The organism is Candidatus Eisenbacteria bacterium (assembly GCA_005893275.1).
Taxonomy (GTDB): domain Bacteria; phylum Eisenbacteria; class RBG-16-71-46; order SZUA-252; family SZUA-252; genus WS-7.
Window position 1 is genome coordinate 1 of sequence record VBOW01000068.1, and the last position, 56,866, is coordinate 56,866.

The window sequence follows — 56,866 nt, forward strand, 5'->3', positions numbered from 1 at the left end:
CCGCGTCCTTTTCTTTCGGGACGCCCGCCTGGAGCATCTCTCGGCGGATAACCTGTGGCGTATTTTCACCGAGCCCTTCTACGCCAGCTTTCACCCACTCACGACCCTGACCATGGCGTTCGACCGCTTGGTTTGGGGAACGTGGGTACCCGGCTTCCACGTGACGCAGCTCGCCTTTTACGCCGGGGGAATTCTGGGCCTCTACTTCCTCTTCCTCCGAGTTCTCGGGCGCCGAGCGGAGGCCTTTGTTGCGGCGGCGATCTACGCGACGCATACGATCCATGTGGAGTCTGTCGCCTGGCTGGCCTCGCGCAAGGATGTGGTCTGCCTCTTCTTCTATGCTTTCGCACTGCTCGCTTACGGCCAATACGCCGGTTCCACCAACGGCCGGTGGCGCCCGTACGCCCTCTGCCTGCTCCTCACGGTCGCCGCTCTGCTGTCGAAGGGCTACGCCTTGATCCTGCCCGTTGTGTTCTTCGCCTATGACCTCTGCTTCTCGCCGCGGATCACGCTCCGGCACATCCTCGATAAGGCGCCCTTCGTCGCTCTGGCGGCGGTGGCGACCTTCCTAACGATTCAAGCCCAGGAAAGCAGCAGCGCATTGGTCCAAGCCTCGCTCACGGTGGGAGAGCGCGTGATGCGGTTGGCGGAGGTCTTGGCTCGCTACGGCGCCCACACGCTTTTCCCCATTCGGCTCTCGGCATTCTATCCGACAGGTCTCGAACCGGCGGTCGTTCCGATCGCGTTGCTCGGAGCCCTCCTCGCGCTTGTTCTCGCCGCCGCCTTCGTCGTGTTGCGCCGCAGGGTCCCCGTCGCAGCGTTCGGGATTGCCCTTTTCGTGCTACCCCTGGCGACGGTCTTGAATGGGGTTTTCACCTTGAGCGCCTGGATGGCGGACCGGTGGCTCTTCTTCCCGACCATTGGATCTTCCCTCACGATCGTCGCGCTCGCGGCGTCGCTCTACCGGAAACGAGAGAGGGTCAAGGGAGTTATCGCCTCGCGAGCCACCGGCAGAAGACTTGCGGTCATGGGAGCTTTGCTCATCGCACTCTATTCCACCTTGACCATCGCGCGCATCGGCGTGTGGACGAGCGGTATCAAACTGTGGAGTGACACGGTGCGCAAGCAGCTCCATCTCGGGGGGTCGGGGCCTCTTACGGCGAGCGAGCTCAGCCGCGCGAGGACCCGGCGATTGGTCGATCGTGGCCCGGTCGTCAGCCTCTCGCGAGCCTATGAAGCCGAGGGCAATACTGTGGAGGCGGGCCGGATTAGCAGCTTGCTGAGCCGCAAGGAAGAAGCCGGCGAGGAGCACGGCGAGATGAGGCTCGCGCGGGAAGATTTCGCCGCGCGGCGGTACGACGAGGTGCTGCGCCGTCTCAAGCCCGTTGCGGAGGGCAGGTCATGGCTTGCGCCTCTGGCGATGTTTCGAATAGGCGTGGCGGAGGAATGGATGGGAAACGCGGAAGCCTCACGCAAGACCTATCAGCGGGCGATCGAGATGTACCGCGATCGCAGCCAGCCTGCCACCGACGCTTTTCTGGAGGTTGGCACCGAGGAGTTCGTCAGGCGCAACTTCCCCAAGGCGGCCGAGTGGTTCCGCCTCGCCTATCGGGAGTCACCGCATGAGGCGACCGCCCCGTTTTTTCTAGGATTATGCATGGAGGAGATGGGAAATCCCTCGGAGGCGTTGCCCCTGTATCAGAAGATCGCCGCGGGGGACATGGTCATTGCGCCCGACAGCCAGTTCACGATCCTCGACGTGTATCTACAGATGGGTCTCGTCGCGCAGAAACTCGGTCGTCTGAAGGAAGCGATTGATTATTTCCAGGAGGTTCTCCGGCGCGCGCCGAACCACCCGCAACGGCAGGGCATCTTGGCCCAGATCGCTGCCCTCCGCGCGGCCTCCGCCCGGTAACTCGTGCTCACCGGGGGAGCACACTCGGCATCACCCACCCAACTCCCGTAAATACGCGGCCTCCACCTTCGCCCCCAGCCGCGCGGCCTCCCGGGCATCGCTCAGGGCCCTGGCTGAATCGTGCAGGGCCCACCACGCCTGGCTCCGGCGGAGGTAATAGTTCCCGACCCGCTGCGCGTCGCCGGCAGGCGCGAGACGAATCGCCTCGTCGTAGGCGGCGATCGCCTCTCGCGGGCGATTCAGCTGCTGCAGGGCTAAACCGATCGAGCCGTGGTGCAGGTAGTTGCCCGGGTGTTTCGGGTCCAGCTCGATGGCGCGGCGGCGGTCGGCGATCGACTTCTCGTACTCCTTCATCTTGAAGTAAACGAAGGCACGATTGCCGTACGCGTCGCGGAAGGTCGGGTTCAGCGCGATCGCGCGTGAGAAGTCCTCGACCGCCCCGGCGAGATCGCCCCGCCGCGTCTTGATGCCGCCCCGGTTGCTCAAGGCCTCAGGGTAATTCGGCTTGAGCTCGATCGCGCGCTCGAAACAGACGTACGCGGAATCGTTGCGATTCAGCTCCGCCAGCACGTCTCCTTTGTTGACCCACACGCGCGCGACCTTGGAGTTGAGCGCCAGCGCCTGATCGAAATCCGCGAGCGCCTCCTCGGGCCGATGGATCGCGAGGTAATAGTACCCGCGGTTGTTGTACGCATCGACGATCCGGCCCGGGTAGTTCCGGATCGTGTCGTTCCAGAGCGTCCCTGCGTTCTGCCACACGTCGCATCGGCGCCAGGTCTGGACCAGCGATACCGGGACCAGGAGAAGCATCACCCCGGCCACGAGAGGCTTCACGGGCACACCGGCCGGGCTGGGCCCGGGCTTCTCGTCCAGCCACCACGCCAAGCCGAAGAAGAGCCCGATGTAGGGCAGGTAGGTGTAGCGGTCGGCCATGACCGCTTGTCCTACGCTGAAGAATTGGAGCACGAGGGCGATGTTGAGGAAGAAAAACGCGAGACCGAACAGGACGACTCGGTTTCGGCGGCATAGGTACACGACGGCCGGGAGGAGACTCGCAAGCCCAACGAACGCGACGTAGAACTCCCGGCCGATCGGCGCCCCCTCAACCGTGGGATAGGGGTAAATCGCGGAAAGCCCCAGCGGCGCGAAGAGCTTCACGACATACATCACGGTGCCGTAGGAGGCAAACAGGACCTTCTGAAAGACGGTCCACTGGTGGGGCGCTGCGACAGCCCCGGCCGATTGCTGCGCGGTCACCGTGAGGACACCGGCGGCGACCGAGACGACAAGAAAGGGGATCTTCTCCAGCATGACCCGCGGCTTCCACGGCCGGCGGCGAAAGAAATCGATGGCCAGGAGGGTCAGCGGAAACACGACCGCCGCGGGCTTGGAAGCCACCGACAAGACGAAGGCGAGCCACGTCGCGATGAGCCACGCGCCCCGCCGCGCTTCAAGATACCTCAGATACGCGATGAGCCCGAGCAGGTAGAACAAGGCGTAGAGGACGTCCTTGCGCTCCGCGATCCAGGCCACCGACTCCACGTGCATGGGATGGATACCGAAGAAAAGCGCGGCTGCGATGGTCGTCCAGAGTCTCCCGCCGGATAGCCTTCGGATGAAGAAAAACACCAAGGCGGTGTTCGCCACATGAAGCAGCAGATTGAGCCAGTGATACGGAGCCGGGCGCGGCCCGGACCAATGGTAGTTCAGCGCGAGCGACGCCATGGTCAGCGGATGGTAGTTGCCCCCAAAGGGGGCGGTCAGCAGCGCCTTGAAATCAGGATGGGTCACGAGGGGATTCTCGGTGACGTAGTAGTTGTCGTCCCAGTTGGTGAAGTCGTTATCGAGGCTTGGCAGGTAGACCACGAACGTGAGGACGAGAATGGCGCCCAGCCAAAGCAGCCACCTCCCGAGGCCGGACGATCGCTTGTGCTTCTCCTGTTTCTGCGGGGACTTGGCCCGATTTTTCGCCATGCGTACCTGGACGTCGTGTTAGGAGGTAGAAGACCGCCAGTCTAGTCCAAGATAGCCGCTGGCGGATAGGGAGGTGATGCACTAGATTACTGGACAACCCCTATCGGAGGCCCGATGTCCGCAACCCCCCGGCGACGATGGTCTTTCTTCCTCATCTCCGCACTGGGTCTTCTCGTCGGCCTGTGGGGCATGAAGGGGCTCTCGCAACTTTCCACCCTTCCCCTCGGTTTCGCCCCGGAAGGGGTCCGGTATCCGGCGCGGGTCGGTCGCGCGGTCGTCGCTTCGCCGGCCGAGCTTCGCTTCATTGCCGAATCGCGACCCATCGGATCGATCATCGAAATCATCTCGGACGCGGGCGTCGCCAGGGTTCGCCTCGAGCCCAAGCTCACGAAGCTCCATTACGGCATCGTTTTCTTCGAAGGGCTCCTATTCTTGGCCGTCAACTTCCTTGTCTTCTGTCCCCGCGTCGATCGCGGACCCGTGCGCGACCTCTACTGGTGCACGCTCCTCTACGGCATCGCGATCATGGTCGGGGGTCTCTATTTTCCGCGAACGTTGGCGTGGACCGAATCGATTCTGCCTCTCGTCTGGATCGCGTGTCTCACGCTGTTGCCCGCCTTTTTCTTTCGCATGGCGCTGACCTTCCCGAGGCGGCGAAAAGTTCTCGACCGGCACCCTGGGGTGATGCGCGGCCTCTGGGTCACCGCCGCGATCCTCTTTGCGTGGCAGGCGGTCGCATTGCTCTGGTACTTCGCGGACCCGAGGCCGGCGCTGTGGCAGGGGGCCGCGCTTCCACGTTTCTGGGCCCAAGTGTTCCTCGTCTCGATCGTGGGTCTCGGTTGTCTGGCCCTGTACCGCGCCGGCCGGAAGCTCGAGCTTTCCAGGGAGCGGGAGCAAACCAAGTGGCTGCTGTGGGGATTTGCGATCGGCGTCGCTCCCTACGTTTTCCTCCGAACCCTTCCAAGGCTGGCCGGGTTCGAGTCCTCCCTGCCTCCCGAGCTGGACCGTCTCTTCGGGCTGGCGATCCCCATCGCGCTCACCTTCGCCGTCGTGCGCTACCGGTTTCTCGACATCGACATCATCATCCGCCGAAGCCTGATCTATGGGACCTTGGCCGCGGTTCTGGCCGGCGCCTACCTCCTCGTCGGCGTGCTTGCCGGCCAGAGCCTCATGGTCCACTTTCCACGCTACGCCGCGCTCATCCAGATCCTCTCCGTCGCGATCCCGGTCATCCTCTACACGCCGGCCCGACGTTGGATCAGCACGTGGGTCGACCGCATCTTCTTCAAGATCCAATACAACTATTCCGAGGCGCTCGTGGCGTTTCAGCAGCTCGTGCGCAGCGCCTCCAGCCAGGAGGAGATCGCCGACCTGACGCAACGCTTCGTCACGGATGAGCTCCGGCTTCAAAGGGCGGTCGTCCTCGCGCGAAAGGGAGCGGCGCTTCAGGTCGCGGGGGAGCTCGACGAATCCGCCGAGGAGGTGCTCGCGACCGAGGAGACTCTCGCGGCGGAGCCATCCGCGAATTCCCGGCGCATGCTCGCGTCTCCGAACAGCACGAGCCGCCCGGATCTCGAGGATCTGGACTTTCCCAAGCCTCTGGCGCGCGAGGGCCTCCGGCTCGCCTTGCCCCTTTCCCAGAATGGGAAGCGTCTCGGGATGATCCTGGTGGGGGAGAAGGAGTCGGAGCGGCGATTCATCGAGGAAGATCTGAAGCTCCTTCACGCCGTCCGCGCCGAGACCGCCGCCGCCCTGGAGCGGGTGGCGCTCGTTCAGGTCGCCGCCGAAGAGGCTCTCCAGCGCGAGAGGGTCCAGGAGCTGGAACGGCTGAAGGGCGATTTCTTCTCGCGCGTGGCGCACGATCTCCGCACCCCGCTCACATCGATCCGTTGGACGGTGCAGAACCTGCTCGAAGGAGTCCGCGGGACTCCGGGTTCGGATCCGCTGCCGCAGCTGCAGGCGGTGGACGCCGCGGCCAATCAGCTCGGCAGGCTCGTGAACAACCTCCTCGACTTGAGCCGGCTGGAGCATCCGGGCACGCGCACGGAGCTCGGGCCGGTGGATCTCCTCCCTCTGGTCGAGGAAGCGATCGGCGCCATCCGGCCGATCGCCAAGGCGCGAAACGTCCGCTTCGAGCTGGGCATCGACCCGAAGCTCAAGCCGGTATGCGGCGATCGGGGCAAGCTTGTCGAAATCGTGGCCAACCTTCTCGAGAACGCGACGCGATACTCACCGGATGGCCAGCCGGTCGAGATCGCGCTGGACTGCGGCGCCGAGGGACAGATCCTGACCGTGCGCGACCACGGTCCGGGGATCTCGCCGCAGGAATCGGAGCGGATCTTTGAACGCTTCGAGCAGGGCCGGCCGAGCCCGTATTCCCGGGACCGGGGCTTCGGTCTCGGCCTCTACGTCGCGAAGTCCTATCTGGAATTGATGCACGGGACCATACGGGCGGGAAACCATCCCGGCGGGGGAGCGAGGTTCGTCTGCGTGCTGGCGGAATGGAAGGGGCCGTGAGCGACGGGTGATGAAGGCCAAGGTCCTGGTCAAGCCGTTGACCCCGCGACGCTGGGACGACCTCAAGCGGCTATTCCAAGCGAACAGCGTTTGCCGTGGCTGCTGGTGCATGTACTGGCGGCGGCGGGGGCGTGGCTCACCGTGAAGCTCCTCCGCGCGGCGTCGGCCTACGCCCGCACGCGGGGCGCCAGGATCCTCGAGGGCTATCCGAGCGACACGCGCGGAAAACGGACCGCCGATCCGTGGGTGTACACGGGTCTTCTTCCGGCGTTCGAGAAGGCGGGATTTCGGGAGGTCGCTCGACGCTCGAAGAGCCGGCCCATCGTGCGCCGGCGGCTCTCCCGGCGTTCACCGGGGCGAATGGAGTAGGCGATGCCGAGAAGAAAAGACAGATCCGGCCAGCACAGCGCGAATCCCCATGCTCCGATCGACCGCGAGAGGACCGCGCCCCTGCGGCCTCCGCGGGCGCCCATCGGGCTGCCCCTCCTTCCGAGCGGGCGGATCGCGTTGCCGGAGGGGAACCCCTGCGAGGGCTGCGACCATTGCTGCCGCTACGTGTCGCTTCAGATCGACCGGCCCCGAAGCCGACGCGATTTCGAAAACATCCGGTGGTATCTGCTCCACAAGAACGTTTCCGTGATGATCGACTGGGAGGGGGACTGGCTGATCCAGTTCGACACTCCGTGCGAGTGGCTCGTGGAGGGAAGATGCACGCACTACGAGCTGCGGCCGGAGATCTGCCGCGACTACGATCCCGCCGAATGCGAGCGTTACGCCGGACCCGGCGAGAAGGTCCTCCTGCGCACGCCGGACGACCTCGAGCGTTACCTGAACGGCCGGCGGAGGAAGAGCAAGTCGGGATGATGCGGTTCACCGCCGCCATCCTCGTTGCGCTCCTTCTGGGCGCCGCCCCTGCGTCGGCGCAGGCGCCCGGGGACCGCGAGGGGCTCCGGAGCGGCCCGCGCGTGAAGCGCGACCACGAGATTCGTTGGCGGGAATGGGGCCCCGCCGCCTTCCAGGAGGCCAGGCGGGAGAAGCGCCTCGTGCTCCTCGACCTCACGGCGGTCTGGTGCCATTGGTGCCACGTGATGGACGAAACCTCCTACTCCGACCCCGAAGTGATCCAGACCCTGAACGCCGAGTTCATCCCGATCCGGGTCGACGCCGACCGGCGTCCCGACGTGAGAGATCGCTACATCGCGGGGGGCTGGCCCACGACCTCGATTCTGAGCCCCGAGGGCCACGTCCTGGTCGCGCGAACCTACGTTCCCCCCGGCCAGCTCAAGCAAATGCTCGGCGAGATCCGCGATCTCTACCGCAAGAACAAGACCGATCTGGATCGGAAGATCGCCGAGATGGAGAAGAGCGTTCGGGCCACTTGGCGGAGCGAGCCGATCGATTCGGCGTCCCTCGTCCGGGCGGAGGATCTGGTCGACCGGACGATCGACGCGCTCAAGGATTCGGAGGACAAAGAGCACGGCGGGTTCGGCGGGGAGCCGCGTTTCCACAACCCCGACGCCGTCTCGCTTCTTCTGCGTGTGTCCGCGGCCCGCAAGGACTCGGTGCTCCGTGCGATGGCCGTGCACGCCGTCGACGGGCTTCTCCTGCTTCAGGACTCCGTCTGGGGCGGCTTCTACCGCTACGCGACCAAGTCGGACTGGTCCCATCCCCACTTCGAGAAGATGCTCGACGGCAACGCGCGGGCGATCGAATCGTGTCTCGAGATCCATCGCGCGACCGGGGACAGGAAATACCTCGACGCGGCTCGCAAGGCCGTGCGCTATGTGGACCGCTGGCTCTGGGATGAGCGCGGCGGTGGTTACTGGGGGAGCCAGGACGCGGACGTCGGGAGCCGCGAGCCCTCGAAGGCGTTCACGGCGGGCGAGGACTATTACAACCTGGGCGAAGCCTATCGCCGGAAGCTCGGGGCGCCCGCCGTGGATTCGACCTACTACACCGATGCCAACGCGCGGATGGCCTCGGCGATGCTCCAGGGTGTGCTCTCGGGGTCATGGGACGAAGCCATGGCGGTGCGGTCGCTCCGGGCGCTCGATCGGCTATGGGCCGAGCAGCGCGCGTCGGACGGGTCGCTCTACCACGCGATGGCGGGGGGGCGGGGAATCGCGCCGGGGCTCGCGGAGGATCAAGTGCTCGCGGCTCTGGCGTTCCTCGATGCGTACGAGGTGACGGGGGCGCCGCGCTATCTCGCCCGGGCGCGCACCCTCGCCGAGTGGACCGCCGCCCATCTGGAAGATCGCGTCGGGGGCGGGTTCCGCTACGCTTCGCTGGACACATCGGCCGTGGGGCGACTGCTCGCGGGCGACAAGGCGGGGGACGCGACCGTGGAAGCCGCCACGCTTTTCTTGCGGTTCTACTGGCTCGAGGAACGGGCGGAGGATCTCGCGACGGCCGAGCGTGCGTTCGCCTACCTGCGATCGGGCGGAGCGGTGGTCATCGATCCTGCCCGCGCCCGGCTCGCTCTGCGCATGACGGCGACCCCGGTCCGGATCGCGGTCGTGGGCGGCTCGAGCGCCGCCGCGGCGCTCCGGCGAGCCAGCTTTCGTGTCGTGGCCCCCGACCGGGTGCTGAGGTTCTATCCAAGGGGAGGCCGCGCGGCGCGCTGGGGGGACATTCAATTTCCGGCGAGTCCTGCCACCGCTCTCTACGTGTGCGGCGATCACGCGTGCGCGCCGCCGATCACCGAACCGGGCCGCGTCGTGTCTCAGGTCAGCGCGTTTCTCAGGGCCGGGGCTGAATCTCGCGCACCAGGTCCATCGGATCCTTGATCCGAAGCGGAGAGGTTGCCAGGAACGACTGGGCGTGGCGCACGCCGATCGGCCAGCCGTGGGTCTGGGACAGGGTTCCAATATATTCGGAAACCTCGGGGACGGCCGTGGTCGGCTTGGGCTTGTCGGGATTGTGGAACTGCGTCTTGTGGCACGCGAGCGCCGCCATCCACGTATCGAAATATCGGCTCACATCGACCGTGAACGTCGGGCGCATGCCCGGCGGGATGAAGTAATAGTAGACCGCCTTGGCCTGATGCGGATCCCCCTCCACCGGCGCCTTCGCAAGATGCGCGAGGTTGAACGCCTGCGCGACGAGAATCCCCGTCTTGAAATGGTCATTGTGTCCGAGGCCGCGCCCGATCGGCAGATCGTAGTAGGGAGCGAAGAGGATCTCGGGTCGGTATTTCCGTATCGTGGCGGCCACCTTGCAGCGATTCTCGAACGTGTCCTCGATCCGGTTGTCGCCCAGGTCCAGATTGGCCCGCACGTCGAGCTGGAGGATTTTCGCGGCCTCCGCGCACTCCCGATCCCGCTCTTCCGGAGTGCCCCATCCCATGTCTCCGCGGGTCATGTCCACGATTCCGGTCTTGTGGCCCAAATCCTTCATCTTGAGCAGGAGGCCCCCGGCGCCGATTTCGGCGTCGTCGGGATGGGGCCCGAAGACGAGCACGTTGAGCTTCATTCGCGGTCAGGCTCCTTGGTTTTGAAAAGCTGATCCAGCTTCGAGCGCGCCGTCGACGCGCGGTCCTTTCCGGCGCCCCCTTTGCCCGCTGGATTGAGGGAAAAATATTCGCAAAAGTTCCGCCGCTCACGGTCCGTGACCCATTCCGCCTGGGGCTCGCGGCACATGTTGTGCGCGTTCCGGTCGAAGTGCCGGCATTGCACGCAGGCGTGCAGGTCCCGTCGGCACGAAGGGCACTCCGTGTCCCGGACGATCCGCAGCTTGGGATCGAGCGATGTCCCGCAGAAAAAGCAGGCGCTCATCGGATCACCTCCATAGGTAGCTCTCCTCGCCATGATAGGGAGCCCCGGCGCCGCGCGGCCAGCGCTTTCTAATCCCTCCCTTGACTCGACCCTGGGGGCTGGTGGATCATCGGAGCGACTTGGTTCTCCCGTCCAATCGGAGGCTTTCGCGACCGATGAATACACGCGCTGGGGGTTGGGTCGCCGGAACGCTTGCCGTGTCCTTGTTCGCCGTGGGCTGCATGCAGGCGAAGAAGCCGGTGCCCGCGGGGATCGAATGGAACAAGGCTTTCGACGCGGCGCTGAGCGACGCGCAAGCCCATCACCGGCCGATCCTCCTCGACTTCTACACAGACTGGTGAATGTGGTGTAAGGCTCTGGAAGAGTCTACCTACGTCGACCCGACATTCATCCAGTTCTCCAAGCGGTTCACCTGCGCCAAGCTGAACGCCGAAGTCGATACCACGACGGCCGCGCGGTATCGCGTGCTGAGCTATCCCACCATCATGGTGCTCAACGAGAAGGGGGAGGAGCTGGACCGCGTCGTCGGCTACTACCGTGCGCCGCAGTTCGTGTCCCAGGTCGAAGACTATCTCGCCGGCCGGAATACGCTCGGCTCGATGATCGCGGAAGAGCCCGCCAAGCGGGACAGCGCGGAATTCGTCTACCGGCTGGCGGATCGATTCGCGGACCACGGCCTGTTCGACGAGTCGCGGAAACGGTTCCTCCGGTTCGTGACGCTCGACCCGAAAAACGTGTCGGGCCGCGTGGACGACGCGCTCTACCGGCTCGCCCGCATGGCGCGGAAGGAGCACGACTACGCCTCGGACCGGAAATACGCGCAGATGATCCTCGATCGTTACCCCGGCAGCGACATGATGAGGCCCGCCTTTCTGGAGTTGGGCCAGGGGTACCGGAAAGACGGTCACCTCACGAAAGCGCGCACGATCTTCCTGGACTACGCGAAGCGCTTCCCGGATGACGAGGACGCTCCGTGGGCCCGGGAGCAGGCGGACAGCCTCGCCCTGCAGATCGCCAACCGCCCCGGCGCCTGACGGCGCCCCCCGCGCCCTGGCCGCATGAAGATCGGGATCCTGGGGCTTCCCCAGGCCGGCAAGACCACCCTGTTCCAGGCGCTCACCCGCGGCCAGGCGCAAGCCTCCTCATCGCGGGGCGAAAAGGTTCACCTGGGCTCGGTGGCCGTCCCCGACCGCCGGCTCGACCATTTGGGCGAGATGTACAAGCCGAAGAAGTTCACCCCCGCCAAGGTCGATTACGTGGACGCTCCCGCGCTCGAGACGAGCGGCCGGGAGCGCGGGGCGCTTGCCGCGCTCGCACCGCTTCGGGACGTGGACGCCTACGCGCTCGTTGTGCGCGCGTTCGCGGATCCTACCGTGGCTCACGTGATGGAGACCGTGGATCCGGCGCGCGACGCCGCATGGCTCCTGGGGGAGCTTCTGCTCGAGGACCTGGCCGTCGTGGAGCGGCGGCTCGACCGGATCGACAAGGCGCTCAAGGTCGGCAAGAAGCCCGAGGATGCAAACGAGTACGAGGCGCTGAAGCTCGCGCGCGCGGCGCTCGAATCGGAGCGGCCCGTGGGCGCCGCCGGGCTGAGCGCGGCCCAGGAGCGAAGCATCCGCGGATTCCAGCTTTTCTCGATGAGACCCTGGATCTTCGTGGTGAATGCGGACGACGAGCAGATGAGAACGGGGGAAGCCTCGCTGGTCGAACCGCTCGCTAGCCGTTTTCCCGCGATCCGCGCGATCGCCCTCTCGGCCAAGACCGAGTCCGAGCTGGCCCTGCTCCCCGAGGAGGAAGCCGGGGAGTTCATGGGGGTTCTTGGAATCCATGAGCCCGGTCTCACGCGGATGATCCGGATCTGCTTCGACGCGCTCGGGCTCCTGTCCTTCTTCACGGTCGGACCCGACGAGGTCCGGGCGTGGACGATCCGAAACGGGTCCACGGCACCCCAGGCGGCGGGCGTGATCCACAGCGACCTCGAGCGCGGCTTCATCCGCGCCGAGGTGATCGCCTACGACGATCTCGCGAAGTCCCAAACCATGGCGAGAGCGCGGGAGCAGGGTCTCTTGCGCACCGAGGGGCGAGACTATAGAGTCCACGACGGCGACATCCTGAATATCCGCTTCAGCGTGTGAGAAGGAAACTCGGCCCTCCCGGCGAGCGTAGTGGGGTGAAGCCTCTGCCCATACGTTTCGCGAGGAGGGGAGCCATGAGCGTTTCCATGAGAATAGCCACGGGTCTGGGACTCGGTTTTCTCGTCGTCGCCGCAGGCGGCGGGGTTCAAGGCCGGGCGCAGGCGGCTGAAGTCCGCAGCGTCTCCGAGCGCCTCATTCCGTTCGAGGCGGGGGGATCGATCCGTATCCAGGACAAGAACGGCCGCCTCACCGTGGAGGGGTGGCCGCGCAACGAGGTCCGGATTGAGATCACGCGCAACGTCAGGGCGGAGGACAAGGCCAAGGCCGAGCGCCTCATGAAGGAGCTCAGGGCGGACGTGGAGGTCCGCAATGGGCGCATCGATATCGTGAGCCACTTCCCCAAGCGCCGTGAGACGATCGGAATCTGGGACATCCTGGGGCGCAAGGTCGCGTCTCTCCAGATCAGCTATTACGTCCAGGTGCCGGCCGAGACCGATCTGATGCTCGGGACCACCAACGGCGAGGTCCGGGTCCACGGGGTGAAGGGCCGCGTGGAAGCCACGACGACGAACGGCGACATCCGGGTCGGGGACGTCCGGGGCGGGGTCACGCTCGCGACCACGAACGGAGAGATCGAGCTCACGGGCATGACCGGAGAGGCCGCGGCGCGCACCACCAACGGCAGCGTCGTCGCAGAAGTTCGCGGCGTGTCCCCGACCGGCGGAATCGACCTCATGACCACCAACGGAAACGTCGAGGCGTATTTCCCGAACGATCTCAAGGCGGCGGTGGAGGCGGTGACCACGAACGGGCGCGTGGCGATCACGTTTCCGATCACGAGCCGCGGGGTGATGACTTCCAAATCGATTCGAGGCACCATTAACGGAGGGGGCGCTACCATCTCGCTCGCCACCACCAACGGGAACGTCGAAGTACGCCGGCTGGGGGAGCGCCGGCCCTAACGAATCCATGGGAGGAACGGAGTGAGCACCGAGGTTCCGCAATCGACCATCCGGATCTCCGGCCCCATGACGCGGGGCGATTTGCTCCTGCTCCTGTGCTGGTTCGCGGATACCAACTCGGTCCCGGAAGTCCGCGGCATCAAGGGCCTCTCGCGGCTGACACGCCTCTCGCTGATCCTGGGAGATGAGCTGGGCCTCCGGCGAACGATCCAGCCTTTCTTCGAATACCATCGTACCCCCTCGGGCGGGATCGCGAGCCCCGAGGTATGGGGCGAGCTTCTCGCGCTCCGCGCGTACCAGGTGCTACAGCCCCTCCCCGCGGACGAGCCGACGCCCCCGGAGGAGATCGAGGAGCGCCGCTACTTGCTCGAGCACCACATTCCGGCTCATGAGCGCTCGCGGTATCCGATGCCCGCCTATTTCGAACGGGACGTGCTGACGAACAAGGGAACCTTTTTCGCGGCGAAGCGCGAGGACCAGACGATCCAGCGCTGGATCAAAGTCTTCAAGACGACGGCCGAGCTCAATCAACTCCCCCTTTCGGATCTGACCGCCCGCGCGCTCCCGCTCCTGGGAGCCCATGTGGCCCGTTAGGCCCGGCGGTCGTCACTTCCGGCGCGCGGCAGGTTCATGTTCCGGTTCTTGATCCGCCTCCTTCTCGCAATCTTCACTTTTCGCGTTCTGATCGGTCTCGTGCGGTTCGCGGCGAGGATCGCGTCGCGGGACCCCGCCGCCCGTGTCGGCTCGCGGCGGGGGGATGGACCGGGAGAACCGCGCGAGCGCGCGCCGCGGCCCCTCGTCGACCGCGCTTCGGCGATCGACGTTCCATTCACCGAAGAGAGCAGGGAGTCCTGACATGGCCGTCGTCCGCTATCTGGTCGATGATGTCGATCGCGCCGTGGAGTTCTATACGAAGAAGCTCGGCTTCAGCCTGGTCGAGCGGCGGGGGAAGCCGTTCGCGATGGTCGGTTTCGGCGACACCACGCTCTGGCTGAGCGGACCGGAGAGCTCCGCCGCGCGGCCGATGCCGGATGGAAGGAAGCCCGTCCCCGGGGGATGGAATCGCCTCGTGGTGGAGGTCTCGGACCTCGAGTCTCGGGTCGGGGTCATGAAGCGGGACGGCGTTACGTTTCGAAACGAGATCGTCTCGGGCCCGGGCGGGAAACAGATCCTGATCGAGGACGGGTGCGGGAACGTCGTGGAGCTTTTCCAGCCTGCGTGACCGTCCGGAGCCGGAGCGGGAGAGCCGAGTGGGCAAGAGCAGCCACATCCTGGAAGTTCACACCCGCGCGCGCACAGAGTTCGTTCCGCTGAGCGATCGCATCAGGGATGAGGCGTCCGATCTTCTCACAGGCTCGGGTGTCCTCCATCTCTACGTACCTCATACGACCGCCGGCATTTGCGTGAATGAAGGGGCGGACCCGGACGTCGTGGCCGACCTGGGGCGCGTCCTCGAACGGCTCGTCCCGTGGACCGACGGCTACCGCCACGCCGAGGGGAACGCCGCGGCCCACCTGAAGGCGGCCTTCGTCGGAACATCGGCCCTGGTGCCGGTTCGAAATTCGAAGCTAACGCTGGGGCGCTGGCAGGAAATTTTCTTCTGCGAATTCGACGGACCGCGGCACCGCACCGTCGAGCTCCAATTCCTCTCGGCATGAGAACGCCGGCTCCGCGGACACCGATCTCATGACAGAGCCCCTGGACCTCTTTCCGGAAGAGTCGCGGCGCCGCGCCAAGCGTCCCCCTCTCGCCGAGCGGATGCGTCCTCGGAGCTTCGAGGAATTCCTCGGTCAGGAGGAGCTCTTGAGGCCCGGAAGCCTTCTCAAGAGCGCGGTCGAGCGAGGAGAGCTTCCGTCGGTGATTTTCTGGGGTCCGCCGGGCTCGGGCAAGACCACGCTCGCGCGCCTCATCGCGCGGGCGAGCGGGAGCCATTTCGTCGCGTTCAGCGCGGTCACCTCGGGCGTCAAGGAAGTCCGCGAGGTGATCGAGCGCGCCCGCCTGGAGAAGAAGGCCCGCGGCGTGGCCACGCTTCTTTTTGTCGACGAGATCCACCGCTTCAATAAGGCACAGCAGGACGCGTTCTTGCCGCACGTCGAGGACGGCACGATCGTGCTCATGGGAGCCACGACGGAGAATCCTTCCTTCGAGGTCATCAATGCCCTCCTCTCGCGGATGCAGGTCATCGTGCTGCCCGCGCTCTCGGAGGGGGCGATCGTGGAGATCCTGAAGCGCGCCGCCGCCGACCCGGAACGGGGCCTGGGGGCGCATCCGCCCGAGGTCGCGGAGGAGACGCTGAAGCTGATCGCGCGGCTCTCCGGCGGCGATGCCCGGATCGCGCTCAACATACTCGAGGGCGCCGCGATGATCGCGGCGGGCGCCGGCGCGCGCGCCCTTACGGAGATGGAAGTGCGCGAGGCGGCCCAGCGGAAGATGCTCCCGTACGACCGCGCGGGGGAGGAGCATTTCAACATCATCTCGGCGCTCCACAAGAGTCTCCGCGGAAGCGATCCCGACGCCGGGCTCTACTGGCTCGCGCGGATGCTCGAGGCGGGGGAAGATCCGCTCTACGTGGCGCGAAGGCTCATGCGATTCGCCTCCGAAGACGTGGGTCTCGCCGATCCCGAGGCGCTTCGGCTCGCGGTCGCGGTCAAAGATGCCGTGCACTTTCTCGGGATGCCGGAGGGCAACACCGCCCTCGCCGAGCTTACGGTCTATCTCGCGCTCGCGCCCAAGAGCAACTCGGTCTACCTTGCCTACGAGCGTGCCTCGCGTGACGCGCTGGAGAAGCCGCCGTACCCGGTGCCGCTCTCCATCCGAAACGCCCCCACGCCGCTCATGAAAGGCCTCGGATACGGCAAGGGCTACGAGTACGCCCACGACTACGAGGACGCGATCGTCGGCCAGCGCTACCTTCCCGAAGAGCTTCAAGACGTCCGCTACTGGGAAGGCGTTCCGCGCGGCCAGGAGGCCGAGCTCGTGGAGAGGCTCAAGCGCCTGAATGCGGAGAAAGCGAGACGCCGCGGCGGGGCCGGACCCGAGGGACCGCCTCGAGGCCCCAGGCGCGGGAAGCCGTCCGGATGATCCTGGTCCGCCTCGACCGGGTCACCCACGGATTCGGCGCCCGCACCCTGTTCGAGGATCTCTCGTTCCGCGCCGGCGACGAGGCGCGCATCGGTTTGGTCGGTCGAAACGGCACCGGCAAGACGACCCTGCTCCGCATTCTGGCCGGCACGGTCCAACCGGAGCGAGGAACCCGGTCGGTCTCACCCCACGTCCGCGTCGCGATGCTCGACCAGCAGGTAGCGCCCGACGGCGAGGAAACCGCGTTCGGGTACGCGCGCGGGGCCTTCCGGGAGCTGCTCCTCCTGATGGAGCGCGAGGAGGCGGTCCGGGCGGAGCTTCTGGGGCGCGGGGACGCGCCTCCGGAAGAGCTGACGGCCCTCGCCCACGAGCTGGGACACCTCCACGATCACTTCGCGAGGATGGGCGGCCACTCGATCGAGAGCCGCGTGGAGGAGATCCTCGAGGGCCTGGGTGTCGGACGACCCCTGTGGGCGCAGCCGCTCCGGACCCTGAGCGGCGGCGAGAAGGGGCGGGTCGCGATCGCCCGGCTCATCCTCTCGGCGCCCGATCTCCTTCTCCTGGACGAGCCCACGAACCACCTCGACATGGCGGCCACCGAATGGCTCGAGAACTTCCTCGCCCGCTCGAGCGATCCCTTCGTGCTCGTCTCGCACGACCGGACCCTCCTCGATCGCGTCTGCACGTCGGTTGCCGAGATCGAGCACGGCGGGCTCGAGCAGCACGCCGGGAACTACTCCCAGTTTGCCCGCAAGAAACGTGCGCGGATGGAGCAGGAGGCCAAGCGCTACGCCCTGGACGTGAAGGAGCGCGAGCGGCAGGAAGAATTCATCCGGAGAAACATCGCGGGGCAGAAAACCAAGCAGGCGCAAAGCCGGCGGAAGCGCCTCGAGCGTGAGGGTCCTCTCGAGCGGCCGAGGGGGGAGACGGACGAGGTCGCGACGTTCGACCGGTTACGCGCCTCGCGTTCCGGCTCCCACGTCATCGCGGCCCGCGACGTCACGATGGGCTATGGATCGCGCGCGCTGTTCCGCGGTCTTTCGCTCGACCTGATGCGTGGAGACAGGCTCGGCATCGTCGGCGGAAACGGGGCGGGGAAGACGACGCTCTTGCGGGTATTGAACGGCGAGCTCGCGCCGCTCGAGGGAACGATCGAGTGGGGAGCCGGCGTGACGCAAGGGGGGCTCGATCAGGAGGCCCAGGCCCTGCTTCCAACCTCCTCCGTCCTCGACACGCTCTGGGATTTGAGACCGACGACCGACGAGGTCCAAGTCCGGAATTTCCTCGGCGGATTCCTCTTCCGCGGCGACGAGGTGCATCGCAAGGTGGGCACGCTCAGCGGCGGCGAGCGCACGCGGTTGGGTTTGGCCCGGCTGATCTGGTCCGGGCCCAACTTGATCTTTCTGGATGAGCCGACCAATCACCTCGACATCGCCTCGCGCGAATCGCTCGAGGCGGCGCTCCAGGCCTACGATGGAACGCTGGTCGTCGTGTCGCACGACCGGTACTTCCTGGACGCGGTCGCGACGCAGATCCTATGGCTCGACGCGGGGGAGGCGCGCTCGTATCGCGGTACCTTCTCGGAAGCGCGCGAGAAACGAGCGGCGGAGGCGCGGAGGGAGGCGGCGGCCCGAGCAGGGGCGGGCGCGGCGCGGGGCGCGGCGGCGGCCCCGGCGGCGCCGAAGGCGCCCGCGCGCACCGCCCCGCCCGGATCCACGAAGGAATCGCGCGCCCGCGAGCGCGCGGAGCGTGACCGGGCCGAGCGGGAACGGAGAAAGCGCCGCAAGGCAAAGCAATCGCTCGAGGCGGAGATCGCGGTCCTCGAAAAGAGGCTCGCCGAGCTCACCGCCGCGATGGAGGACGATTCGGCCAAAGGGGATCTCGCCGCGCTGCGCGTGGCGAGCGAGGACTACGGCCGCGCCCGCTCCCAGCTCGATGAGCTGCTCGCGCGCTGGGTGGAGATCGCGGAGTGAGGGAACCGGAGCCGTCCCCGCACGCCGGCGGGGCGCAAGCTCCCGGGGGCTGGCTCAACCGCAACGTCTGGGCGCTCGCCGTCACGAGCTTTCTCTCCGACCTCGGGCACGAAACGGCGACCGCGGCGCTGCCCTCCTTCCTCGCCGCGCTCGGCGCCCCGCCCGTCACGCTGGGTGCGATCGAGGGCATCGCGGATGCGGCCTCCAGCTCCGTGAAGCTCCTCACAGGCTGGATCTCCGACCTCGTGGGCCGGAGGAAGCCGTTCGTCGTGGCGGGCTACCTCATCACCGGCGTCTCCACCGGCGTCTACGCGCTCGCGAATTCCTGGGTCGCGATCCTGGGCGCCCGGACGGTCGGCTGGATCTCCCGCGGCGCGCGGGGACCGCTGCGCGACGTCATCCTCACGCAATCCGTGCCGGCAGAGGCCCGCGGCCGCGCCTTTGGGTTCCATCGGGCGGGGGACACGGTGGGAGCTGTGCTCGGGCCGCTGTTCGCGGCGGCGGCGCTGCCGTGGCTCGCCTCGAGGTTGGACGGCCGTCCCACCGATCCCTTCCGCTGGGTGTTCCTGCTTTCCGTCATCCCCGGCGTCCTTTCGGGCCTTGTCGTCTGGGCCTTCGTGACCGAGCGGGTGGGCGCGAGGCCGAATGTGCCGCGCTTTCTGGCCACCCTCCGGGGTCTTCCGCGGGCGTTCCGCCGCTACCTCGTGGGCGTCGGCATCTTCGGCGCCGGAGACTTCGCGCACACGCTTCTCATCATGGGCGCCGCGCACGTGCTCGCGCCGAGCCACGGGCCCATGAAAGCGGCGGCGATGGGAGCGCTCCTCTTCGTGGTGCACAACGTTCTCTACGCGGTGACGCCTTTTCCGGTCGGCTGGCTCAGCGACCGCATCGGTCGCCGCGGGCTCCTCGCGCTGGGCTACGGGGTGGGCGCCGTGATGGCGATCTCGGCGGGGATCGTATTCGCGCGGGGAATCGACGACATCGGCGTGCTCGCGGGAGTGTTCGCCCTCGCGGGCATCGTCGCGGGAGTGGAAGACACCCTCGAGGGAGCCGCCACCGCCGATTTTGCCCCAGAGGAAACGCGCGGGACCGCGTTCGGCGTTCTCGGTCTCGTGAACGGCGCCGGCGACCTGGTCTCGAGCCTCGTCGTAGGGGCGCTTTGGCTCGCCAATCCCCTCCTCGGATTCGGCTACGCCGCCCTCATGATGGCGATCGGCGCCACGCTCGTGTACCGCGTGCGGTAGCGCCCACGCCCTCGTTGTGACGTATGGAACGACCTGCTAGTCTCCGCCGCCATGACGCTTCCCCTCGAGCGCCATTGGAAAAACGTCGCCTGGGCTCTGTGCGTGGAGGCGTTCTGGGGCCTCTCCTTGGCGCTCATTTCGGTGGTTGCCATCGTCCCCGTTTTTCTCTCGCACCTGGGCGCCTCGAACACGGTTTTGGGCGCGCTTCCGGCGGTGTGGACGCTCATGGCGTATCTGCCCGGCGCCTTGGGCTCCCACTTCACGAGCCACCTTCCGCTCCGCAAGCAGGCGGTATTCCTGTTTCACGCCGCCGCGGGGATCCCGTGGGTGCTGGCGGCGTTTTGGTTCGGCATGGGCGCGCGGCGGAGCCCCGGGCTCGACATCACGGTCTTCCTGGTCTTGTGGGGTGCGGCGTGGGGCTTCATGGGGCTTTTCATTCCGGTCTGGATCAATTTCATCGGGAAGGTGACGCGCCCCGAGCTTCGCGCGACCTCGTTCGGGATCATTTTCTTCTTCCAGACCCTGATGGGGGTGATCGGCGGCTGGATCGCGAATCGAATTCTTTCCAGCGCGCTGCCGTTTCCTCAGAACTACGCCCTCGGATTTCTCGTCGCGGGGATTGCCATGACCGCCGGCGCCTTCTTTTTTCTCCCCGTGGTGGAGGACCCTGGCGCCACCGTCCCGCAGGGCCAGGCTGTCGCGACGGTGATCCGCCATATGCGCGAGGTGCTCTCCGATCGGGGCGGTGTGCGGGTCTATCTCGCGATCGTCCTGCTCACCGTCGGGGGATGGCTCCTCATCTCCTACTATCCGGTCTTCGCCGAGAGGCGATTCGGATTGCGGGCTCGCGATTCCGCGATCTTCACCGCGGTGTGCATGGCGGGACAGATGATCGGAAGCGTCCTGACCGGAATCGTGGGGGACCGCTTCGGATACGCGAAGGTCTCGATCGTGTCTGTCGTCTCGCTTACGATCGGGCTCGCCGTGGCGATCTGGGGATCGCATCCAGCGTCTTATTACGTCACCGCGTTCGCCACCGGTCTTTACATCGTGACGGACCGGCTCGCGCAGTTCAATCTCTCGATGGCGTTTTGCCCGCACGAGGACAACACGGCGTGGCTGGGCGCGATCCCGGCGATCACCGCCCCCGTGGTGGCGCTGGTCGCGGGGTCGGGGGGGAGCTTCATCGACCGGTTCGGCTTCTCGAGCGTCGCCTGCGTCGGGCTCGCGGTCTCCGTCGCGGCTCTGTACCTTGCGTTGTTCCGGTTGAGGGAGCCGGCTTACTCACTCGCAGGAAGGGGGAAGGCAACATGATACCCGCGGTTCGGTCCTCAGGTCGTTGGATGCGCGTCTTGGGATCAACCTTGTTCTCGCTGACGGCGCTGGCCATGGCGTCCGCGCCGCGCGCCGGAGCGCTGCCCCTCTACGCATCGCGCGAGGGGAAGACATGCGTTTCGTGTCACTTCGACCCGAACGGCGGCGGGATGCGGAACGATTTCGGCTTTCTCTACTGCAAGAATCGCCACGGTCTCGATACGGAAGCGAAGTGGGCCAACGTGACGGTGGATCCCCGATTGAATGAGTGGGTCTCGATCGGAGTCGACACCCGGCTCCTCTACATTGCTTCGCATTTGAGCGGCGGGTCGACGCTTGCGACCTCGACCTTTCTCCCCATGCAGGGGCAGCTCAACGTGGCGCTTACCCCGCATGATTACCTGACCATGGTCATGAGCCGCGGGATCACGATCGACCCGGATGAGTTCCAGGCGCGCGAGCTGTACGGCCTGATCCACGGGCTTCCGCACGGTCTTTACGCCAAGCTCGGGCGGTTTCGCCTTCCGTTCGGGTTGAGGCAGGACGACCACACATCCTATGTCCGCGTTCCCTTCTTCCTTCCCTATGATTCGCAGAAGGACGACGCCGGGCTCGAGGTCGGGGCGGCCGGCTCGAGGTACTTCGGCCAGCTCTCGTTCACGAACGGCTCGGGAACCATCAGCCCCGAGCGGGCGCAGACCCTCGCCGGCAAAGTCGGCATGAGCGGGAAGCGGCTCGGGGGGGGCGTTTCGGGATTCCACCAGTATCGCGAGCTGTTGCGGACCACGCAGGACCGTTGGGGCCTCTACGCGATGAGCACGTGGCAAAAATTTACCGCGATCGGCGAGTATGCAGGGGGAACCCAGGAGGCACCGCTCGGCGGCACGAAGAATCTCTGGGCCGCCTTCGCGGAGGTGGATTATCGAGTGGCGCGGGGGATCAATGTCCGCGGCAAGCTCGATTATCTGGAGCCAAACCGGGGCGTATCGGGGGATCTCTATAGGCGCTGGCTGATCGAAGCGGACGTGGCGCCCGTGCCGTTCACCGAGGCCAAATTATCGTTTCGGGATCACCACGAGGAGCTGCTCGGGAACTACCAGGAGTACCTCGTTCAGTTCTTCTTTCCGTTCTAGGCCGGCGGGCGCCGGCCGGCGGGCGGGACGGTGGCGGCTACTTGTATGCCGGGATTCCCGTGATGGTCTCGCCGATGACCAAGGTGTGGATATCGTGCGTGCCCTCGTAGGTATAGACCGACTCGATATTGCACATGTGGCGTCCGCACTGATATTCGTCCGTGATGCCGCTGGCGCCCAGGATCTCCCGGGCGAGCCGCGCGATCTCGCGCGCGATGTGGATGTTGTTCATTTTCCCGAGGGAGATGTGATGCGGCTGCACGCGGCCGGCATCCTTGAGCCGGCCGATCTGGAGCGCGAGGAGCTGCGCCTTCGTGATCTCGCGAATCATCCAGGCGAGCTTTTCCTGCACCATCTGGAATGAGGCGATCGGCTTGTCGAACTGGATGCGGGTTTTCGCGTAGTTCAGCGCCTCGTGATAGCAGGCCATCGCGGAGCCGATCCCGCCCCAGGCGATACCGTATCGCGCCTGATTCAAACAGCCGAGCGGGCCTTTCAGGCCCTCGACATTGGGCAACAGGTTCTTCAGGGGAATCCGGCAGTCCTGGAATGTGAGCTCGGAGGTGACCGAGGCGCGCAGGGAAAACTTTCCGTGCACGTCCTTGGTCGAGTAGCCCGGCGTCCCTTTCTCGACGATGAACCCGCGAATCACGCCGTCGAGCCGCCCCCACACGATCGCGATGTCCGCGATCCCGCCGTTCGTGATCCACATCTTGCTTCCGTTCAGGAGGTAGGAGTCCCCGTCCTTGCGGGCCACCGTTCGCATCCCGGACGGATTGCTCCCGAAATCGGCTTCGGTGAGGCCGAAGCAGCCGATCACCTTTCCGCGCGCCATCTCGGGCAGGTACTTGTTCTTCTGCTCGTCGGAGCCGTAGGTCAGGATCGGATACATGCAGAGCGCGCCCTGCACCGAGACGAACGAGCGAAGCCCGCTGTCGCCCCGCTCCAGCTCCTGCATGATGAGCCCGTAGGCGACGTTGTTGAGCCCCGCGCAGCCGTATCCGTGGATGTTCGCGCCGTAAAATCCAAGCTCCGCCATCTCGGGGATGAGGTCCATGGGGAAGGTCCCGGCGCGGTTGTGCTTTTCGATGACGGGCATAAGCCGGTCCGTCACGAATTGGCGGGTGAGGCCCCTTACCGCGAGCTCTTCTTCGTTGAAGAGGCCGTCGATTTCGAGGAAATCGACGCCGTCGAACCGCTGCATGAATCCTCCGGAAACGTTCCGCGAAGCGGGGAAATCGAGACTAGAAAAGCGAGGATAGCCGCCGCGGATGGCTCCGGCAACGGGGGATTTGCCGGGGAGGCGGCGCGCGTGGAGGGCGAATTTGACCGGGGCGGCGACCGGCGTTATAGTCTTGCGCGCCTTAGGCGTGTCTCCCGCTAAAATCCTCACGCGTTGAGGTTGTCCCCATCGTCTAGCCTGGCCTAGGACACCGCCCTTTCACGGCGGCAACAGGGGTTCGAATCCCCTTGGGGACACCACAATTCCTTCGGGCCGGTGAGACTATACGATCAGCGCGCTCTGGCGTGACCCGCGTGTCCGGTCCGGGAGGGACCCGCACGCTTAGACTTCGAGCCTGCCCTCATCGTGCAGCCTACGTTGGTTATCCACCGATACAGGAGCACCAGGGTGCTTCCGAGCACAGTCAGCATCCCGCCTACCGCGACCAAGGTGAGACCTCTCTTCGATGCGGGGATCGCAGGGAACGCGAGAGCGACGAGCGGCACAGCCACCCCGACCACGATCAGCCACGCGAGATGCGCGAACATCGCGCGTAGACGAGTTAGGTTCTGATGGTGGATCTCGATCGAGAGTTCCCGTGCGCGGGACGCCAACTCCAGCGTGTCGTTGATGAGGTCCTCCCAGAACGAAAGGGACTGCCAAGAGCCTGTGGCAGCGGCCTCGGGACGGATGCGCTCCACCGCGTTCATCACGCCCGGCCAGGTGGCCAGGACCACGTCGTGCAGGCTGGTGACACCGGCGGCCGGGCCGCCGCCTAGCTCCTCCACGAAATATCGGTAGTGCTTCGGGCGCGTCAACGTTCCGCTCAGTTGCTCCAGAGCGTCGACGATGTCGCTGATCTTCTGGACGCCAATCAGCCTGCCGCCCGTATCGCTTCCGTCGTACACGCTCCACTCGAAGCCGACCCGATGCACGCATTCCAGGAAGCGGGTCAGGTGCTCGCCCTTGTTCGTCCTGTTGTTGAAGTTGGTCTCCAGCATGTCGAACGCGCGGCGGATTGGTTGAAGCTCCCTCTGACACTCCCGCAGCGCCTCCACTCTGCGCCTCCGCAACTCCTTGGTCTGTGCCGTCGCGCTCATCAGCCCCGCCGCGAGTAGGCCGGACGTGAGCGACGCGGCCGGAAGAACAGCGCGCAACAACCCATCTACGTTGGTTGTCATCGGCACCAGGCGCCACCCGAGGAAGTACAGACCGAAGCACGTTGCGGCCGGCAGCGGCAAGGCTGCAGCCCACCGCCACCACGCCCGCACGCGATAGGCGAGCCGCGCGAGCCCGATGTCCTCTGTGGCCCACATCCGCGGCGCCGGGCTGCGGCCGGCCACGGCGACGACCAGCCTCCGGAACATCCGCAGCCGCGCGAAGAGCCTGTGGCGGGCCGAGGGCTTCCAGCGGTTGGGGTCAAGACCGACTGGTTCAGCGAGTGGCCGGTGTTCCATGGAGTCCGTTCTCGCGTAGGATCATCGTGCGTTCGGCCCCTTGAGCGGCTCGGAGCGCGGCGGCCTCGCGGGTGACTCGCGCGGCGCAGACGGGTCGCGCGCCACAGGCTCTCGCAGTAGCTCGGCGACCGAGGCGCCGTCGTCCGGCTCGCGCCAGCCCATCGCCCACGACCGGCGTAGCCGGCGGACAGCGAGGATTCGGCGGAGCGTTCGAGGGTCCATCTGATGCCCTCCCTGAGACCACTCGGCTTCTGGTAAGTTCCTTCTTCATCCAGTCTACACGAGGGGGGAGGCCGCATGGAGGCGACAACCCGCGCCAAGCTACACGAGGGGCTCGATCAGAAGACCCGAGGCGCGCTTCAGCGATTCATCCGCGACCTGCGCGGGCTGAAGAACGAGGCTCAGAAGACCCACCGGTTCCTCGCTCTCGTCGGCGAGCTGTTCCCCGACGCGGCCACCCGGCAGCTATCGGAGGGGATCGAGAAGGTTGTCCGAGTCGAGACGGATCGCGGTCGTGCTCTCCGCCGGATCGACGCCTACCACGGCAACGCCATCTTCGAGTTCGAGAACTCACTCCGGGTAAGCGAGGGCACAGCTCTCGGCCAGCTTCGCGAGCAGGCTGCCGGGGTCTGGGGCGAGGACAAGGGGGGCCCACGTCGCCCCCTTGTCTGCATCGCCACGGACGGCATCGTGTGGAAGGTGTTCCGCCCGCGCCTGCGAGACGGCGCACCCGCGTCACCCCGGCCCGCTGATGTTGAGCTTGAACCCCTGCGCACGCTCACGCTCTCCGACGATTCCCTCCGGGAGTTCTGGCTCTGGCTCAACAGCGTGCTCTACGGCGGCGGCGGCAGGCGTCCGACGACGGACGGCTTCAAGAACGACTTCGGAGCCACAAGCCCTGCCTTCGCGGACGCGATGGCCGCGTTGCGCGAGGTATGGAACTCCGCCCGCGCGCTTCCGGAGCCGCAACTCGCGTTCGCGACCTGGCAGCGATACCTGGCAGTCACGTACGGGCAAGTCGGCGGTGCCGATAAGCAGGCCGAACTCGAAGAACTATTCCTCAAACATACCTACCTGGCCACGACGGCGCGGTTCCTCGTCTGGGGCGCGCTGTCTCGCGGTAAGTTCGGGGGAAGCCTTCGCGCCGAAGTGGACAGCGTTCTCGCCGGGGAGTTCTTCCGTGCCCGTAACGTCGAGAACCTCGCGGAGGATGACTTCTTCCAGTGGGTCCGGCGCCGTGAGGCGGCGGAGATGCTCGCGCCGGTCTGGGAGCGCCTGCTTCGGCAGGTCATCACCTACGACCTCGGGCGCCTCGACGAGGACGTGCTCAAGGGCGTCTATCAGGAACTCGTGGACCCAAAGGACCGGCACGATCTCGGGGAGTACTACACGCCGGAGTGGCTGTGCGAGCGGATCGTCAGTGAGCTTCTCCCCGCGCGTGGATGGGTCAGCGTGATCGACCCGACGTGCGGGTCCGGTAGCTTCCTCCGCGCCGCGATCGCGCATCTGCTTCACGCGAACCGAGGCGACACCGGGACGCTTCGGAACGTCCTCGAACATGTCGTCGGCATCGACATCCATCCGCTCGCCGTCATCATCGCGCGGGCGACGTACGTGCTGGCCGTAAGCCATCTCGTCCGGCAGGCGAGGCGCCCGGTGCAGGTCCCGGTCTACCTTGCCGACTCGCTGTTCCTCCCGAGCGAGGTGAAGCAGCAGCGGATGTTCGAGACGCCCGGCTACGAGATCAGGTTCGGGGACAAGAAGGTCTCGGTACCCGAGGAGGTCGTCATCGACCCCGACGCCTTCGATCCCGCGATCAACGCCGCGACCCGTGTCGCGAGCGACCTCGCGGCCGGCGGCAACGAGTCGGAGAAGACCCTGAACGCATACCTGCGCCGCCACGTCCCAGTCCTCGCGGGCCGCGCCGACTTCGACGTGATCGTCGCTGCGCTGTGGCGCTTCACGAGCGAACTCGCGGACCTCATTAAGCGGCAGAAGAACTCGATCTGGGCGTTCATCATCCGCAACGCCTACCGCCCGGCGATGCTCCGCGCGCGGTTCGACTTCGTGGTCGGGAATCCGCCCTGGCTCTCCTATCGATACATCACCGACACCGACTACCAGGCCGAAGTGAAGCGGCGCGCCGTGGTGGAGTATAAGGTCGCGCCGACTAGCCAGAAGCTCATCACGCAGATGGAGCTTGCGACGGTGTTCCTCGTCCACACGCTATCCACGTTCGGGCGTCCGGGTGCGCGGCTCGGCTTCGTGATGCCGCGCAGCGTTCTGAGCGCGGATCAGCACGCGAAATTCCGCGACGGCTCGCACGCCGCCCCGATCCGTCTCGAGGGCTACTGGGACCTGCTCGAAGTGTCGCGGGTTTTCAACGTCCCCTCATGCGTCGTGTTCGCGACCCACGTCGCTCTCGACCCGAACGGACACGTGAGGACAACGTACGGGAAGCTCCCGGCCGTCGAGTTCGAGGGGAAGCTCCTCGTCCGCGACGCGCCGTGGTCGGAGGCTCAGCCGCATCTCGCGGAGAACAGGCGTACCGCGAAGCTCGTGTCGATGGGCGGACGTACAGCCTACTCGACGACCGCGAAGTCCGCCGCCGCCGCGCCCGCGAGCCCCTACGCGAAGCTGTTCCGGCAGGGCGCGACCATCGTCCCGCGGAGCTTCTACTTCGTGCGTGTGAGGGACCTCAACGGCAAGGTGGATCCGGAGCGCGTGTACTGGGCCGAGACCGACCCGGAGCAGGCCGAATCCGCGAAGCCGCCGTATGACGAGGTCCGGCTGTCCGGGCGGATCGAGGGCCGGTTCCTGTTCACGTCGGCGCTCTCGAAGCACCTGCTGCCGTTCGCGCTCGTCGAGCCGCCTATCGTGTTCCTGCCCATCGAGGAGCAGGACGACGGCATCGGGATTCTCAGCGCGAACGAACTCCGCGCCTCGGGATACCGCGAAGCCGCGAAGTGGATGGCGGAGGCGGAGCGAACCTGGGCAGAGAAGCGGCGCGGTAAGGCCGAGCGGCAGTCGGTCTACCAGCGGCTCGACTACAGCCGCGAACTCAGCCATCAGAGCCTACGCTCGCGGTTCCTCGCGCTCTACAACGCCTCGGGATCGAACCTGAGCGCTGCGGCCGTAGACTGCCACACGCTGCCGGAGCGGTACGTCGTGGATCACAAGACCTACTGGGCGCGATGTCGGTCCCGAGACGAGGCGGACTACCTCGCGGCCATCCTGAACGCCCCGGCTCTCGACGAGGCCATCAAGCCCTTCCAGAGCATGGGGCTGATCGGTGAGAGGGACATCCACAAGAAGGTCCTGGAGGCGCCGATCCCGCTGTTCGATCCGAACAAGCCGGCGCTCGCGAAGCTCGCGCGGCTCGGGGCGGAGGCTCGTGCTGAGGCGGCTCGGGTGGTCGGTCGCGGCGATCTCCCGCCGTCCCTCGCGCGACGGCGCGCGTTCATCCGAGAGGCCACCGCCGAGACGGTCGAACGGATCGACGAGGCGGTCCGGGCGCTGCTCGGGCTCTGAGCTACGCGGCGAGCGGGAGCCGGAGGTCGTCCCACTCGCGGAGCCGGGCGAGGAGACAGTTCGTAACGGCGCCCGTTGGGGACACTTTTATTTGGCTGCGGCCAACTGTCTTAGGAGGCACCGTATGGACACGAAGGCTCCATCAGACGTGGATGCTCTCAAGGAGCGTCTCAGGAGTACCTGGACCGCGGGCGATTTCGGGATTGTCGCCCGCCTTGTCGAGGAGGCGAACGAAGAGATCGTGGCCCGCCTCGACATCAAGCGTGGGACCAAAGTGCTGGACGTGGCGTGCGGCACCGGGAATTCGGCGATCCCCGCGGCGAAACGCAGGGCCGACGTCACCGGCGTTGATATCGCCGCCAACCTGATCGAGCAGGCAAAGGCGCGCGCCAAGGATGCCGGGCTTGAGATCCGCTTCGAGGAAGGCGACGCCGAGCAGCTCTCCTTCCCGGACTCGTCGTTCGACCTGGTGATTTCGATCTTCGGCGCCATGTTCGCGCCCCGGCCCGACATCGTGGCCTCCGAGCTGAAACGCGTTTGCCGGGCGGGTGGCAGGATCGTGATGGGGAATTGGACGCCGGGCGGCTTCGCCGGAAAGATGTTTCGATTGGGCGGTCAGTACGTCGCACCCCCACAAGGCATGGCGCCGCCCGTCCAATGGGGCGACGAGGCCGTGGTACGGGAGCGGTTTCGGCAAGGTATTTCCGAGCTCAAGATGACCCGTCGAATCGCGCTCTTCCGGCTCCCGTTCGACGAGGCGGAGACGGTCGAGCACTACCGGAGGTACTTCGGGCCCACCCTGCGTACCTTCGAGGCGCTCGACTCAAAAGGTCGTGACGCCTTCCGCCGGGATTCCGAAGCGCTGTTTAGGGAAAACAACCGAGCGACGGACGGCACCGTTTTGATCGAGAGCGAGTTTCTGGAGGTCGTTGCCACCGCGCTTGACAGGCCCTAACCGCGACCTCGCAAGGAGGCTTGAACATGAAGGGACTCGTAAGGTGGATCGGATTCGCCGCGTTCGTGGCGTTGGTTTCGCTGGCGCCCCCATCGCCGGCGAAAGAGGACGCGGATACCAAGCTCGGGGAGAGGCTCCTGGAAGCCAAGGCCGTGTACCAGGAGCTGCTGTCGACGCCGGACCGGAGCGTGCCCGAACAGCTTCAGGAAAACTGCAAGTGCATCGTCGTGATCCCGGGCATGATCAAGGGCGCCCTCGGTTTTGGCGCCCGGTGGGGGAAAGGCGTGATGAGCTGCCGGAACGGTCAGGGCGGCTGGAGCCCGCCGATTTTCGTGTCGCTCAAGGGGGGAAGCTGGGGCTTGCAGATCGGCGCTGAGAAAACTGACCTTGTTCTCTTCTTCATGACCGAGCGGGGCGCGCGCTCGCTGGTCACCAGCAGCAAGTTCACCCTGGGTGGAAAGATCAGCGTCGCGGCCGGGCCCCTGGGCCGGAGCGGGGAGGCGAGCACCGACCTCAAGCTCAACGCGGAGATCTACTCGTACGCCAAATCGAAGGGCCTTTTCGCCGGCATCTCGCTCGAGGGCGCGCGTCTCGCTCCCCAGAAGGACGCGAACGCGGAGTATTACGGCAAACCGATCGGCGCCCAGGACCTCCTCTTCGGGCACAACGCCCCGGTGGTCCGCGCCGAGGCGAAGGAGTTCCTCGCGGCGTTGCCGCAGGGATAGCGGGTGGGCGCGGCGTCGACCGGCAGCACGCGAACCGCTGTGCTACACTCCTGCCCCTCTCGATGAATCGACAACGTTCCGACGGTCCCGTCCGTCCCGGGGAGGAGGAGTGACATGCTGATCAGCGACAAGATGGTGGCGGCGATCAATAAGCAGATCGGAAACGAGTTCGGCGCCTACCTGCAGTATGTCGCGATTGCCGCGTATTTCGGCAACGAGAGCCTCCCCGAGCTGAGCAAGCATTTCAACAAGCAGGCCAGGGAAGAGAGCGAGCACGCGATGAAGTTCGTGAATTACGTCCTGGACGCGGGCGGCCTTCCCGAGATTCCCGCAATCCCGGCGCCGAAGTCGCGCTTCGCGAGCGCGGAGGAGGCGGTGAAGCTCTCGCTCGACTGGGAGCTGACCGTCACGAAGCAGATCAACGACCTGGTCGATCTCGCCGGCAAGGAGAACGACCACACGTCCCACTCGTTCTTGCAGTGGTTTGTGAACGAGCAGCTGGAGGAAGTCTCGAGCATGGACATGCTGCTCAAGATCGTCCGTCGCGCAGGGCAGAATCTCTTGTTCGTCGAGGATTATCTCGCGCGCAAGGGGCTCAGGCCCGCCGCGCCCGCGGCGGGGTGACGCGGCACGGACGCCGGGGGCGGCGCCAAGCGACCCAAAGGGGCCGATCCCAATTCGGGACCAGCCCCTTCGATTGGGCCGTTCGCAATCTTCGCTCCGGCTAGTTCGTCGCCGACGCGGTTACTTCCTTCCCGTCCAGGTCCCTGTAGGCAACCCCGCCCAATTTCAGTTTCGAGATCTGGGGCTCGATTTTCGCGCGGTCCCCGACCGCGATCACGAGCATGCGGTCCGGGACGAGATACTTCTTCGACACCGCTTGAACGTCCGCCGCGGTGATCCCCGAGATCCGACCGGGCAAGGTTTGATAATAATCCGGTGGAAGATCGTAGAGGTACAGGGTCGCGATCGTGCCCGCGGCGCTTCCGGTGGTTTGGAACAGGGCAGGAAGCGTCCGCACGGTGGACTCCTTCGCCATGCGCAGCTCCTCGTCGGTCACGGGTTTCTCGACCATGCTCTTCACTTCTTTGAGGATCTCGTCGATCGATGCCCCGGTCACGTCGGCCCGCACGCTGGTGCCGATCAGAAACGGACCCTGCCCCCGGTTTTCCGAAAGCGCGGAGAACGCGCCGTACGTGTACCCGTGCGCCTCACGAAGGTTCATGTTGATCCGGCTCGAGAAGAGGCCGCCCAAGATCGTGTTCGCGAGATCGAATCTCTCGAAATCAGGGTCGGAGCGCATGAGCCCGAGCTGCACGACGCGCAGGGCGGTCTGGGGCATTCCCGGCTTATCGACGATGACCACGCGCGAGGAGATCATCGTGCCCGTGGGCGGCCGCGGGGTTTCGGTCGGGGGGCCGGTCCAGGAGCCGAGCGCATCCGTCGCGAGCTTCTTGGCTTCCGATTCGGTCAGATCCCCGACGAACACGAGCGCCGCATTCTGCGGCGTGAAGTAGGCCTGGTAGAACTTGCGCATGTCGTCACGCGAGATCTTCTTCAAGGCCTCGGCCGTCCCGAGCGTTATGTGTCCGTACGGGTGGCTCGGACCGTAGAGGCAGTTCCACATGATGCGGCTCGCGGTCTGATTCGGGCTGTCGCGCTGCTGGAGGAGCGCGGTCACGCGCTCGTCGCGGACCCGCTCGATGTCCTTCTCGGGGAAGGCGGGGTGCAGGGCGACATCCGATAGGATCGACATCGTCGCTCCGGCGGTCTGCTTCAAGGAGCGGCACGCAATCGTGCTCCCGTCGACGCTCGAGGCCGTGCTCAACGAGGCGCCGAGCCCATGAAGCTCGTTCGCGATCGTGAGCGCGGGCCTTTTTTCCGTCCCTTCATCGAGCATGCTCGAGGTGAATCCGGCGAGGCCCGACAGATCTTGCGGATCTTGCGCGCTGCCCGAGCGAAGCACCAACGTGCCGGCGACGACCGGGAGCCGGTGCGACTCGACGAGGAGAACCGTGAGCCCGTTCTGGAGCTGGAACCGCTTCGCCATGGGAAGCTTCACGACGGTGGTGGGACCCGCGCCGGGCATGGTGTTGCGCCAGGGCTCCTTCGATTCCACCTTGGCTTCGGTCTTGGCCGGAGGCTCGGGGGTCGGAGGCGCGGGCGGGATCACCTTCTCGCCGGGGATGGCGTACACCACCGCCCGGTGATCCTTCGCGAGCTGTTCGGCAGCGAATCTCTTGATGCCGTCGGGCGTGACCGCCGCGTGGCGCGCCAGGTCCTGGTTCAGATAGCCGGGGTCGTGGGTATGCTGGTTGTACATGTTGAGCCGATCGGCCACGCCCCCGAAGCCTCCGATCCGCTCCAGGCTCGAGATGATTCCGGAATAGGTCGAGGTCTGCGATGCCGCAAGCTCCGCCGGGGTCGGTCCCTCGGCCGCGAGGCGTTGAAGCTCGGCGTCGATCGCGGCTTCCAGCTCTTCCGCGCTGTGACCGGGCTTCGCGGTCGCGATGATCTCGAAGACCGATCCGAGCGTCAACGATTGCTGGCTCGCGTTCACGTCCTGGGCGATCTGCTTGTCATACACGAGAGACTTGTAGAGGCGGCTCGATTTCCCGCCGCCGAGGATATCCGCCGTGAGATTCGCTTCGGCATCCCCGGGCTTGAATATCGGCGAGGTGATCCACCCCATGAACACCCGCGGCAGCTCGACTTTGTCCGTGACCTTGGCGCGGCGTTCCTGGGTGATCGGAGGCGTCGTCGCCTCGATCGCCGGCACGTCTTGTCCGCGCGGGACCGTGGCGAAGTACTTTGTGACCAAGGCCTTCGCCTTGGCTTTGTCGATATCCCCGGCGATCACGAGGGTCGCGTTGTTCGGAACGTAGTAGCGCTTGAAGAACTCGCGTATGTCGTCGACCTTCGCGTTCTGGATGTCCACGTGCGATCCGATGACCGACGCGTAGTAGGGATGGTTTTTCGGGAAGAGCTGGTGGAAGAGCTCCTCCTCGACCAGGCCGTAGGGCGCGTTTTCCACGCTCTGCCGGCGCTCGTTGCGGACCACGTCCTGCTGATTCGCGAACGAGGCCGCGTCGAGACGGTCCAGGAGAAAGCCCATCCGGTCGCTCTCCAGCCACAGGGCGAGCTCCAGCTGATTCGAGGGGATGTCCTCGAGATAATTCGTGCGGTCGAAATCGGTGGAGCCGTTGACAAAGGAGGCGCCCGCCGCCTCGAGGTACTTGAAGTACGAGTCCTCGGGCACGTGGCCTGAAGATTGGAACATGAGGTGCTCGAAGAGATGGGCGAACCCGGTCTGGCCCGCCTTCTCGTTCGCGGGACCGGCGTGATACCAGATGTTCACGCCGACGATGGGAAGCTGGTGGTCTTCGTGGAGAATGACCTCGAGACCGTTCGGAAGGGTGTACTTCTCGAACTCCAGCTTGACCTGGGGCGGTTTTGACGTTTCCTTAGCGGCTGCCCGACCGGTCCCCGCGACCAAGAGGAACGCGGAGCACGCGAGCACGAGGGCGGGGAGCGCGAAAAAATGTCCCGCGCGCCCGCCGGGAGTTGGGGCTGCTTGTTTCATGGGTTTTTTCTCCTAGTTGGGTGGCCAGTGGCCGGTGGGGAGCACCGCATGGCAATACCGACAATCGGGCGCACATGTTCCGCCAAGTTGTCCCTCAAGTCAAGGCGAGTCGCAGTCGCCTGGCTCACCTTTCTGGGCGCCCTGGGTCAGGCTGCGCCGGGCGCCCCGGCCCCGGCCCACGGGGAACCCGGTCCGATCACGATCGAAAACGCGCGCTCCGGGTACCCCCAATGGGAGCTCGCCAACCCCGCGTTGGCCCACGAGATCGAGGGATACGCCGGCGACACGCTCCGGCTCTACGTCAGCTCCAAGTCCCCGACTTTTGCGGTCGAGGTCTTTCGGATGGGGTGGTACGGGGGGGCGGGGGCCCGGCGGGTGCTTGAGCTTCGGGCGTTATCGGGGGGGCAACGGGCGATTCCCAAGCCTCGGGGAGACGACGGTCTCGTCGAGTGCGGCTGGCCCCTTTCCTGTCGATTGCCGGTCGGGTCCGGCTGGGTGACCGGCGTCTACCTGGCGCGCCTGACCGGGTCGCGCGACGGAAAGCAATCCTTCGTTCCCTTCGTCGTCCGGGAGGCCTCCCGGGAGTCTGGCGACGCCCCGCGCCGCGCCCCGGTCCTGATCCAATGCTCCACCAATACGTGGCAGGCCTACAACAACTGGGGGGGGAAGAGCCTGTACGACTTCAATAGCTTCGGCGGGCGCGCGCTCCGCGTCTCGTTCGATCGACCGTACGCCGCGAGCGCCCAGGGGATGCGCGGCGCCGGCGCGGGAGAATTCCTCGGTGTCAGCCACGCCTCTCGCGCGGGGGGGTGGGAATACCCGTTCGTGCGGTGGATCGAGAGGAACGGCTACGACGTGGCCTACGCGACGAACCTGGACGTCCACCGCGACGCGTCGCTCTGCTCGGGGCGAAAGGCGGTGCTCCTGGTCGGGCACGATGAGTACTGGAGCCGCGCGATGCGCAACCACCTCGAGCGGGCGCGGGATGAAGGGGTCAATCTCGGTGTCTTCGCGGCGAACGTCGGGTACTGGCAGGTTCGCCTCGAGCCATCCTTGTCCGGCGTCAAGGACCGGATCCTGTTTTGCGCGAAGGAGCCGGACCGGGACCCTCTCTACAACACGGCGAAGGACCCGGACCTCACGGTGCGCTTCCGAAATCTGAACCCGCCCCGGCCCGAGGTTTCCCTCGTCGGCATGATGATGAGCGCCGAGGACGTCGAGGGGGACTTTACGCCCGTCCCGGAATTGCGAAGCCACTGGGTGTTTCGGGGCACCGGCATCGCGTCCGGGCGGACGCGGACCGTCCCCGGGATCCTCGGATACGAAGTCGATCGCAGCTTCGCGAACGACCGGACGTACGGCCGGTGGTCGCCGCGCAAGCTCACCGTCCTCGCGCGCACGTGGGTCCAGCAGATGAAGGAGGAGCGGGCGCCGACGGAAACGACGATCTACGCCGCGCGCTCGGGCGCGTGGGTGTTCTCGGCGGGCACGATGCAATGGTCCTGGGGGCTCGATGACTGGGGCGCGCCGGCGCTGCACCCCGCGCGGCGCCACCCGGATATCGAGGGAATCACGAAGAACGTGCTCGAGAGATTCCTCGGTACCGGGCCAGGGCCAAGTCCACGATCTCCTGGATGAGATCGGCGTGCTCGCGTCCCGACTGCTTCGCCGCGAGCGCGAACTCGGCCGTCGAATGGAGCCATGGATTCGGGTTCACCTCGAGCGTGTAGAACCGACGCTTCGGCGTGAGCCGGATATCGACGCGCGCATAGTCGCGGATTTCCAGCGCTTGGCAGGCCTTGACCGCCGTCTCCTGAATCTCCGCGAGCAGGCTCTCGCCGATGTCCTCGGGGAAGCGAAGCTTCGTCTTGCGGTAGGCGGCCGTGCCTCGCTCCCATTTGACCTCCGTGCCCGCGATGCGGGGGGTCCCTTCCGGCAGATCGTCCAGGTTCAGCTCGAGGACCGGGAGTGCGACCGGAGGATCGTTGCCTAGCACCGAGACGTACAGCTCGCGTCCCTCGATGTACTCCTCGATGAGAACCGGTGCGTCGAGATCGGCGTGGAGCGCGTCGATCCTCTCCATCAGCTCCTTGATCGAGCCCGCCACGGCGCTGAAGGCGATCCCGATCGATCCGTCCTCGCGCTTCGGTTTCACGATCACGGGGAAGTGGACATCGTCCGCCCACTGAAGCCGCCCCTGATACACCGTCGCGAAATTCGGTGTGCGGATTCCGTGGAAGGAGAAGAGGCGCTTCGCGACCGCTTTGTCCTGGGCGAGGTGGAGCCCGGAAGGTCCGGATCCCGTGTAGGGAATCCCGAGAAGATCGAGGTAGGCGGCGATGTTGATGTCCTTGGTGTCGTCCCCTCCGTAGGATTCGGTGAGGTTGAACATGACGTCCACCTCGGCGGAGGTGAGCGCTTTGAGCGTCTTGGGGCGGCCGTCGAGGCAGAAGTAGGTCGGCTGGTGTCCCTTCTTGGTCAGAGCCTCGAAGATCTCTTCTCGATCGGGCTTGTCCAGGCGCCGCCGGCGCTTTCCGACTTTCTCAGGGATCGGTTCGGCGGCCGGTTGCTGATCCTCGACCCATTCGTCGTAGAGCACGCCGATTCGAAGCGACGATGAATCCAAGTGGCACCCCTAGACTTTGTGGTATTTCCCTCGCGTCAGGTAGTTGATCGCGAGCGCGGTCGAGTAGGCGGTCAGGTGCACCAGATATTCCTTCTCCTTGCCTCGGACTCCGCGGAATCCGCGGTCGCGGCAGGCGGCCGCGATGGAGTGGACGAGCTCGCGGACCACGGGGCGTCTCACCCCCGTCCACGTCGCGATCACGTTCGTGAGCGCGATCTCGTGCTCCTCGACGATCTTCCACGCCGGGCGTGAGCCCGGGCGGCGCGCGCCCGGCCGGAGGAAGATATCCTCCAAGTGGTGGTCGAACGCCGATCCGAACACCGCGCGGGTACGCGCCGCGGTCTTGATGAAGTACTCACCGACGGTCATGCTCATGTCGTCGGTCGTGACGTCCGGGCGGCCGCGCTTCACGAGCGGCTCCCGGTTCGCGTTCTCTCTCACCAGCCGGTCCACGAGCAGAAGCTTTCTCTTGCACGGCCAGCCGCGGTATCTCCGCCTCCACTCCGATTTCGGCGTGAGCCAAACGGCGAAGGATTCCGCGAAGTCCTCGTCCGGATGTTTTTGCGCGTACCACCCCGGCAGGTGGCGCACATAGTCGCGGCTGAAGGGAACCGGCCGGTAATCGTCGCTGTAGAGACGGCGGTACGGCCCGAACGTATCACGCCATTCCGGCAGTCGGTAGAGCCGATACGCGTAGTTGAACGCGTGTCCCGCTTCGTGGCGCAGATACATCATGATCTCGCGAGGGTTCTCGAGATCGTTCATCTCCTTCTCGATCCGGGCGAGCTCCGGGTGCGCAAGATAGAAGGGGACGCCGATGACCGGTTGCCCGGAGGGGCAGCCCCACTCGTCCGTGAGGTAATAGTCGGGGCGGAAGCGCTTCAGCTTCCGGCTCAGCTCCCGCTCGAGCCTCTGGATCAGCCGCTCCACGGGCGAGTCCTTGAGGCTCAAGTCCAGGTTCCGGATGGGCATCCGCCAGAGGGCCCGCCGCCTGGGCGATTTTCGAATCCGCAACTTCATACCGGATATAGAGTAACACCAAATCCAAGATTTTTGTTGTGATCCTATGGGATTTGACCGATACTACCTCCAAGCAGTTGCCTGGCGGTTGTCGCGTAGTGCGTGGGTTGGAATTAGCGCCGCAGGGGAAGTTGCCTGCGGCTTTTCTTGTATCTGGGCGATTCGTCGTCCGGAGGCTCGACCAAAGTGGCCGAGCCGTGCGCCCGCAAGGGCGTTGTGTGGGGGCGATGCCCCGGTTAGTAGAAGGAGTTTGCAAGTGGCAAACGGAACGGTGAAGTGGTTCAACGAAGCGAAGGGTTTTGGTTTCATCCAGCAGGAGGGTGGCGAGGACGTGTTCGTTCACTACTCCGCGATCCAGGGCGAGGGCTTCAAGACGCTGGCCGAAGGCGAGCGGCTCGAGTTCGATATCGTCCGTGGACCGAAGGGACTTCAGGCCGCGAACGTGCGTAAAGCGTAAGCGGTTCGAACCCACTTCACCCGGCAGTGCTGCGGGGCGGCTGTTCATCGGCCGCCCCGCTTGTTATTTTCGTACGCGCGAATGAAACCGCCCGCCGAAAGAAAAATCCAGAGTCCCGCGCCGCCCCTCTACCAGAGCCCCGACATCTACGATGTCGCATTCGGCTGGGATATGGGACTGGAGCTGGATTTCATCGAATCCTGCCTCGCGCGGCATGTCCCCGGTCCGGTGGAAAGGATCCTGGAGCCCGCCTGCGGGACGGGCCGGATTCTCGCCGCGTTCGCGCAGCGGGGCTACGAGGTGGCGGGCTACGACCTGCGCCCGGAGATGGTGGCTTACGCGGCGGCCAAAGTCGCTCCTTACGGCGGGCGGGTGATGCGCGGCGACATGGCGACGTTCCGGCCACCCGGCCGCTTCGATGCGGCGATCAACCTGGTCAATTCGATTGGTTACCTTCTCGACGACGCTCCGGTCGCGTCGCACTTCGAGCGGATCGCCGGAGCCCTTCGCCCCGGCGGCGTCTACCTGGTCCAGTTCAGCTACGGGGGCGAGCCGCCGGAGCAGAGCGTGTTCGGCCCCTGGTCGAACGCGCGCGGCGGCCTGGAAACGACGCTCACCTGGAGCGTCCTTCGCGAGGATCCCGCGTCGCGGCGGTCCTACCAGCATTGTAGGATCAGCGCCCGGCGGGGAACGGAGAGCCGGGTCATCGAGGAATCGCACGTGCTCCGGTATTGGACGCAGGAGGAATTCGACCGAATCCTGGAGCGGAGCCCCTTCGAGCTGGCCGCGGTCTACTTCGACCGCTTCGAGGAGCATCCTCTCGAGGAGCCGCGCGCGGGAGCGGACGGCAATCTGTATCACGTGCTGCGCCGGCGCGACGCGTGAAGCGCGGGCTCTATTTCCCCCGGCGATGCACCGCGTGGGCCGAGGCCTGATCGGTGGGAAGAATGAGCACCGACTGCACGTTCACGTGCGGCGGACGGGTGAGGCACCAAACCACCGCGTCGGCGACATCCTCGCCGCGGAGCGGCGTCATTCCCTCGTAGACGCTCTGGGCGCGGCTCACGTCTCCCCTGAAGCGGACCTCGCTGAATTCGGTCTCCGCCAAACCGGGCTCCACATTCGAGACCCGCACCCCCTTGCCGAGGACGTCGTAGCGCAGCGCGTCGGAGATCGCGCGGACCGCGTATTTCGTCGCGCTGTACACGGCGCCTCCGGCATAGGTCTGATGGCCCGCGACCGATCCGATGTTCACGATGTGGCCGCGTCCCCGCTCCACCATCCCGGGGAGCACCGTTCGTGTGACGTAGAGAAGGCCCTTCACGTTGGTGTCGATCATCCGGTCCCAGTCGGCGGGGTCCCCCGTCTGGATCGGATCGAGCGCCAAGGCCAGCCCGGCGTTGTTGACGACGATGTCCAGCTTCGAGAGCAGGCCGCGCGCGCCCTCGAGCGAGGACCGCACCTGGGAGAGCTCGCGCACATCGAAGCGGAGCGCGAGCGCATCGACCCGGTGGCGATCGCGTATCTCGTTCGCGACCGCCTGGAGCCGGTCGTCGCGTCGTCCCGTGATCGCGACGTGACAGCCTTGTGCCGCGAGGGCGCGGGCCGTGGCCAGCCCGAACCCGCTCGTCGCTCCGGTGACGAGCGCCCAGCGTCCCTTGAGGTCGGTCATCGTTCCTCCGAAGTGCGCGGAAAGACGGCGAGCATAGCGAACTCGCTGGAGATGATCCAGCCGCTCCCCTAGAATCGCGCGCCGGAGCGGCCCCGCGGCGCGTGGTGGGAGAGGGGAGGGACGCAGCGTGACATACGACCTCCTCGTCGTGGGGGGCGGCATCCAAGGCGCCGCGGTCGCAAGGGACGCGGCCCTTCGCGGGCTTCGCGTGCTCCTCCTCGAGCGGGGCGATCTCGCCTCGGGGACCAGCAGCCGTTCCTCCAAGTTGATCCACGGCGGCATCCGCTATCTGGAGACCGGCCAGTTTCGCCTGGTCCGGGAGGCGCTGCGCGAGAGATCGCTCCTGTTGGAGCTGGCACCCGAATACGTCCGGCCGCTTCCCTTCCTGATTCCTCATTATCGAGGCGAGGGCCGATCGCGGCTCGCGGTCCGCGCGGGTCTCGCGCTCTACGCGGCCCTCGCGGGCAGGCATCCGCTTGCCGATCATGGCACCGTGGGTGCCGCCGAGGCGCTCGCGCTCGAGCCGGCCCTCCGGCCGGAAGGCCTCCTGGGCGGCTCGCTTTACTGGGACGCCCAAATGGACGACGCGCTCCTCTGCGTTGCCGTGGCCCTCGACGCGGAGCGGGGGGGAGCGACGCTCCACACCTACACGGAGCTCGTGAGCCTCGTCCCGGAGGGCTCGGGCTGGCGGGGGCGGTTTCGACATGTCGACACCGGAGAGGAAGGGGAGGCGGAGGCGCACTCGGTCGTGAACGCGGCCGGTCCCTGGGCAGGGGAGGTCCGCGCGCTCGTGAGCCCGTTCCCGCGCACCGGAATCCGCCGCACGCGCGGTACCCATATCGTCCTCCCGGGCTTCACGCGCGAGCGCGCGCTGCTCCTGTCCGCGCGCCGCGACGGACGCGTGTTCTTCGTCCTGCCTTGGGGGGACTATTCCCTCGTCGGGACGACCGACGTGGACGATGCCGAGGCTCCGGAGCGGGTCAGACCGCGCCCCGAGGACATACGCTACCTCCTCGAGGAGACGGCCCGGGTTCTGCCGCGGCACACGGCCGCCCGGCCGCTCCGCGCGTTCGCGGGGGTGCGCTCGCTGGCCCAAGGGAGCGCGATCCGTCCGTGGACCAACTCGCGCGAGCACAGGATCCTCGAGGAGGGATCGATGCTCACCCTGATCGGCGGGAAATATACGACGCACCGGAGCATGGCCGAGCGGGTCGTGGACCGCGTAGCGCGGAGAGCCGGGATCCGCGCCGGTCCGTGCCGGACCGGGATCACACCCCTCCCCGCGGGACGCGCGCAGAGGATCGCCACTCTTGCGGCCCGCTACCCGGGGCAGCTGAAGGCGGCCGGGCCGCTCGAAATCTCGGAGGCCGAGGCCGTGCACGCCGTCCAGGCGGAGCGCGTGCGGCATCTCGAAGACGTGCTCGAGCGCCGGACCCGGCTCTGGCTCGGCTCCGAGGCGATGCGCCGGGCGGCGGGGCCGGTCGCCGGCTGGATGGCGCCGCACCTGGGTTGGGATGATGGGGCCCGGGCCCGCGAGGTGAGCCGAGTCGTGGACGCGCTCGATGAGGAAAGCGAAATAGTCGAGGCCGCGCGGAACGCGCCGGGGGAGGCAGGGTGAGAGCCGAATTCATTCTCGCGATAGACCAGGGCACCACGGGCACGACGGTACTCGCCTTCGACCGCGCGGGAAGCCTCCGCGCGCGCGGATACGCGGAGCTTCCGCAGCATTTCCCGCGCCCGGGCTGGGTGGAGCACCGCGGCGAGGAGATCTGGGGAACCACGCTGCGCGCGCTTCGCGTGGCGTTGAGACCGCTCGGAGGAGCGCGCGCGCGGATCGCGGCAATCGGGCTCACGAACCAACGCGAGACGACCTTGGTCTGGGACCGCGCGAGCTCGAAGCCGGCCGCGCCCGCGATCGTCTGGCAGGACCGCCGCACGGCGGAACGCTGCGCGGCCTTGAAGCGCGCCGGTAACGAGGCCGAGGTATCCCGCCGCACGGGTCTCAAGCTGGACCCCTACTTCTCGGGCACGAAGCTCGAGTGGCTGCTCCGAAACGTGGGGGGGCTCCGGGCCCGCGCGCGGCGAGGCCGCCTCGCCTTCGGCACCGTCGATTCGTGGCTCCTGTGGCGGCTCACCGGGGGGAGAGCCCACGCCACGGATGCCACCAATGCGAGTCGGACTCTTCTCTACGACATTCGCCGCCACCGGTGGGATCCCGACCTGCTTCGTCTCTTCGGGGTGCCCGATTCCATGCTTCCCGAAGTGCGCCCCTCGCGCGCCGACTTCGGCGTCACCCGTGGAGTTCCCGGGCTCCCCGACGACGTGCCGGTGCTCGGGATCGCGGGGGACCAGCAGGCGGCGCTCTTCGGGCAAGGCTGCGTCGAGGCGGGCGGACTCAAGAACACCTACGGGACGGGTTGCTTCCTCCTGCTCCACACCGGCTCCAAGCTCGTTCGGTCGCGGAGCGGGCTCCTGACAACGATTGCCTGCGGCCCGCGGGGCGAGCCGCGCTACGCGCTCGAGGGGAGCGTCTTCATCGCGGGCGCCGCGATTCAGTGGCTCCGCGACGGTTTGGGAATCTTGAAAAGCGCCGAGCAGAGCGAAGCGCTCGCCCGCCAGGTCCCCGACGCGGGAGGCACCATCCTCGTTCCGGCCTTCGCGGGCCTCGGCGCCCCCTACTGGAGACCCGAGGCGCGCGGGATCTGGTGCGGGTTGACGCGTGGCACGACCCGGGCGCATCTGATCCGCGCGGCGCTCGAATCGATCGCCTATCAGTCTCGAGATCTCGTCGAAGCGATGGAGCGCGAGTCGGGCGTAGGCGTGCGCGTGCTGCGGGTCGACGGCGGGGCGTCCCTCAACGCGTTTCTGATGCAATTTCAGGCGGACCTCCTGGGTATTCGCATCGCCCGGCCCGGCCTTGTCGAGACGACCGCGCTCGGCGCGGCGCTCCTCGCGGGAATCGGGACGGGATGGTGGAAGCGAAGCACGGAGCTCAGGGCCCTGAGAGGAGGCAGGCGCGAGTTTCGTCCGCGGATGCGGCGTGCCGAGCGCGATCGGCTCTATCGCGGATGGAAGGACGCCGTGGGGGTGTTGCTGGGCGCGGGCTCCCCGTGACGCGGCCGTCCCAGGGTCCGCTCGAGCCAGGCCACGACCTCTTCCAAGATCGCCGGACCCTCGGGCTCGTTCAGAACCTCGTGAAAAAGCCCCGGGTACTCCCGGTAGGTCACCCTGCCCGGCTTCGCGGCCCGGGCCCACAGCGCGGATCCCACGCAGCTCGTCACGGGATCGGCCTGCCCCTGGATGAGCAGGGTCGGGATCGAGAGCGTCCCGGCGGCCTTGGCGAGCGAGCGGCGGATCGATTGCAGCTCCAGAAAGAGCCGCGCGCTGATCCGGAAATGGACGTACGGGTCCGCGCGGTGCGCACGGATCACTTCCGGGTCGTGCGTGAGGAGCGACGGCGGAATTTGATTTCCCTGAGTGAACGCCGGCCACAAAAGCCCGATCAGGCGCGCGGCGTGAACCTTGAGCGCGGCCGGGCGGAGCGACAGCTCGAACGGGGGGGCCGAGAGAACGAGGGCGTCGATGGAGCCCGGGTTCCGGAGGGCCCAATCGAGCGCGACGAGCGCGCCCATGCTGTGCGCCAAGAGCGCCCAGCGCCGCTCGCCTTCCTGTTCGCGGAGCATTTCCATCCAGCGCGTGACCGCCACCCGGTAATCGTCCCAGGAGCGGAGGTGTCCGCGTTTTCCCTCCGATCGCCCGTGGCCCGGCAGATCGAGCGCGCAGGCCGCAAATCCACGCGCCGCGAGCGTCCGGCCGACCCGCTCCCAGCGCCCCGAATGGTCGCCCAGGCCGTGGATGATCCCAACCGCGGGGGCCGAAGCGTCGTCTCCCCACGCGCGCGCGAAGAGCTGACCCCCGGGCACCTCGAACCATGTGTCACGGGACGTTGTTTCGAGCAAATCCCCTCCACGGTACCGGCGCGTGTCGGCGCACGGTCCCACAATACAGGAATCCTCCGGGGGCGGCGAGAATCCGGACCCCGGCGCCCGAATCTAATGTGGCATGGCCACCCAGGACGATACCCGCACTCTGGACGCCTACTCGCACGCCGTGGTCAAGGCGGTGGAGCGCGTCAGCCCGTCGGTCGTGAACATCGAGACGAGGCGCGCGGCGTCTCAAGGGCAGCCGGTCCGGGACCCGCGCGGGCTCGGCGGCAGCGCCTCCGGTTTCATCTTCACTCCCGACGGCTTCATCCTCACGAATAGCCACGTCGTCCACGGCGCGGAATCCATCCACGTGACGCGCGCCGACGGACAGGCGCGCGAAGCCCAGCTCGTCGGCGACGATCCTGAAACGGACCTCGCGGTCGTGCGGATCGGGCCCGACTCGCTCGTTCCTGCCTCGCTCGGCGATTCCGGGGCCGTGCGCGTCGGCCAGGTCGCGATCGCGATCGGGAACCCGTACGGATTCCAGACCACCGTGACCACGGGGGTTGTGAGCGCATTGGGACGATCGCTGCGCGCGCAATCCGGACGCCTGATCGACAACATCATCCAGACCGACGCGGCGCTGAACCCGGGAAACTCGGGCGGCCCGCTCGTCGACTCGCGCGGCGAGGTAATCGGCGTGAACACCGCTGTGATCATGCCGGCCCAGGGGCTTTGCTTCGCAATCGGGATCAACACCGCGAAGTTCGTGGCGGCCCGCCTCATCCGCGACGGCAAGGTCACGCGGAGCTACATCGGGGTCGGCGGGCAGACCGTCCAGGTGGCGCGCCGGGTGGCGCGTTTTCATCAACTTTCCGTGGGGAGCGGAGTTTTGGTACTCTCTATTGAGGCGGGCGGGCCCGCCGAGCGAGCCGGCGTGCGGCTGGGCGACATCATCGTCGGCTTCAACAGCCAGCCCGTCAGGGGAATCGACGATCTGCAGCAGATGCTCACCGAGCAACAGGTGGGCGTCCCGTCGCAAATAATGGTTCTCAGGCGGACCGAGAAGCTCGACCTCGAGGTTCGGCCTGGAGTCTCCCCGAGCGGCACGGTCGCCAAGGGCTAGAGCCGGCCGGCATCGCTGCCGCTGGTTTTTTGTCTCGCCGAATTTTCGCTTCACCCGTGCGCAAGACCATGAAGAGATAGGGAGGCCTGATCGCGTCATGTCTCGTTCGGAACGAATCGCCGCGCGGCGTCGGCTCTGTTGGCCCGCGCTGACGCTTCTCTTCGCGCTCGCGCCGCACCCCGCGGGCGCGGCCGTCCTTCTCGAAACCAATCCCGACAGCACCCTCACGGTCACCATTCAAAAGATCGAAGGCGCCCCGATCTCGCTCGACGAAGCCTTGCGCCTCGCGTTGATCCAAGCCACGAGGGTCCGCGAGGCGGAAGCCGCGATGCGAGCCGCGCGCGGGGCGCTCCGGCACGAGAGCGGCGCCTTCGATCCGGAGCTTTTTCTCGACGCGAATCGCACCGGAGTCGAGCAACCGACCGCGTCCCCGTTTTCAGGGGGCGCGCCTCTGCCTTCCGGGGCGACGCTCGTCAAGACGACCCAGACCCAGGCCTCGACCGGGGCTCGGGTCACGCTGCCGACCGGCACCGAGCTATCGGCCTCGCTCCTGACGACGAAGCGTGAGACCAACTCCACGTTCTCTCTGCTCGAGCCGCAGTACGATACCGACGGCGTGCTGAGCGTGAAGCAGCCCCTCCTGAAGGGATTCGGACCGGGTACCTGGGGAGATCGCTCCGCGGCGGCCCGCGAGTTCGAAGCGGCCCGCGCGCGTTACGAAGATGCGGTTCTGGACGTGCGCGCTCAGGTGGAGCGCGCGTACTGGGATCTCTACGCGGCCGTACGCGACTACGGGGTCCAGCAGATCATCCGCGGCCGGGCCAAGGCTCTCCTCGACGAGACGGAGCTTCGGGCGGGGACGGGGCTCGTGGGGCCGGGCGCTGTCGCGAACGCACGGGTCTTCCTCGCGCAGCAGGAACAGGCGGTGCTCGATGGCGAGGAAACGCTCGACCAGGTCTCCGACCGGGTCGCGACCCTGATCGGCAGGCGCCCCGAGGCGGGCGCCGCGCGATTCAAACCCACCAACGAGCCGCCCCGGGAGTTCAACGTGGAGCCCGAGGAATCGCTCGTCGCGCGCGTCTTGCGCGACAGCCGGGAGCTCCAGAGCGCCGAGCGGGAGCTGGCCGCGGCGCGCGCGCGCACCTCGAGCGCATGGTGGAACAAGCTGCCGGCGCTCGATCTGAGAGGCTCGATGGGGGGGAAGGGGCTCTCGGGAACCGGGCGGGATTTCACCAACCCGTTCACGGGCCAACCCGACCGGATCAATCTCGACGGCGGGTTCGCCGACACGTGGAGCCAGGTCCGGAAGCGCGAATTCCCCACGTGGAGCGCGGGGCTATCGCTCAGCATTCCGATCGGCTTCCGGTCGGGGGCGGGGGACCACCAGCGCCTGCGGGCCGAGGCGGATCAGGCAGAGCAGCAGATGATCGCGATGAGGCGCTCGCTCGAAGAACGGGTGCGTGCGGGCTATCGCGAGCTGGTCCACGCGTCGAAACGGAGGGAGGCGGCGCAAACCGGCGTCAACGCCTCACTCGAGCAGGTGCGTATCGGGATCGTCCAGTACCGCAACGGAAAAACGACCGCCTTCGAGCTGACGCGCGTTGCCGCGGATCTGGCCACGGCGCAACAGCGGCTATCCCAGGCCCTCGTGCGGACCGCCAAGGCGGTTGCCGATTTGAAGCGTCTGACGTCGGAAGGGCTGTCTCCGACAAAAACCCAATGAGGGAGACTGAATCCATGATTGCCCCATCAACCGTCACGGCCCGGCTCGGGCGCTGGGCTCGACCGGCGGCTTTGATCCTCTTCATCAGCGTCGCAGGCTGCGCCGGAGGCGGAGGCGCGGGCGGCTTTCGGCCGCCGCCCATGCCGGTGGAGACAGCTTCGGTCATCCAGGAGCCCGTTGCGGATCGATTCGAGGCGGTCGGCACCATCGAAGCCGCGGACGCGATCACGGCCGTTTCGGAAATCGACGGCCTGGTCGTCGACCTTCCCTTCCGCGAAGGAAGCACCGTGGAACGCGGCGGGATCATCGCCCAGTTGGACGACGCCGAGCTGCGCGCCGAGGTCGAGCGCACGGAGGCGCTTCGCGACCAGGCCCTAAACACCTACAATCGGGTGGAGGCCGTCGTGAACCAGGGCGCCGGCGCCCAGCAAGATCTGGACGACGCCGCGGCGGCCCTCAAGGTGGCCGAAGCGAATCTCGCCCTCGCCAAGGCGCGGCTTTCGAAGACGAGGATCGTCGCCCCCTTCGCGGGAATCCTGGGCGCGCGCCGGGTGAGTCCGGGGGCGTTCATCCGCGCGGGCCAGGCGATCACCGACTTGGCGAAGCTCGACGAGCTGCGCGTGAATTTCTCGGCCCCGGAGCGATACGTTCCGCTGCTCCGGCGTGGGGCGGAAGTCAGGATATCGACGACCGCCTATCCCGGATACGAGCTCAAGGGCCGCGTCGACGTGGTCGAGCCCGTGCTCGATCCCGGCACGAGGAGCGCGCGCATCGTCGCGCGCCTGCGCAATCCGGGGGGCAGATTCCGGCCGGGCATGTCGGCCAACGTCTCGGCGGTGCTGGGTCAGCGCCCCAAGGCGCTCACGATCCCGAGCGAGGCGGTATTCGCGGAAGGGGACCAATCGTTCGCGTACGTCGTGAAGCCGGATAGCACCGTGACCCGCAGCGCGCTCACGCTGGGGACGCGGCTTTCCGACGCCGTCGAGGTGGTGAAGGGCCTGGAGCCCGGCATGATGGTCGTCCGCACCGGGCACCAGAAGCTCTTCGAAGGAGCGAAGGTGATCCCCGTCTCGAGCCGGCCCGGCGGTGAGAGCGGAGGAGTGGCTCAATGAAGCTCAGCGAAGTCTCCATACGGCGCCCCGTCTTTGCGACGGTGATGAGCCTCGCGATCATCCTGTTCGGGGTGATTTCGTTCACGCGGCTCCCGGTACGCGAGTACCCGGACATCGACCCGCCGATCGTCTCGATCACGACGTTTTATCGCGGCGCGAGCCCGAACGTGGTCGAGACCGAGGTCACCGATGTTCTGGAAGAGCAGCTCGCGACGCTCGAGGGGGTGAAGACGATCCAATCCTCGAGCCTCGAGCAGGGCTCCAGCATCACCGTCGAATTCGAGCTGAGCCGAAACGTGGAGCAGGCTGCGAACGACGTGCGTGACAAGGTTGCGCGCGTGCGGGGCCAGCTCCCGAGGGAAGCGGACGACCCGATCGTCGCCAAGGTGGACGTGAACGCCCAGCCGATCGTGTGGCTCGCCCTTTCCAGCACGAGCCACAACGGTCTGGAGCTGACCGAGACCGCCGAGCTGGTCCTCAAAGATCGCCTCCAGCATGTTCCGGGAGTCGGATCGATCTTCATCGGCGGCGGGCGGCGCTACGCGATGCGCGTCTGGCTTGATCCGCTGCGGATGGCGAGCCGCGGAATTACCACGCAGGACGTGGAGCGCGCCATCCGGGAGGAAAACGCCGAAATCCCGGGGGGCCGGGTCGAGGGGAAAGGACGCGAGTTCGCGGTCCGGACGCGCGGGGAGCTGACCAAACCCGACGAGTTCGCGTCGCTCGTCGTCTCCCAGTCGGGCAACGACGTCGTTCGCCTCGGAGACGTAGCGAGGGTCGAAGTCGGTCCCGAGGACGAGCGGACCGCGGTCCGCTGGAACGGGCAGCAGGCGGTCGGGCTCGGAATCATCAAGCAATCCAAGGCGAGCACGCTGGATGTGGCGTCCGGAGTCCGGAAGATCTTGCCCGAGCTGAGGCAGTTGATTCCGCCCGGGATGATCCTCGACGTCGCCTACGATTCATCGAGCTTCATCCAGGATTCGATCAACGAGGTCTCGCATACGATCCTCATCGCGATGTGTCTCGTGGTGCTCGTGATCATCGTCTTCCTCAAGAGCTTCCGCGCCACGTTCATACCCGCGGTCGCGATCCCGATCTCGATTGTCGGCGCCCTGGCGGTGGCCTACTTCCTCGGATTCACCATCAACATCCTGACGCTCCTCTCGCTGGTTTTGGCGATCGGCCTCGTGGTGGACGACGCAATCGTCATGCTGGAGAACGTGTATCGCCATCTGGAAATGGGAAAAACCCGCAGGCAAGCGGCCCTCGATGGGTCGAAGGAGATCGGGTTCGCGATCATGGCGACGACGATCTCGCTCGTCGCGGTCTTCGTGCCGGTCGCTTTCCTCCAGGGGACGGTGGGACGGCTCTTCAACGAGTTTGGGATCACGCTGGCGGTCGCCGTGCTGATCTCCGGATTCGTCGCGCTCTCGCTCACGCCGATGCTCACCTCGCGGATGCTCAAGCCGCTCCACGGCGGATCCGACACGTGGGCGTCGCGGACCTTCGACGCCTTCTTTGACTGGTTGAACCGGTTCTACGATCGCGTGCTTCGTGGCGCCCTGCGTCACCGGGGGCGCGTGTTCGGTGTGGCGGCGCTCCTCGTCTTGATCGCGGGGGCCGCCTTCTTCTTCATGAGGCGCGAGCTGGTTCCGACCGAAGACCGCGGGATCGCATTCGGAATCGTGATCGCGCCCGAAGGCTCGACCCTTCTCTACACGGATCGCTACATGCGCCAGATCGAGTCGATTCTGCTCCGGCTTCCCGAGCGGAGGGGGCTGTTCACCGCCACCGGTTTGGGATTCGGGGGACCGGGCCAGGTGACCAACGGGTTCATTTTCGTGAATCTGAAGCCCCGGCATGAGCGGCACAAATCGCAGCAGCAGATCGTCCAGGAGCTTTTCCCGCAGCTCTTCTCGATACCGGGTGTCTTGGCGTTCGTGATCAACCCGCCTAGCCTCGGCGGAAGGTTCTCGTCCTCCGCAGTCGAATACGTTCTCGAAGCGGATAGCTACGAGGAGCTGCGGCAGGCGACCGCGACGATGATGGCGAAGGCTTCGCAACTCGCGATCGGGAAGCCGCCGAAGGCCTTTCCCTATCTGATCAACCTCGATTCCGACCTGAAGCTCAACAAGCCTCAGCTCGAGATCTCGATCGACCGCGACCGGGCCGCGGGGTTGGGTGTCTCGGTGACGGAAATCGGCACGACGCTCGAGACGTTGCTCGGCGGCCGCGAGGTCACCGATTTCAAGCGCGGGTCCAAGCAGTACCACGTGATCGCGCAGGTCCCCGCCTCCGGGCGCGCGACGCCCGACGTGATCGAGGAGATCTACGTACGGGGCAACGAGGGGCTGGTTCAGCTCGCAAATGTCGTGAAGGTGAAGGAGACCGTGGCCCCGAAGGAGCTCAACCACTACAACCGCGTCCGCTCGGCGACGATCAGCGCGAACCTGATCCCCGTTGTCTCCCTGGGACAAGCCCTGGATGACCTGGACAGGATCGCCCAGGCCGATTTGCCACCGACCGTCCGCCACGAGCTCGCCGGGCAGTCGAAGGAGTTCCGCGAATCGAGCAACAGCCTCTACTTCCTGTTTCTCCTCGCGGTGGTATTCATCTACCTCGTGCTCGCCGCCCAGTTCGAGAGCTTCATCCACCCGCTCACCATTCTCCTGTCCGTGCCGCTGGCCGTGGTCGGGGCCCTGATCTCGCTCTTCGTCTTTGGCCAGAGCATGAACATATTCTCGCAGATCGGGCTCATCATGCTCATCGGGCTCGTGACGAAAAATTCGATCCTGATTGTCGAGTACTCGAACCAGCTTCGAGCCAGGGGACGCGAGGTCACGGAGGCCGTCGTGGAGGCCGCGAAGATCCGGCTTCGTCCGATCCTCATGACCTCCTTCGCCACGGTATTCGGGATTCTGCCGATCGCGATCGGCTTCGGGGCCGGAGCGGAATCACGGCGTCCGCTGGGGATCGCGGTGGTAGGAGGACTTATCTTTTCGACCTTCCTCACCCTTCTCCTTGTTCCGTCCATGTACACCCTGCTGGCAAGGTTTTCCAGGGCCGAGGGAGGAGAGGCTGCGGAAAGGGCAGTCGCGACGCCCGCCCGAGAGCAGGGAGCACCCGAGCCCGAAGAGACGCTCGTCGCCGCAAGAACCTCGAAATGAAAGAGCCGCTTTAGAATTTTGCTGCGTCCGTAGCTTTACGCGAGCGAGAGCGCACGCAACGGGAGACTTGCTGGCCTCCTAGGTACACGCTTCTTTCGGCGTAATGGGTGCTCTTCTTGCACGCTCCGATGCATCTCGCATTCCAGCAACACTCAGGTAATCCCCGACCCCAAAATCAGGAAATGGCACAGAATCTGCGGAGGTTCTGGGAAACCCCAATCGCCGGCGATTTAGTACATCTCAGCACCCCAGCAAAGGAAGGCTTATGGGCCACCGTCGCCGGCGGCTATCCGTCTGCGCAACAAGCGTCGCGATTCTCGTCTCACTCGTCCCGGCTGTCCCTTCCGTATTCACACCTAATCCGGCATTCGCCGCGTCGGCCACGCTTCTCTGGACCGCGCCCGGAGACGATGGTTCGGTGGGGCGCGCCTCACAGTACGCCCTTCGGATCAGCACGAACGCGATCTCCGCAAAGGACACGCTCTCCTGGTGGAATGCCGCCACGAGCCTGAGCATGGCCGGAAAGATCCCGGCGGTCGCCGGCACGCTCGACTCCACGGTTGTGAGCGGGCTCACCTCGGGCACGCGCTATTACGCGATCATTCGCGCCGCGGACGAGGTGCCGAATTGGAGCGGCTTCTCGAACGTCGCGGCGATCGATGCCGCCCTCGTTGCCGCGGTCACGGTGACCGGGACGGTGAGGGAATCCTCGACGGGGATCGCGATCGGAGGCGCGGCGGTGCACGAGAGCGGGAGCGGCGTCATCGTGTATACGCAGCCCGACGGCACATACTCCCTTTCGGTACCCGCGGGGACGCTCAGCATCACCGCGTCCAAGTACGGCTACAGCCCGGTGACCTCGAGCGTCGCCGCCGCCTCGGCAAGCTCGAAGACGCTCGACTTCACGCTCCCCAAGATTCCGACCGGAACGCTCTCCGGCGTCGTGTTCCGGGCCAACGACGGGACATTCGTGAGCGGGGCCGAGATCACTTCCCCCGGCACGCCGCTCCAGGGGGTGACAGGATCCGACGGCAAATTCGCTTTGGTTGTTCCGCAGAGCACCGTGACCCTCCGCTGCGACCGGCCGGGCTTCAAGCTCTTCACAAGGAGCGTGACGATCACGGCCGGGAAAGCCCAGGTGGTCAATTTCTCGCTGACGCCCGCCGTCTATTACGACGACGCTGAGACCGACATGGGGTGGAGCCTGAGCGCGGTGGGAGACGACGCTGTGACCGGGAAATGGGTTCGCGCGGCTCCGGTCGGCACGATCGCCGGGACGGTGGAAGTGCAGCCCTCCAAGGACCACACGCCCGGCGCCGGGACCGCGTGCTTCGTCACGGGCAATGGCACCAAGGCCACGGACCTCGGCGAAGCGGACGTGGACGGCGGTCGCACCACGCTCACGAGCCCTGCCCTTCGCCTCGCGGGAATTGTGGATCCGCGGATCGTCTATTGGCGCTGGTTCAGCAACGACGCGAGCTCCAACCCCGGAGAAGATGCTTTCCTCACACAGATCTCGAATAACGGAGGGGCGTGGGTCACCGTCAGCAATCTGTACACGACGCGTAACTACTGGGAGAGGATGGAGATTGCCGTAAAGAGCTATTTCTCCCAGCCGGGCAACGTGCAGGTGCGCTTCATCGCCAAGGACCTCGGGAACACGTCGATTGTCGAGGCGGCGATCGACGACCTGATGTACTACTCCGGGACCACCGTGACCGCCGTTTACGAGGAAGAAGGAGCCCCCTCGCCGGGGCTGGTCATCGGCGCTCCGAGGCCCTCCCCTACGCGCGGGCCCACAGAGATCAGCCTCGAGCTCCCCAAAGCCGCGGAGATCGTGGCAGACATCTTCAACGTTCAGGGGAGGCTGGTCCGGACCCTCGGCCGGCGCACTCTGCCGGCGGGACGCCACATGCTGCGATGGGACGGGAGGCTCGACGCGGGGGGCAACGCCGCGTCCGGCGTGTACTGGCTCAAGGTTGGGGCCGGAGACGTGGAGAAGCGCTTCAAGCTCGTGGTCGTGCGCTAGCGCCCGCCCCGGCGCGCCACGCCGTAGCGCGCCACGCCGTAGCGCGCCACCGTCGCTGTTCGTGCCCCCCGCGGTCAGGAAAATCCTTGCCAGTGCGCGCGGCTCGGGGCAACATGGTGCGCTTCGAACGCTGATAGGTTCTTCGAGGGCACCCGATGGAAGCGGCGGCGCACCCCCACAGTCACGAGCCGGTCCCGAGCCGATGGCCGATCATCACGGCGTTGGGCGCCGGGCTGATTCCGGTCGGGCTTGTGTCCGCGGCCCACGGCTGGAAGCAAGGGCTCGGCGTTCTGATGCTGGGCTTCGCCGTCATGCTCTACGGGGCTTCCCGGTGGTGGGCGGAGCTCCTTCACGACCGCTTCTTCGGCAGCGAGGCCGTGGATGCCGAGAGACGCCTCACGACGGCGATGGCGTTCTTCATCGCCTCGGAAGCCGCGATTTTCGCCTCCTTCTTCGCGGCGCTCATCTACGCGCGGCACCATGCTCCCTCCTGGCCGCCCCAGGGAATGCCGCATTTCGAGATCTTCGTTCCGGCGGTCAACACGTTCATCCTTCTCTTCAGCAGCGTGACCCTCCACCTGGGGCACGCCGCGCTGGAGCGGGACCGCCGCGACGGAGTGATCGCCTCGATCCTCATGACGATCTTCCTGGGCGCGATCTTCCTCTGCGGCCAGGCTTACGAATACGGCTTCCTGAACGGATCGGCGTTCAGTATCAAGAGCGGGATCTTCGGGACCACGTTCTTCATGCTCACCGGCTTCCACGGGCTCCACGTCCTGATGGGGCTGATCTTTCTCAACGTGGTCTACGGGGCGGTGCTCCGCGGCCGGATCACGCCGCAGCAGCACTTCCCGTTCCGGGCGGCGTCCTGGTACTGGCACTTTGTGGACGTGGTCTGGCTGTTCGTGTTCACCATCGTCTACCTCCTGTAGCGATGCGGGCCCGGCTGCGCACGGCTTTGCTGGTCGGGGCCCTCCTCGCCGCCCCATCCTGCCAGTGGGCGGGGGACACGAAGGCCGCCCGCGTCTCCTTCGCAGCGCTCAAGGAAAGCGTCGAGGATGTGAACGCGCGCTTGACCTCCGCCGTCGAGGAGGGTTCCGGCGATCGCGTCCTTGGCCTCGATCGCGAGCTGAACACCGTCCTCGACGCTGCCATGAATCAATCCTCCGCGATGAACATCCTGGATCGCGAGCATCTCTCGATCAGCGTCGCCACGGCGCGGCGATGCCTCACGGCCATGGACCGGTACGCGCAGTCCGGAGACGCGGAGCTCTTGCGCGCGCAGAACCAGCAGCTCCAGCCCACGATCGTAGAGATCCAGGAGCTCCTCGACCGCGCCGACCGCACGACCACCGCCGAGTGATGTGACGCCGGAATCCGATCCCCTCGAGGCGCTCGCCGCGGAAGCGGACACGGCTCTCCAAGACGGGGAATACGAGATCGCGCTCGAGCTGTTCGAGGATCTGCTGCGGCAGGATCCCCAACATTGGGGCGCCATGCTGGGCCGGGTCGAATGCATCCACCTCCTCTGGAGAAGCGACGAAGCGCTGGGCGCCGTGCGCGCCCTGGCGCCGCCCGCGGAGGAGGAGGACGATCCCGAGCGCGCGGAGCTGGAAGGGATGGTTCTCGAAGCGCTGGGACGCTTCGAGGAGGCGGACCGCTTCTTCGCCGAGGCGCATCGGATCGCGCCCGAGGATTTCTCCCTGCCGATCCGGCTTTCGCCCGAGGATTTCAAGGGTATGCTCGACAAGGTGCTGGCCTCGTTGCCGCGGGTGATCCGCGAGGCTGTGCTCGAGGTGCCGGTCTTGGCGGAGCCGAAGCCGACGCGCGAGATTGCGGAGCACGAGCCGGCCATCAACCCCGAGGTCCTGGGCCTATTCGTGGGCACGCCGGTGGGGCAGAAGCTTCGGGGTGGGAGCGGCTACGGCGACGTGGTGCTTCTCTTTCAGAAGAACCTGGAACGGGCGGGACGGAGCCGCCAAGAGGTTTCGAAGGAGATGAAGATCACCCTCCTCCACGAATACGGGCACTATCTGGGGTTCGATGAGGAAGAGCTGGAGCATCTCGGGTTGGGGTAGAGCATGACGGCTCGAAGGATCGCGATCGTCGGCGCGGGTCCGATGGGTTTGGAAGCGGCGCTCTTCGCGCGTCACGCGGGCCACGAAGTCACGGTCTTCGAGTCGGCCAGCGTCGGGGAGCACTTTCGTCTGTACGGTCCCGTTCCCCTTTTTACCCCGTTTCACATGAACTCGACCGATCTGGGTCGCAGCCGGCTTCGCGCCGCGGGCATCAAGCTCCCCGGCAATGAAGAGACGCTCACGGCCGCGGAGCTCCGCGAACGCTACATTCTCCCCCTCTCACGCCTCCCCGAGCTGAACGATGCCGTCCAGGAGGGCGCCAAGGTCGCGGCGATCGCGCGCGAGGGGACCACGAAATCGCGGTCGATTGCCGCGACCGGGGATCGCTCGCGCTCGCGCAGACCGTTCCTCCTCCGCGTCGAGTCATCGAAGGGCGGCGCGCGCTGGGTCCGCGCGGACGTCGTGATCGACGCCAGCGGAGTCTATGCCACGGCGAACGCCACGGGGCCGGGAGGGCTGGCGGCCTTCGGGGAGGACGCCCTCGGAGAGAGGCTGGAGCAGCGCCTTCCCGCGATCTCGGGCGGGGCAAGCTCCCGCTACGCGGGAGCGCGGATCCTGCTCGTGGGCGACGGACGCTCCGCGGCAAACGCGATCGTCGATTTCGACGCCTTGGTGCGCGCGGGAGGCGCTGGCGCGCGGACGCGCGTGGCGTGGGTTCATCGCGATCGCGGCGAGGAGGTCTTCGCTCCGGTGCCCCAGGCGGAGCTCGAGCTCCTCCCGGTCCTGCGCGAGCTGGACCGGCGCGCGAACCGGATCGCGCGCGAGGTGGGGTGGATGACCCGGTACCCGGGCGCCACGGTGACGTCCTATCGGACGCTCGCGTCCGGGGCCCTCGAAGCCACGCTTGCCGATTCGCGAGGGAAGGAGAACCTGGTCGAGGTGGATCGCGTGCTCGCGCTCGTCGGCTATCGCCCGGACCTCTCGCTCTTCCGCGAGCTCCAGATCCACCTCTGCTATGCCTCGGAGGGTCCCATGGCGCTGGCTTCGGCGATCCTCGCGTCGCAGGGGAAGGAGCCCGCGGCGGTGCAGGGATGCCTTGGGCAGGTCTCGCATGGTCCGGAGAGCCTGAAAAGCCCCGAGCCGGATTTCTACCTTCTGGGCTCGAAGAGCTACGGCCGCAATCCCAACTTCCTCCTGACGCTCGGCCACCGGCAGATCGCCGACGCGTTCGCTTTGATCGGCGCAGCGGAACCCCGGCTCAACGTGGCGTCGGGCTGACCCGGCCGCTGTCGGGGCCCAGCCCCCCGAAGTGGCGCACGAGCGCCCGCTTCGCCAGCGCGTAGCCGGGCCAGCGGCGCACCACCTCGGTCCACACCGCGCGGGCCGAGTCCACTTTCCCTGCGCTGTAGAGCGCGACCCCGAGGTTGTTGAGGTAATCGGGCCTGGGCCCCGAAAGCCGGATCGCTTCGCGAAAACGCGCCACCGCGGCGGCGTACTGGCGCTTCAACGTGAGGCAGTTTCCGAGGTCGTAGTAGGCATCGTGCCGACCTGGCCCGCGCCGGATTCCCTCCTCGAGCACGGGGATCGCCTCGTCGTAGCGTCCCAGGTTGTAGAGGGCCGCGCCGGTCTTGACCCAGTAGCGCGGGTTCGTGGGCTCGGCCGCCCGCGCCCGCTCCGCATGGATCAGCGCGCGAGCGTGGTCATTGCGATCCTCATGGTAACTCGCGAGAAGCTCGTTCCCGTAGGCCCGCCCATAGGCCGTGATTTTCGCCCCCGGCCCGACAAGCGTCTCGAACCGGCGGATTCCCGAAGCCTCGTTCGCGTTCACGAGGACGAAGGAGAGCATGGCGCCCGTGCCAAGCATCGCGAGCGCCGCGGCGCGCCTCCCTCGAAGCGGGGCTTTGGGAATCGAGCATCCCGCCCTCGCTCCCAGCAAGGCGAGCGGGAGGAGGAGGAGCGACGTCAGGTCCCAGTCCTGGGCGGGAGGCACCGGGAGGACGAGCGCTGCGGCGATGATGAGACCGGGCAGGGCGGCAGCGGCGAGGAACGTCGCGGCGGCATCGCGACCGGAACCCATCCGCGTCGTCGCGTCGCGGTCGGCCCCGGGGCCCACGCCGGCGGACAGAAGCAGGAGCGCCGGAACCGGGAGGACGAGAAGAGCCGCGTTCAACAGATCCCACGCGTGTCCGAGCGAAAGCGGAGTGTACGGTTTCGCGAACACCGCGATGTCGTGCCCCGGCTGCACGGCGCGGGCCACGATCTTGAAGGATACGAGCCATTCCGAAGGCTGGAATCCCAATAGGATCAGGATTGCGGCGACCCCAGCGAGCGGCAGAACGGCAAGGACGGCGCGATGGAGGAGCGGCTGTTTGCCCCGGGAAAGCAGATAGAGGTAGGAGGGAGCGAGATAGAGGGCCGCCAAGTGGAACGTGATCG

The 56,866-nt window shown here is 66.5% G+C and carries 46 protein-coding genes, 1 tRNA gene and 1 pseudogene; 37 read left to right on the top strand and 11 right to left on the bottom strand.

Going from position 1 to position 56,866, the window contains the following annotated elements; all coding sequences use genetic code 11:
• The coding region (locus tag E6K76_11070; GenBank protein ID TMQ57160.1) for a tetratricopeptide repeat protein at positions 1-1,915 on the top strand (1,915 nt) is incomplete at its 5' end.
• Positions 1,916-1,945: 30 nt separating this feature from the next.
• Here the strand turns inward: E6K76_11070 and E6K76_11075 are convergent.
• Complete coding sequence (locus tag E6K76_11075; protein TMQ57161.1) at positions 1,946-3,889, bottom strand: tetratricopeptide repeat protein; 1,944 nt, start codon at positions 3,887-3,889, stop codon at positions 1,946-1,948.
• A gap of 114 nt (positions 3,890-4,003) precedes the next feature.
• On the opposite strand from E6K76_11075, the gene E6K76_11080 reads away from it, so the two are divergent.
• From E6K76_11080 to E6K76_11095, 4 genes and pseudogenes are all read left to right on the top strand, one after another.
• Positions 4,004-6,406: a hypothetical protein gene (locus E6K76_11080; protein TMQ57162.1), complete on the top strand. Its 2,403-nt coding sequence runs from the start codon at positions 4,004-4,006 to the stop codon at positions 6,404-6,406.
• A gap of 10 nt (positions 6,407-6,416) precedes the next feature.
• Positions 6,417-6,775: pseudogene (locus tag E6K76_11085) on the top strand (hypothetical protein).
• Positions 6,776-6,778: 3 nt separating this feature from the next.
• Positions 6,779-7,270, top strand: coding sequence for a YkgJ family cysteine cluster protein (locus E6K76_11090; protein TMQ57163.1), 492 nt, complete (start codon positions 6,779-6,781; stop codon positions 7,268-7,270).
• The gene (locus E6K76_11095; protein ID TMQ57164.1) at positions 7,114-9,192 is read left to right on the top strand and encodes a thioredoxin domain-containing protein; all 2,079 of its coding nucleotides are present in this window, start codon (positions 7,114-7,116) and stop codon (positions 9,190-9,192) included. The genes E6K76_11090 and E6K76_11095 overlap by 157 nt, the downstream gene beginning before the upstream one ends.
• On the opposite strand, the gene bshB1 is transcribed toward E6K76_11095, so the two are convergent.
• Complete coding sequence (bshB1, locus tag E6K76_11100; protein TMQ57165.1) at positions 9,146-9,877, bottom strand: bacillithiol biosynthesis deacetylase BshB1; 732 nt, start codon at positions 9,875-9,877, stop codon at positions 9,146-9,148. The genes E6K76_11095 and bshB1 overlap by 47 nt on opposite strands.
• The gene (locus E6K76_11105) at positions 9,874-10,179 is read right to left on the bottom strand and encodes a hypothetical protein (protein TMQ57166.1); all 306 of its coding nucleotides are present in this window, start codon (positions 10,177-10,179) and stop codon (positions 9,874-9,876) included. The genes bshB1 and E6K76_11105 overlap by 4 nt, the downstream gene beginning before the upstream one ends.
• Positions 10,180-10,334: 155 nt before the next feature.
• Here E6K76_11105 and E6K76_11110 point away from each other — a divergent pair, with 155 nt between their 5' ends.
• From E6K76_11110 to E6K76_11170, 13 genes are all read left to right on the top strand, one after another.
• Positions 10,335-10,520, top strand: a complete 186-nt coding sequence (locus E6K76_11110; protein ID TMQ57167.1) for a hypothetical protein — start codon at positions 10,335-10,337, stop codon at positions 10,518-10,520.
• The gene (locus E6K76_11115) at positions 10,521-11,213 is read left to right on the top strand and encodes a tetratricopeptide repeat protein (protein TMQ57168.1); all 693 of its coding nucleotides are present in this window, start codon (positions 10,521-10,523) and stop codon (positions 11,211-11,213) included. It abuts the gene before it with no gap.
• 24 nt (positions 11,214-11,237) lie between these two features.
• The gene (ychF, locus tag E6K76_11120; GenBank protein ID TMQ57169.1) at positions 11,238-12,314 is read left to right on the top strand and encodes a redox-regulated ATPase YchF; all 1,077 of its coding nucleotides are present in this window, start codon (positions 11,238-11,240) and stop codon (positions 12,312-12,314) included.
• Between the two features lie 74 nt (positions 12,315-12,388).
• Positions 12,389-13,276, top strand: a complete 888-nt coding sequence (locus tag E6K76_11125) for a DUF4097 domain-containing protein (GenBank protein ID TMQ57170.1) — start codon at positions 12,389-12,391, stop codon at positions 13,274-13,276.
• Between the two features lie 21 nt (positions 13,277-13,297).
• On the top strand, positions 13,298-13,870 hold the full coding sequence (locus E6K76_11130; protein ID TMQ57171.1) for a hypothetical protein: 573 nt from the start codon (positions 13,298-13,300) through the stop codon (positions 13,868-13,870).
• A 36-nt stretch (positions 13,871-13,906) separates the two neighbouring features.
• Positions 13,907-14,131: a hypothetical protein gene (locus tag E6K76_11135; GenBank protein ID TMQ57172.1), complete on the top strand. Its 225-nt coding sequence runs from the start codon at positions 13,907-13,909 to the stop codon at positions 14,129-14,131.
• A gap of 1 nt (position 14,132) precedes the next feature.
• Positions 14,133-14,498 carry a VOC family protein gene (locus tag E6K76_11140; protein ID TMQ57173.1) on the top strand — a complete coding sequence of 122 codons (366 nt, stop codon included), beginning with the start codon at positions 14,133-14,135 and terminating at the stop codon, positions 14,496-14,498.
• Between the two features lie 28 nt (positions 14,499-14,526).
• Positions 14,527-14,934, top strand: coding sequence for a YjbQ family protein (locus tag E6K76_11145; GenBank protein ID TMQ57174.1), 408 nt, complete (start codon positions 14,527-14,529; stop codon positions 14,932-14,934).
• 28 nt (positions 14,935-14,962) lie between these two features.
• Complete coding sequence (locus E6K76_11150; protein TMQ57175.1) at positions 14,963-16,357, top strand: replication-associated recombination protein A; 1,395 nt, start codon at positions 14,963-14,965, stop codon at positions 16,355-16,357.
• On the top strand, positions 16,354-18,330 hold the full coding sequence (locus tag E6K76_11155) for an ABC-F family ATP-binding cassette domain-containing protein (GenBank protein ID TMQ57176.1): 1,977 nt from the start codon (positions 16,354-16,356) through the stop codon (positions 18,328-18,330). Before E6K76_11150 ends, E6K76_11155 begins: the two co-directional genes overlap by 4 nt.
• Complete coding sequence (locus E6K76_11160) at positions 18,327-19,574, top strand: MFS transporter (GenBank protein ID TMQ57177.1); 1,248 nt, start codon at positions 18,327-18,329, stop codon at positions 19,572-19,574. Before E6K76_11155 ends, E6K76_11160 begins: the two co-directional genes overlap by 4 nt.
• Positions 19,575-19,625: 51 nt before the next feature.
• Positions 19,626-20,888: an MFS transporter gene (locus tag E6K76_11165; protein ID TMQ57178.1), complete on the top strand. Its 1,263-nt coding sequence runs from the start codon at positions 19,626-19,628 to the stop codon at positions 20,886-20,888.
• A gap of 38 nt (positions 20,889-20,926) precedes the next feature.
• Positions 20,927-22,021: a hypothetical protein gene (locus E6K76_11170; protein ID TMQ57179.1), complete on the top strand. Its 1,095-nt coding sequence runs from the start codon at positions 20,927-20,929 to the stop codon at positions 22,019-22,021.
• A 37-nt stretch (positions 22,022-22,058) separates the two neighbouring features.
• Here the strand turns inward: E6K76_11170 and E6K76_11175 are convergent, their stop codons facing one another.
• A complete protein-coding gene (locus E6K76_11175) occupies positions 22,059-23,225 on the bottom strand; it encodes an acyl-CoA dehydrogenase (GenBank protein TMQ57180.1) in 1,167 nt (388 codons plus the stop codon).
• A 200-nt stretch (positions 23,226-23,425) separates the two neighbouring features.
• On the opposite strand from E6K76_11175, the gene E6K76_11180 reads away from it, so the two are divergent.
• Positions 23,426-23,503, top strand: a tRNA-Glu gene (locus tag E6K76_11180).
• Positions 23,504-23,533: 30 nt separating this feature from the next.
• On the opposite strand, the gene E6K76_11185 is transcribed toward E6K76_11180, so the two are convergent.
• The gene (locus E6K76_11185) at positions 23,534-24,700 is read right to left on the bottom strand and encodes a hypothetical protein (GenBank protein TMQ57181.1); all 1,167 of its coding nucleotides are present in this window, start codon (positions 24,698-24,700) and stop codon (positions 23,534-23,536) included.
• A gap of 297 nt (positions 24,701-24,997) precedes the next feature.
• Between E6K76_11185 and E6K76_11190 the strand changes: the two genes are divergently transcribed.
• The 4 genes from E6K76_11190 to E6K76_11205 all read left to right on the top strand — a co-directional run bounded on the left by E6K76_11190 (position 24,998) and on the right by E6K76_11205 (position 30,535).
• The gene (locus E6K76_11190; protein TMQ57182.1) at positions 24,998-28,231 is read left to right on the top strand and encodes an SAM-dependent DNA methyltransferase; all 3,234 of its coding nucleotides are present in this window, start codon (positions 24,998-25,000) and stop codon (positions 28,229-28,231) included.
• Positions 28,232-28,355: 124 nt separating this feature from the next.
• On the top strand, positions 28,356-29,186 hold the full coding sequence (locus E6K76_11195) for a methyltransferase domain-containing protein (GenBank protein TMQ57183.1): 831 nt from the start codon (positions 28,356-28,358) through the stop codon (positions 29,184-29,186).
• Between the two features lie 26 nt (positions 29,187-29,212).
• A complete protein-coding gene (locus E6K76_11200) occupies positions 29,213-29,911 on the top strand; it encodes a lipid-binding SYLF domain-containing protein (protein TMQ57184.1) in 699 nt (232 codons plus the stop codon).
• 114 nt (positions 29,912-30,025) lie between these two features.
• The gene (locus E6K76_11205) at positions 30,026-30,535 is read left to right on the top strand and encodes a ferritin (GenBank protein TMQ57185.1); all 510 of its coding nucleotides are present in this window, start codon (positions 30,026-30,028) and stop codon (positions 30,533-30,535) included.
• A 100-nt stretch (positions 30,536-30,635) separates the two neighbouring features.
• Here E6K76_11205 and E6K76_11210 read toward each other — a convergent pair whose 3' ends face one another.
• On the bottom strand, positions 30,636-33,494 hold the full coding sequence (locus E6K76_11210) for an insulinase family protein (GenBank protein TMQ57186.1): 2,859 nt from the start codon (positions 33,492-33,494) through the stop codon (positions 30,636-30,638).
• Between the two features lie 48 nt (positions 33,495-33,542).
• Between E6K76_11210 and E6K76_11215 the strand changes: the two genes are divergently transcribed.
• Positions 33,543-35,132 (top strand): hypothetical protein, encoded by a 1,590-nt coding sequence (locus E6K76_11215; GenBank protein ID TMQ57187.1) that lies wholly within the window; start codon positions 33,543-33,545, stop codon positions 35,130-35,132.
• Here E6K76_11215 and E6K76_11220 read toward each other — a convergent pair.
• Together E6K76_11220 and E6K76_11225 are read right to left on the bottom strand one after the other, a co-directional pair.
• Positions 35,065-36,120 carry an ATP-grasp domain-containing protein gene (locus tag E6K76_11220; GenBank protein ID TMQ57188.1) on the bottom strand — a complete coding sequence of 352 codons (1,056 nt, stop codon included), beginning with the start codon at positions 36,118-36,120 and terminating at the stop codon, positions 35,065-35,067. The genes E6K76_11215 and E6K76_11220 overlap by 68 nt on opposite strands.
• Positions 36,121-36,129: 9 nt before the next feature.
• Complete coding sequence (locus tag E6K76_11225) at positions 36,130-37,140, bottom strand: hypothetical protein (GenBank protein ID TMQ57189.1); 1,011 nt, start codon at positions 37,138-37,140, stop codon at positions 36,130-36,132.
• A gap of 256 nt (positions 37,141-37,396) precedes the next feature.
• Here E6K76_11225 and E6K76_11230 point away from each other — a divergent pair, with 256 nt between their 5' ends.
• Positions 37,397-37,597 (top strand): cold-shock protein, encoded by a 201-nt coding sequence (locus E6K76_11230; protein ID TMQ57190.1) that lies wholly within the window; start codon positions 37,397-37,399, stop codon positions 37,595-37,597.
• 81 nt (positions 37,598-37,678) lie between these two features.
• A complete protein-coding gene (locus tag E6K76_11235; protein ID TMQ57191.1) occupies positions 37,679-38,482 on the top strand; it encodes a class I SAM-dependent methyltransferase in 804 nt (267 codons plus the stop codon).
• Between the two features lie 10 nt (positions 38,483-38,492).
• On the opposite strand, the gene E6K76_11240 is transcribed toward E6K76_11235, so the two are convergent.
• Positions 38,493-39,269, bottom strand: coding sequence for an SDR family NAD(P)-dependent oxidoreductase (locus tag E6K76_11240; GenBank protein TMQ57192.1), 777 nt, complete (start codon positions 39,267-39,269; stop codon positions 38,493-38,495).
• A gap of 127 nt (positions 39,270-39,396) precedes the next feature.
• On the opposite strand from E6K76_11240, the gene E6K76_11245 reads away from it, so the two are divergent.
• Both E6K76_11245 and glpK read left to right on the top strand, forming a co-directional pair.
• Positions 39,397-40,887 (top strand): glycerol-3-phosphate dehydrogenase/oxidase, encoded by a 1,491-nt coding sequence (locus tag E6K76_11245; protein ID TMQ57193.1) that lies wholly within the window; start codon positions 39,397-39,399, stop codon positions 40,885-40,887.
• Positions 40,884-42,383 carry a glycerol kinase GlpK gene (glpK, locus tag E6K76_11250; GenBank protein TMQ57194.1) on the top strand — a complete coding sequence of 500 codons (1,500 nt, stop codon included), beginning with the start codon at positions 40,884-40,886 and terminating at the stop codon, positions 42,381-42,383. The genes E6K76_11245 and glpK overlap by 4 nt, the downstream gene beginning before the upstream one ends.
• Here the strand turns inward: glpK and E6K76_11255 are convergent.
• Positions 42,329-43,321: a lysophospholipase gene (locus tag E6K76_11255; GenBank protein TMQ57195.1), complete on the bottom strand. Its 993-nt coding sequence runs from the start codon at positions 43,319-43,321 to the stop codon at positions 42,329-42,331. The two genes, glpK and E6K76_11255, sit on opposite strands and share 55 nt — an antisense overlap.
• A gap of 10 nt (positions 43,322-43,331) precedes the next feature.
• Between E6K76_11255 and E6K76_11260 the strand changes: the two genes are divergently transcribed.
• The 9 genes from E6K76_11260 to E6K76_11300 all read left to right on the top strand — a co-directional run bounded on the left by E6K76_11260 (position 43,332) and on the right by E6K76_11300 (position 55,708).
• On the top strand, positions 43,332-44,321 hold the full coding sequence (locus E6K76_11260) for a trypsin-like serine protease (GenBank protein TMQ57196.1): 990 nt from the start codon (positions 43,332-43,334) through the stop codon (positions 44,319-44,321).
• Positions 44,322-44,418: 97 nt separating this feature from the next.
• Entirely contained in the window at positions 44,419-46,044 is a 1,626-nt protein-coding gene (locus tag E6K76_11265; GenBank protein TMQ57197.1) for a TolC family protein, read from the top strand.
• The gene (locus E6K76_11270) at positions 46,041-47,156 is read left to right on the top strand and encodes an efflux RND transporter periplasmic adaptor subunit (protein TMQ57198.1); all 1,116 of its coding nucleotides are present in this window, start codon (positions 46,041-46,043) and stop codon (positions 47,154-47,156) included. The genes E6K76_11265 and E6K76_11270 overlap by 4 nt, the downstream gene beginning before the upstream one ends.
• Positions 47,153-50,323 (top strand): efflux RND transporter permease subunit, encoded by a 3,171-nt coding sequence (locus E6K76_11275; protein ID TMQ57199.1) that lies wholly within the window; start codon positions 47,153-47,155, stop codon positions 50,321-50,323. The genes E6K76_11270 and E6K76_11275 overlap by 4 nt, the downstream gene beginning before the upstream one ends.
• A 265-nt stretch (positions 50,324-50,588) precedes the next feature.
• Positions 50,589-52,352, top strand: coding sequence for a hypothetical protein (locus E6K76_11280; protein TMQ57200.1), 1,764 nt, complete (start codon positions 50,589-50,591; stop codon positions 52,350-52,352).
• A gap of 155 nt (positions 52,353-52,507) precedes the next feature.
• Positions 52,508-53,284: a cytochrome c oxidase subunit 3 gene (locus tag E6K76_11285; protein ID TMQ57201.1), complete on the top strand. Its 777-nt coding sequence runs from the start codon at positions 52,508-52,510 to the stop codon at positions 53,282-53,284.
• A gap of 2 nt (positions 53,285-53,286) precedes the next feature.
• On the top strand, positions 53,287-53,715 hold the full coding sequence (locus tag E6K76_11290; GenBank protein TMQ57202.1) for a hypothetical protein: 429 nt from the start codon (positions 53,287-53,289) through the stop codon (positions 53,713-53,715).
• A gap of 1 nt (position 53,716) precedes the next feature.
• Positions 53,717-54,430, top strand: a complete 714-nt coding sequence (locus E6K76_11295; GenBank protein ID TMQ57203.1) for a hypothetical protein — start codon at positions 53,717-53,719, stop codon at positions 54,428-54,430.
• A gap of 3 nt (positions 54,431-54,433) precedes the next feature.
• A complete protein-coding gene (locus E6K76_11300) occupies positions 54,434-55,708 on the top strand; it encodes a hypothetical protein (protein TMQ57204.1) in 1,275 nt (424 codons plus the stop codon).
• Here E6K76_11300 and E6K76_11305 read toward each other — a convergent pair.
• Positions 55,689-56,866, bottom strand: a 1,178-nt coding sequence (locus tag E6K76_11305) for a tetratricopeptide repeat protein (protein TMQ57205.1), incomplete at its 5' end; no start/stop codon positions are given. The genes E6K76_11300 and E6K76_11305 overlap by 20 nt on opposite strands.

Excerpts from the sequence above, each read along its gene's own strand:
- E6K76_11165 (TMQ57178.1), top strand. The coding sequence starts at position 19,626 with ATGACGCTTCCCCTCGAGCGCCATTGGAAAAACGTCGCCTGGGCTCTG.
- E6K76_11140 (TMQ57173.1), top strand. The coding sequence starts at position 14,133 with ATGGCCGTCGTCCGCTATCTGGTCGATGATGTCGATCGCGCCGTGGAG.
- E6K76_11135 (TMQ57172.1), top strand. The coding sequence starts at position 13,907 with ATGTTCCGGTTCTTGATCCGCCTCCTTCTCGCAATCTTCACTTTTCGC.
- E6K76_11240 (TMQ57192.1), bottom strand. The coding sequence starts at position 39,269 with ATGACCGACCTCAAGGGACGCTGGGCGCTCGTCACCGGAGCGACGAGC.
- E6K76_11190 (TMQ57182.1), top strand. The coding sequence starts at position 24,998 with ATGGAGGCGACAACCCGCGCCAAGCTACACGAGGGGCTCGATCAGAAG.
- E6K76_11225 (TMQ57189.1), bottom strand. The coding sequence starts at position 37,140 with ATGAAGTTGCGGATTCGAAAATCGCCCAGGCGGCGGGCCCTCTGGCGG.
- E6K76_11175 (TMQ57180.1), bottom strand. The coding sequence starts at position 23,225 with ATGCAGCGGTTCGACGGCGTCGATTTCCTCGAAATCGACGGCCTCTTC.
- E6K76_11200 (TMQ57184.1), top strand. The coding sequence starts at position 29,213 with ATGAAGGGACTCGTAAGGTGGATCGGATTCGCCGCGTTCGTGGCGTTG.
- E6K76_11270 (TMQ57198.1), top strand. The coding sequence starts at position 46,041 with ATGAGGGAGACTGAATCCATGATTGCCCCATCAACCGTCACGGCCCGG.
- E6K76_11185 (TMQ57181.1), bottom strand. The coding sequence starts at position 24,700 with ATGGAACACCGGCCACTCGCTGAACCAGTCGGTCTTGACCCCAACCGC.
- E6K76_11155 (TMQ57176.1), top strand. The coding sequence starts at position 16,354 with ATGATCCTGGTCCGCCTCGACCGGGTCACCCACGGATTCGGCGCCCGC.
- bshB1 (TMQ57165.1), bottom strand. The coding sequence starts at position 9,877 with ATGAAGCTCAACGTGCTCGTCTTCGGGCCCCATCCCGACGACGCCGAA.
- E6K76_11290 (TMQ57202.1), top strand. The coding sequence starts at position 53,287 with ATGCGGGCCCGGCTGCGCACGGCTTTGCTGGTCGGGGCCCTCCTCGCC.
- ychF (TMQ57169.1), top strand. The coding sequence starts at position 11,238 with ATGAAGATCGGGATCCTGGGGCTTCCCCAGGCCGGCAAGACCACCCTG.
- E6K76_11235 (TMQ57191.1), top strand. The coding sequence starts at position 37,679 with ATGAAACCGCCCGCCGAAAGAAAAATCCAGAGTCCCGCGCCGCCCCTC.
- E6K76_11195 (TMQ57183.1), top strand. The coding sequence starts at position 28,356 with ATGGACACGAAGGCTCCATCAGACGTGGATGCTCTCAAGGAGCGTCTC.
- E6K76_11205 (TMQ57185.1), top strand. The coding sequence starts at position 30,026 with ATGCTGATCAGCGACAAGATGGTGGCGGCGATCAATAAGCAGATCGGA.
- E6K76_11090 (TMQ57163.1), top strand. The coding sequence starts at position 6,779 with ATGCCGAGAAGAAAAGACAGATCCGGCCAGCACAGCGCGAATCCCCAT.
- E6K76_11150 (TMQ57175.1), top strand. The coding sequence starts at position 14,963 with ATGACAGAGCCCCTGGACCTCTTTCCGGAAGAGTCGCGGCGCCGCGCC.
- E6K76_11095 (TMQ57164.1), top strand. The coding sequence starts at position 7,114 with ATGCACGCACTACGAGCTGCGGCCGGAGATCTGCCGCGACTACGATCC.
- E6K76_11115 (TMQ57168.1), top strand. The coding sequence starts at position 10,521 with ATGTGGTGTAAGGCTCTGGAAGAGTCTACCTACGTCGACCCGACATTC.
- E6K76_11265 (TMQ57197.1), top strand. The coding sequence starts at position 44,419 with ATGTCTCGTTCGGAACGAATCGCCGCGCGGCGTCGGCTCTGTTGGCCC.
- E6K76_11260 (TMQ57196.1), top strand. The coding sequence starts at position 43,332 with ATGGCCACCCAGGACGATACCCGCACTCTGGACGCCTACTCGCACGCC.
- E6K76_11300 (TMQ57204.1), top strand. The coding sequence starts at position 54,434 with ATGACGGCTCGAAGGATCGCGATCGTCGGCGCGGGTCCGATGGGTTTG.
- E6K76_11275 (TMQ57199.1), top strand. The coding sequence starts at position 47,153 with ATGAAGCTCAGCGAAGTCTCCATACGGCGCCCCGTCTTTGCGACGGTG.
- E6K76_11210 (TMQ57186.1), bottom strand. The coding sequence starts at position 33,494 with ATGAAACAAGCAGCCCCAACTCCCGGCGGGCGCGCGGGACATTTTTTC.
- E6K76_11125 (TMQ57170.1), top strand. The coding sequence starts at position 12,389 with ATGAGCGTTTCCATGAGAATAGCCACGGGTCTGGGACTCGGTTTTCTC.
- E6K76_11075 (TMQ57161.1), bottom strand. The coding sequence starts at position 3,889 with ATGGCGAAAAATCGGGCCAAGTCCCCGCAGAAACAGGAGAAGCACAAG.
- E6K76_11080 (TMQ57162.1), top strand. The coding sequence starts at position 4,004 with ATGTCCGCAACCCCCCGGCGACGATGGTCTTTCTTCCTCATCTCCGCA.
- E6K76_11280 (TMQ57200.1), top strand. The coding sequence starts at position 50,589 with ATGGGCCACCGTCGCCGGCGGCTATCCGTCTGCGCAACAAGCGTCGCG.
- E6K76_11215 (TMQ57187.1), top strand. The coding sequence starts at position 33,543 with ATGGCAATACCGACAATCGGGCGCACATGTTCCGCCAAGTTGTCCCTC.
- E6K76_11285 (TMQ57201.1), top strand. The coding sequence starts at position 52,508 with ATGGAAGCGGCGGCGCACCCCCACAGTCACGAGCCGGTCCCGAGCCGA.
- E6K76_11105 (TMQ57166.1), bottom strand. The coding sequence starts at position 10,179 with ATGAGCGCCTGCTTTTTCTGCGGGACATCGCTCGATCCCAAGCTGCGG.
- E6K76_11110 (TMQ57167.1), top strand. The coding sequence starts at position 10,335 with ATGAATACACGCGCTGGGGGTTGGGTCGCCGGAACGCTTGCCGTGTCC.